The 57,671-nt window shown below is 73.7% G+C and carries 47 protein-coding genes (1 of these 47 cut by a window edge); 28 read left to right on the top strand and 19 right to left on the bottom strand.

Annotation, left to right across the window (positions count from 1 at the left end; all coding sequences use genetic code 11):
• Window positions 1-109: 109 nt before the first annotated feature.
• The gene (locus ACH4K4_RS29560; protein ID WP_398171533.1) at window positions 110-1,294 is read right to left on the bottom strand and encodes a M20 family metallopeptidase; all 1,185 of its coding nucleotides are present in this window, start codon (window positions 1,292-1,294) and stop codon (window positions 110-112) included.
• 147 nt (window positions 1,295-1,441) lie between these two features.
• Between ACH4K4_RS29560 and ACH4K4_RS29565 the strand changes: the two genes are divergently transcribed.
• Both ACH4K4_RS29565 and ACH4K4_RS29570 read left to right on the top strand, forming a co-directional pair.
• Window positions 1,442-8,875 (top strand): amino acid adenylation domain-containing protein, encoded by a 7,434-nt coding sequence (locus tag ACH4K4_RS29565; RefSeq protein ID WP_398171534.1) that lies wholly within the window; start codon window positions 1,442-1,444, stop codon window positions 8,873-8,875.
• Between the two features lie 4 nt (window positions 8,876-8,879).
• Window positions 8,880-10,337, top strand: a complete 1,458-nt coding sequence (locus ACH4K4_RS29570; RefSeq protein ID WP_398171535.1) for a DHA2 family efflux MFS transporter permease subunit — start codon at window positions 8,880-8,882, stop codon at window positions 10,335-10,337.
• 32 nt (window positions 10,338-10,369) lie between these two features.
• Here ACH4K4_RS29570 and fes read toward each other — a convergent pair whose 3' ends face one another.
• On the bottom strand, window positions 10,370-11,590 hold the full coding sequence (gene fes, locus ACH4K4_RS29575; protein ID WP_398171536.1) for an enterochelin esterase: 1,221 nt from the start codon (window positions 11,588-11,590) through the stop codon (window positions 10,370-10,372).
• 42 nt (window positions 11,591-11,632) lie between these two features.
• A complete protein-coding gene (fhuB, locus tag ACH4K4_RS29580; protein WP_398171537.1) occupies window positions 11,633-13,942 on the bottom strand; it encodes a Fe(3+)-hydroxamate ABC transporter permease FhuB in 2,310 nt (769 codons plus the stop codon).
• A 110-nt stretch (window positions 13,943-14,052) separates the two neighbouring features.
• Here fhuB and ACH4K4_RS29585 point away from each other — a divergent pair, with 110 nt between their 5' ends.
• From ACH4K4_RS29585 to ACH4K4_RS29605, 5 genes are all read left to right on the top strand, one after another.
• Window positions 14,053-14,844 (top strand): 2,3-dihydro-2,3-dihydroxybenzoate dehydrogenase, encoded by a 792-nt coding sequence (locus ACH4K4_RS29585; RefSeq protein WP_398171538.1) that lies wholly within the window; start codon window positions 14,053-14,055, stop codon window positions 14,842-14,844.
• 137 nt (window positions 14,845-14,981) lie between these two features.
• Window positions 14,982-16,187 carry an isochorismate synthase DhbC gene (dhbC, locus tag ACH4K4_RS29590; protein ID WP_398171539.1) on the top strand — a complete coding sequence of 402 codons (1,206 nt, stop codon included), beginning with the start codon at window positions 14,982-14,984 and terminating at the stop codon, window positions 16,185-16,187.
• Window positions 16,184-17,845 (top strand): (2,3-dihydroxybenzoyl)adenylate synthase, encoded by a 1,662-nt coding sequence (locus ACH4K4_RS29595; RefSeq protein WP_398171540.1) that lies wholly within the window; start codon window positions 16,184-16,186, stop codon window positions 17,843-17,845. Before dhbC ends, ACH4K4_RS29595 begins: the two co-directional genes overlap by 4 nt.
• Window positions 17,846-17,862: 17 nt before the next feature.
• The gene (locus ACH4K4_RS29600; protein WP_398171541.1) at window positions 17,863-18,495 is read left to right on the top strand and encodes an isochorismatase family protein; all 633 of its coding nucleotides are present in this window, start codon (window positions 17,863-17,865) and stop codon (window positions 18,493-18,495) included.
• Between the two features lie 5 nt (window positions 18,496-18,500).
• A complete protein-coding gene (locus ACH4K4_RS29605) occupies window positions 18,501-18,731 on the top strand; it encodes a phosphopantetheine-binding protein (protein WP_360140727.1) in 231 nt (76 codons plus the stop codon).
• Between the two features lie 81 nt (window positions 18,732-18,812).
• Here ACH4K4_RS29605 and ACH4K4_RS29610 read toward each other — a convergent pair whose 3' ends face one another.
• The 5 genes from ACH4K4_RS29610 to cynR form a co-directional block, all read right to left on the bottom strand.
• Window positions 18,813-19,583 carry a hypothetical protein gene (locus tag ACH4K4_RS29610; RefSeq protein WP_398171542.1) on the bottom strand — a complete coding sequence of 257 codons (771 nt, stop codon included), beginning with the start codon at window positions 19,581-19,583 and terminating at the stop codon, window positions 18,813-18,815.
• Window positions 19,583-20,869 carry a VWA domain-containing protein gene (locus ACH4K4_RS29615; protein ID WP_398171543.1) on the bottom strand — a complete coding sequence of 429 codons (1,287 nt, stop codon included), beginning with the start codon at window positions 20,867-20,869 and terminating at the stop codon, window positions 19,583-19,585. The genes ACH4K4_RS29610 and ACH4K4_RS29615 overlap by 1 nt, the downstream gene beginning before the upstream one ends.
• A 66-nt stretch (window positions 20,870-20,935) precedes the next feature.
• A complete protein-coding gene (locus ACH4K4_RS29620; protein ID WP_398171544.1) occupies window positions 20,936-21,763 on the bottom strand; it encodes a hypothetical protein in 828 nt (275 codons plus the stop codon).
• 105 nt (window positions 21,764-21,868) lie between these two features.
• Window positions 21,869-23,386, bottom strand: coding sequence for an SDR family oxidoreductase (locus ACH4K4_RS29625; protein WP_398171545.1), 1,518 nt, complete (start codon window positions 23,384-23,386; stop codon window positions 21,869-21,871).
• A 23-nt stretch (window positions 23,387-23,409) separates the two neighbouring features.
• Complete coding sequence (gene cynR / locus ACH4K4_RS29630) at window positions 23,410-24,339, bottom strand: transcriptional regulator CynR (RefSeq protein WP_398171546.1); 930 nt, start codon at window positions 24,337-24,339, stop codon at window positions 23,410-23,412.
• A 144-nt stretch (window positions 24,340-24,483) separates the two neighbouring features.
• Between cynR and ACH4K4_RS29635 the strand changes: the two genes are divergently transcribed.
• The 3 genes from ACH4K4_RS29635 (at window position 24,484) to ACH4K4_RS29645 (ending at window position 26,001) form a co-directional block, all read left to right on the top strand.
• A complete protein-coding gene (locus ACH4K4_RS29635) occupies window positions 24,484-25,086 on the top strand; it encodes a carbonic anhydrase (protein ID WP_398171547.1) in 603 nt (200 codons plus the stop codon).
• A 25-nt stretch (window positions 25,087-25,111) separates the two neighbouring features.
• Window positions 25,112-25,588: a cyanase gene (gene cynS / locus ACH4K4_RS29640; RefSeq protein WP_398171548.1), complete on the top strand. Its 477-nt coding sequence runs from the start codon at window positions 25,112-25,114 to the stop codon at window positions 25,586-25,588.
• A 104-nt stretch (window positions 25,589-25,692) separates the two neighbouring features.
• Window positions 25,693-26,001 (top strand): hypothetical protein, encoded by a 309-nt coding sequence (locus tag ACH4K4_RS29645; protein ID WP_398171549.1) that lies wholly within the window; start codon window positions 25,693-25,695, stop codon window positions 25,999-26,001.
• Window positions 26,002-26,072: 71 nt separating this feature from the next.
• Here ACH4K4_RS29645 and ACH4K4_RS29650 read toward each other — a convergent pair whose 3' ends face one another.
• A complete protein-coding gene (locus ACH4K4_RS29650; RefSeq protein ID WP_398171550.1) occupies window positions 26,073-26,402 on the bottom strand; it encodes a putative quinol monooxygenase in 330 nt (109 codons plus the stop codon).
• Between the two features lie 239 nt (window positions 26,403-26,641).
• On the opposite strand from ACH4K4_RS29650, the gene ACH4K4_RS29655 reads away from it, so the two are divergent.
• Window positions 26,642-27,739, top strand: coding sequence for a hypothetical protein (locus ACH4K4_RS29655; RefSeq protein ID WP_398171551.1), 1,098 nt, complete (start codon window positions 26,642-26,644; stop codon window positions 27,737-27,739).
• A 1-nt stretch (window position 27,740) separates the two neighbouring features.
• Here the strand turns inward: ACH4K4_RS29655 and ACH4K4_RS29660 are convergent, their stop codons facing one another.
• Window positions 27,741-29,264: an alpha/beta hydrolase gene (locus ACH4K4_RS29660; protein WP_398171552.1), complete on the bottom strand. Its 1,524-nt coding sequence runs from the start codon at window positions 29,262-29,264 to the stop codon at window positions 27,741-27,743.
• A 188-nt stretch (window positions 29,265-29,452) separates the two neighbouring features.
• On the opposite strand from ACH4K4_RS29660, the gene ACH4K4_RS29665 reads away from it, so the two are divergent.
• The 10 genes from ACH4K4_RS29665 to ACH4K4_RS29710 are packed head-to-tail and all read left to right on the top strand — an operon-like array spanning window position 29,453 to window position 40,887.
• Window positions 29,453-30,712 carry an ATP-grasp domain-containing protein gene (locus tag ACH4K4_RS29665; protein ID WP_398171553.1) on the top strand — a complete coding sequence of 420 codons (1,260 nt, stop codon included), beginning with the start codon at window positions 29,453-29,455 and terminating at the stop codon, window positions 30,710-30,712.
• Window positions 30,709-31,569, top strand: coding sequence for a Rossmann-like domain-containing protein (locus tag ACH4K4_RS29670; RefSeq protein WP_398171554.1), 861 nt, complete (start codon window positions 30,709-30,711; stop codon window positions 31,567-31,569). Before ACH4K4_RS29665 ends, ACH4K4_RS29670 begins: the two co-directional genes overlap by 4 nt.
• Window positions 31,566-32,666, top strand: a complete 1,101-nt coding sequence (locus ACH4K4_RS29675; protein ID WP_398171555.1) for a PLP-dependent cysteine synthase family protein — start codon at window positions 31,566-31,568, stop codon at window positions 32,664-32,666. Before ACH4K4_RS29670 ends, ACH4K4_RS29675 begins: the two co-directional genes overlap by 4 nt.
• A complete protein-coding gene (locus ACH4K4_RS29680) occupies window positions 32,663-33,787 on the top strand; it encodes a dipeptide epimerase (protein ID WP_398171556.1) in 1,125 nt (374 codons plus the stop codon). The genes ACH4K4_RS29675 and ACH4K4_RS29680 overlap by 4 nt, the downstream gene beginning before the upstream one ends.
• Complete coding sequence (locus ACH4K4_RS29685; protein ID WP_398171557.1) at window positions 33,771-35,027, top strand: MFS transporter; 1,257 nt, start codon at window positions 33,771-33,773, stop codon at window positions 35,025-35,027. The genes ACH4K4_RS29680 and ACH4K4_RS29685 overlap by 17 nt, the downstream gene beginning before the upstream one ends.
• On the top strand, window positions 35,024-35,839 hold the full coding sequence (locus ACH4K4_RS29690; protein WP_398171558.1) for a class I SAM-dependent DNA methyltransferase: 816 nt from the start codon (window positions 35,024-35,026) through the stop codon (window positions 35,837-35,839). Before ACH4K4_RS29685 ends, ACH4K4_RS29690 begins: the two co-directional genes overlap by 4 nt.
• Before the next feature lie 59 nt (window positions 35,840-35,898).
• Window positions 35,899-37,497, top strand: a complete 1,599-nt coding sequence (locus ACH4K4_RS29695; RefSeq protein WP_398171559.1) for an ABC transporter substrate-binding protein — start codon at window positions 35,899-35,901, stop codon at window positions 37,495-37,497.
• On the top strand, window positions 37,494-38,495 hold the full coding sequence (locus tag ACH4K4_RS29700) for an ABC transporter permease (protein WP_398171560.1): 1,002 nt from the start codon (window positions 37,494-37,496) through the stop codon (window positions 38,493-38,495). Before ACH4K4_RS29695 ends, ACH4K4_RS29700 begins: the two co-directional genes overlap by 4 nt.
• A complete protein-coding gene (locus ACH4K4_RS29705; protein ID WP_398171561.1) occupies window positions 38,495-39,322 on the top strand; it encodes an ABC transporter permease subunit in 828 nt (275 codons plus the stop codon). Before ACH4K4_RS29700 ends, ACH4K4_RS29705 begins: the two co-directional genes overlap by 1 nt.
• Window positions 39,319-40,887 carry an ABC transporter ATP-binding protein gene (locus tag ACH4K4_RS29710; RefSeq protein WP_398171562.1) on the top strand — a complete coding sequence of 523 codons (1,569 nt, stop codon included), beginning with the start codon at window positions 39,319-39,321 and terminating at the stop codon, window positions 40,885-40,887. The genes ACH4K4_RS29705 and ACH4K4_RS29710 overlap by 4 nt, the downstream gene beginning before the upstream one ends.
• Window positions 40,888-40,918: 31 nt before the next feature.
• Here ACH4K4_RS29710 and ACH4K4_RS29715 read toward each other — a convergent pair whose 3' ends face one another.
• The 3 genes from ACH4K4_RS29715 to ACH4K4_RS29725 all read right to left on the bottom strand — a co-directional run bounded on the left by ACH4K4_RS29715 (window position 40,919) and on the right by ACH4K4_RS29725 (window position 42,787).
• Window positions 40,919-41,581, bottom strand: coding sequence for a class I SAM-dependent DNA methyltransferase (locus ACH4K4_RS29715; RefSeq protein ID WP_398171563.1), 663 nt, complete (start codon window positions 41,579-41,581; stop codon window positions 40,919-40,921).
• Window positions 41,582-41,633: 52 nt separating this feature from the next.
• On the bottom strand, window positions 41,634-42,440 hold the full coding sequence (locus ACH4K4_RS29720) for an APH(3') family aminoglycoside O-phosphotransferase (RefSeq protein WP_398171564.1): 807 nt from the start codon (window positions 42,438-42,440) through the stop codon (window positions 41,634-41,636).
• Window positions 42,441-42,544: 104 nt separating this feature from the next.
• Complete coding sequence (locus ACH4K4_RS29725) at window positions 42,545-42,787, bottom strand: hypothetical protein (protein ID WP_398171565.1); 243 nt, start codon at window positions 42,785-42,787, stop codon at window positions 42,545-42,547.
• Between the two features lie 157 nt (window positions 42,788-42,944).
• On the opposite strand from ACH4K4_RS29725, the gene ACH4K4_RS29730 reads away from it, so the two are divergent.
• Complete coding sequence (locus tag ACH4K4_RS29730) at window positions 42,945-43,598, top strand: chemotaxis protein CheB (protein WP_398171566.1); 654 nt, start codon at window positions 42,945-42,947, stop codon at window positions 43,596-43,598.
• Window positions 43,599-43,623: 25 nt separating this feature from the next.
• Window positions 43,624-44,349, top strand: a complete 726-nt coding sequence (locus ACH4K4_RS29735; protein ID WP_398171567.1) for a Crp/Fnr family transcriptional regulator — start codon at window positions 43,624-43,626, stop codon at window positions 44,347-44,349.
• Window positions 44,350-44,432: 83 nt separating this feature from the next.
• On the opposite strand, the gene ACH4K4_RS29740 is transcribed toward ACH4K4_RS29735, so the two are convergent.
• The 5 genes from ACH4K4_RS29740 to hemA are packed head-to-tail and all read right to left on the bottom strand — an operon-like array spanning window position 44,433 to window position 49,539.
• A complete protein-coding gene (locus ACH4K4_RS29740; protein WP_398171568.1) occupies window positions 44,433-45,470 on the bottom strand; it encodes a LysR family transcriptional regulator in 1,038 nt (345 codons plus the stop codon).
• A gap of 37 nt (window positions 45,471-45,507) precedes the next feature.
• Window positions 45,508-46,722, bottom strand: coding sequence for an MFS transporter (locus ACH4K4_RS29745; RefSeq protein WP_398171569.1), 1,215 nt, complete (start codon window positions 46,720-46,722; stop codon window positions 45,508-45,510).
• The gene (locus ACH4K4_RS29750) at window positions 46,719-47,801 is read right to left on the bottom strand and encodes a Gfo/Idh/MocA family oxidoreductase (protein ID WP_398171570.1); all 1,083 of its coding nucleotides are present in this window, start codon (window positions 47,799-47,801) and stop codon (window positions 46,719-46,721) included. The genes ACH4K4_RS29745 and ACH4K4_RS29750 overlap by 4 nt, the downstream gene beginning before the upstream one ends.
• 5 nt (window positions 47,802-47,806) lie before the next feature.
• A complete protein-coding gene (locus tag ACH4K4_RS29755; protein ID WP_398171571.1) occupies window positions 47,807-48,325 on the bottom strand; it encodes a GNAT family N-acetyltransferase in 519 nt (172 codons plus the stop codon).
• The gene (hemA, locus tag ACH4K4_RS29760) at window positions 48,322-49,539 is read right to left on the bottom strand and encodes a 5-aminolevulinate synthase (RefSeq protein ID WP_398171572.1); all 1,218 of its coding nucleotides are present in this window, start codon (window positions 49,537-49,539) and stop codon (window positions 48,322-48,324) included. Before hemA ends, ACH4K4_RS29755 begins: the two co-directional genes overlap by 4 nt.
• A gap of 1,132 nt (window positions 49,540-50,671) precedes the next feature.
• Between hemA and ACH4K4_RS29765 the strand changes: the two genes are divergently transcribed.
• A complete protein-coding gene (locus ACH4K4_RS29765; protein ID WP_398171573.1) occupies window positions 50,672-52,261 on the top strand; it encodes an AMP-binding protein in 1,590 nt (529 codons plus the stop codon).
• Window positions 52,262-52,432: 171 nt separating this feature from the next.
• Complete coding sequence (locus ACH4K4_RS29770) at window positions 52,433-54,061, top strand: aromatic amino acid lyase (protein WP_398171574.1); 1,629 nt, start codon at window positions 52,433-52,435, stop codon at window positions 54,059-54,061.
• Between the two features lie 108 nt (window positions 54,062-54,169).
• On the opposite strand, the gene ACH4K4_RS29775 is transcribed toward ACH4K4_RS29770, so the two are convergent.
• Window positions 54,170-55,330 (bottom strand): magnesium and cobalt transport protein CorA, encoded by a 1,161-nt coding sequence (locus tag ACH4K4_RS29775; protein ID WP_398171575.1) that lies wholly within the window; start codon window positions 55,328-55,330, stop codon window positions 54,170-54,172.
• A 223-nt stretch (window positions 55,331-55,553) separates the two neighbouring features.
• On the opposite strand from ACH4K4_RS29775, the gene ACH4K4_RS29780 reads away from it, so the two are divergent.
• The 3 genes in view from ACH4K4_RS29780 to ACH4K4_RS29790 are tightly spaced (at most 54 nt apart) and all read left to right on the top strand, a layout consistent with a single transcriptional unit that may run on beyond the window.
• Window positions 55,554-55,943, top strand: a complete 390-nt coding sequence (locus ACH4K4_RS29780) for a cell division protein SepF (RefSeq protein ID WP_398171576.1) — start codon at window positions 55,554-55,556, stop codon at window positions 55,941-55,943.
• 54 nt (window positions 55,944-55,997) lie between these two features.
• Window positions 55,998-57,377, top strand: coding sequence for a biotin transporter BioY (locus ACH4K4_RS29785; RefSeq protein WP_398171577.1), 1,380 nt, complete (start codon window positions 55,998-56,000; stop codon window positions 57,375-57,377).
• Window positions 57,374-57,671: the 5' portion of a nucleotide pyrophosphohydrolase gene (locus tag ACH4K4_RS29790; protein ID WP_398171578.1), read on the top strand. 56 nt of this gene lie beyond the right edge of the window; only the first 298 of its 354 coding nucleotides appear in the window; its start codon is at window positions 57,374-57,376; its stop codon lies off the right edge, out of view. Before ACH4K4_RS29785 ends, ACH4K4_RS29790 begins: the two co-directional genes overlap by 4 nt.

Genomic DNA, 57,671 nt, shown 5'->3' on the forward strand with positions numbered 1-57,671 from the left:
CGGGGGGGGGTGGGGTGGCCGCGGGGGGGGGCGGCCCGGGGGGGGGGGGGGGGGGGGGGGGGCGGGGGGGCCCCGGGGGCCCCCCGGGGGGGCCCCCCCGCCACCGCCGTCACGTGCGGGCCGCGCCGCCGTTCCCCGCGTACGCGAAGTCCGCGGCCGTCCAGGCCAGGCCCACCGCCCCGTCGAGCAGGGCCCGTTCGGCCGCCGGGGACACCGCCGCCTCGGCGAACTCCGGCTCGTGCGGCCCGCAGGCACCCCCGCTGATGTCCAGCACGGGGTGGATGGCGGGCACCACATGGGAGACGTTGCCCATGTCCGTACAGGCGAAGGGCCCGCGCTCGACCGGCTCGGGACGGCCCAGGGCACGCGCGTTGGCCTCCCACAGGGCGATCAGCGCGGGGTCGCCGCGGAAGTCCAGGTAGTCGGGCTCCGGGCGCTCCAGCGTCACCTCGCAGCCGGTCGCCAGCGCGCCCGCCCGGAAGCACGCCTCCACGCGCTCCCGCAGCTCCCGCAGGTCCTCGGCGGCCAGCGCCCGGATCTCGTACTCGGCCGTCGCGCGGTCCGGTATCGCGTTGGGCGCGGAGCCCGCCGAGGTCGTGATGCCGTGCACCCGCCACTGCGGCGGCAGCTGCTGGCGCAGCAGTCCCAGGGCGACCTGGGCGACGGTCAGCGCGTCGGCCGCGTTGCGCGCCTCGTGCGGGTTGAGGCTCGGGTGGGCGGTGCGGCCGGTGTACGTGACGGACAGCGTGCCGAGCGCGAAGGAGCGGAAGTCGGACATCTCGAACGGGCACGGGTGCACCATCATCGCCGCGTCCACCCCGTCGAACGCCCCGGCCTCCAGCAGCAGCGCCTTGCCCGCGCCGCGCTCCTCGGCCGGCGTGCCCAGCACCCGTACGGTCAGGCCGAGCCCGGTCGCGTACGGGGCCAGGCCCAGCGCCGCGCCGACCCCGGCGGCGGCTATCAGGTTGTGGCCGCAGGCGTGGCCGAGGTCAGGGAGCGCGTCGTACTCGCAGGCGAGGGCGACCGTGACCGGGCCCGACCCGGCGGTGGCCACGAACGCGGTGTCCAGGCCGTGTGCGGGCGCGGTCACCTCGAAGCCGTGCTCACGCAGCAGGCCGGCGCACCAGGCGGCGGCCTTCCGCTCGGTGAAGGCCGTCTCCGGGTGGCCGTGGATGCGGCGGCTGAGGCCGGTCAGTTCGGGGCCCAGCTCCGTGACGCGCCGCCGCACGGCGTCCTTGACGGCGGCGAGCGGGGCGGGTCCGGGAGCGGGGGCGGGGCTGGGGGCGGACGTCATCGTCTCCTCTTCGGGCTCGGTGGCCGGTGCCGATGACGGTCGGCGGCACCGCGGAAAGGTAAAAATAACTTAGGCTTCCCTAAGTTTGCGCTCGGCCCTTCGGCCGGTGCGCGGAGGTCGGTTTCCTTCATGGGAGTTGTCACACACATGCATCAGCGTCCGGTCGACCACGCAGCCACCGCGGCGCCGCCGCAGCCCAGCGCCCCCGCGAAGGGCCCGGCGGAGCCCGAAGGATTCGCCCTGCTCACCGCGCAGGCCGGCATCCTTTACGCGAGTCAACTGGACCCCAAGAGCCCGGCGCTCAACACCGCGGACGTCGTGGAGATCCAGGGGCCCCTGGACGAGGCGCTGTTCGAGCGCGCCCTGCTGCGTACCGTCACCGAGGCCGAAACGCTCGGCGTGTGTGTGAGCGAGACCGACGGCATCCCCTCGCAGAAGGTGGTCCCGCCGGACGCGGACCGGCTGCTGCACCGCATCGACCTGCGGAGCGCCCAACGGCCCGCCGATGACGCGCGCGACTGGATGCGCGCCGACCTCATCAGGGCAGCCGACCTCGGCCGGGCCGGACAGCTCATGACCCAGGCCCTGTTCCGCCTCGCCGACGACCGGTACTGGTGGTACCAGCGCGTGCACCACATAGCGGTCGACGCGTACGCCCTGCAACTGATCGGACGCCGGGCCGCCGAGGTCTACACCGCCCTCGCCACGGGACGGGAGCCCGCGGAAAACCGGTTCGCCCCGCTGCGCGACCTCGTCGAGGACGAGACGCGCTACCTGGAAAGCGAGCAGTACGCGGCCGACCGGGAGTTCTGGGCAGAGCGGATGGCCGGACGCCCGGAGCCGGTGACACTCGCGAGCGGCGCGGCGGCGCCCGCCGCGGGGGAGGATCACGAGGACCGCAACCGTACGGCCGGGCCCGGCGCTGCGGACACCACCGCCGCGTCGCTCGCCGACGCCATCGCCGCGGGCGACGTGCTCCGGACCGGCGCCGACCTGCCCGCCGGCGCGCTGGACCGGCTCACCCTGGCAGCCGAGGCGGCCAAGGCCACCTGGGCGGAACTGGTCGTGGCCGCGGCCGCGGGACACCTGCACCGCGTCACCGGGGCCGAGGACGTGGTCCTCGGCCTGCCGGTGACCAACCGCCGCGGCCCCGCCTCCCTGCGCACCCCCGCCATGACCGTCAACGTCCTGCCGCTGCGCATCGCCGTACACCCGCACGACACCGGCGCCGCGCTGCTGCGCCGCGTCGTCCTCGAAATGCGCGCGGTACGCCGCCACCAGCGCTACCCGCAGGCCGACATCCGCCGCGACCTCGCCCTCTCCTCGGCCGGCACGCCGCTGACCGGCCCCATGGTCAACATCAAGCCGTTCGACGCGGACCTCGACTTCGCGGGCCTGCCCGGCACCCTCCACAATCTCGCCGCCGGCCCCGTCGAAGACCTCGCCTTCGGCGCCTCCCCGGACGCGGACGGCGGGCTGCACATCAGCCTGGACGCCCACAGCGGCCGCTACGGGCGCGCCGAACTCGACGGACACCAGCGCACGTTCCTCCGCTACCTCGACGGCCTCGCCGACCTGCTGCTGACCGACCCGCACCGCCCCGTCGGCACCATCGACCTGCTGGACGCCGACGAGGTACACCGCGCCACCACCGGACGCGCCGAACCGCCGGCCGCCCGCACCCTGCCCGAGTACTTCGCCGAACAGGCCGCCCGCACCCCGCAGGCGGTGGCCGTCCGCACCAGCGACACCGCGCTCACCTTCGCGGAACTGGACGCCGCCGCCAACCGGCTGGCCCACCTCCTGGCCGGCCTGGGCGCGGGCCCGGAACGCCCCGTCGCCCTCGCGCTGCCGCGCGGCACCGGCACGATGGTGGCGCTGCTCGCGGTCCTCAAGGCGGGCGGCGTCTGCCAGCCCCTGGACCTCGGCCACCCCGCGGCCCGCACCCTGGCGGTCCTCGAAGACGCCCGGCCCGTATGCGTCGTCGGCACGGCCGCGACGCTCGCCGGACTGCCGCCGCACGGCCTGCCCGTCGTCGCGCTGGACACCGACGCCACCGCGGCCGCGCTCGCCGGGCAGCCCGCCGGCGCGCCCGCCACCCCGCCCGCGCCCGCACACGCCGCCTACGTCATCCACACCTCCGGCTCCACCGGGCGCCCCAAGGGCGTCGTCGTCACCCACGCCTCCCTCGCCAACCTGTACGCCGGGCACGGCACCGACCACGTCGCGCCCGCCGTCGCCCGCACCGGCCGGGACCGGTTGCGGGTGGCGCACAGCGCGTCGTTCGCCTTCGACGCGTCCTGGGACCCGGTGCTGTGGATGGTGCACGGACACGAACTCCACCTGCTCGACGACGCGTCCTACCGCGACCCCGCCGCGCTCGCCCGGTACGTGGACGAGCAGTACGTCGACTACCTCGACGTCACCCCGTCCTACGCCGAAGCGCTGCTGGCCGAAGGCCTGCTGGACGAGGGACGGCACCGCCCGGCCGTGATCGTCGTCGGCGGCGAGGCCGTACCCGTACCGCTGTGGGAGCGGCTGACCACCACCGGCGGACTGCACGCGGTCAACCTCTACGGGCCGACGGAGACGACCGTCGACGCGTACTACTGGACGGCGCCCGAGGCAGACGCAGGCGGGGCCCCCGAGGGACGGCCCGTACGCGGCTCCAGGGTCTACGTCCTCGACTCCTGCCTGCGCCCCACGCCGGACGGCGTGGCCGGCGAGCTGTACGTGGCGGGCGCCTGCCTGGCCCGCGGCTACCTGGGACGGCCCGACCTGAGCGCCGAACGCTTCGTCGCCGACCCGTACGGCGGGCCCGGCGCGCGGATGTACCGCACCGGGGACCTGGTACGGCGCCGGGCCGACGGCACCGTCGAGTTCCTGGGCCGCGGCGACGACCAGGTCAAGATCCGCGGATTCCGCGTCGAACTCGGCGAGATCCAGGCCAGGCTGGCCGAGCACCCGGCCGTCGCCCAGGCCGCGGTCATCGCCCGCGACACCCCGCAGGGCAAGCGGCTGTTGGCGTACGCGGTGGCGCGCACGGACGGCGAGGAAGCCGTCTCCTCCGCTTCCCCCACCCCCGCCGACCTGCGGGCGCACCTCGCGGCCACCCTTCCCGCGCACATGGTCCCGGCCACGGTGACGCTGCTCGCCGAACTGCCGCGCACCGCCAACGACAAGCTGGACCACCGTGCCCTGCCGGACCCCGAGCCGGGCGTCCCCGGCCGTGGCGACGGCACCGGCGGCGGTACGGGTGACGGCGGGGGCGGTACCGCCCCCGCCGTCACCGACGACCCGCACACCGAGATCATCCGCGGTCTCCTGGCCGACCTCCTGTCCCTGGACACCAGCCCCCCGGCGGACGCCGGGTTCTTCGACCTGGGCGGTCACTCGTTGCTGGCCGCCCGCCTGGCCGCCCGTATCCGGGAGATCTTCCAGGCGCCCGTGAGCACCGCGGACGTGTTCCGCAACCCGACCCCGGCCGCGCTCGCCGCGCTCGTGCACGCCGCCGCCCCGGCCGACGGCGCCGGGGAGCCGTCCGCGCTGCTGCCCCCGTTCCGCGTTCCCCGCACCGGCCCTCTCCCCCTCTCGCCCGCTCAGCAGCGGCTCTGGTTCCTCCACCGGCTCGAAGGCCCCAGCCCCACCTACAACATCCCGCTGGTGCTGCGCATCGACGGGCCGGTCGACCGCGACGCGCTCCAGCTCGCCCTGCACGACCTGACCGCACGTCACGAGACACTCAGGACGGTGTACCCGACCACTGACAACGCTCCGGAAGAGCAGCCCTACCAGCGGATCCTTCCCGTCGGGCACCTCCTGGCGCGGCCGGTGGTGCATCTGGCGGCACCCGGCGAGGACCTCGCCGAAGCGGTGCGGTACTGCTTCGACCTCGCCTCCGAACCCCCGCTGCGCGCCACCCTGTTCAGCGACGGGCCCGACCGCCACACCCTGCTCCTGCTGCTGCACCACATAGCCGGCGACGGCGCCTCCACCACCCCGCTGGCCCGCGACCTCGCGACCGCCTACACCGCCCGCCACGCGGGCCGGGAACCCGGGTTCGCGCCGCTGCCCTTCCAGTACGCCGACCACGCCGCCCACCAGCAGCAGATCCTCGGCACGCCCGCCGCGCCCACCGCGCTCGCCGCCGCCCAGCTCGCGCACTGGAAGCAGGCCCTCGCCGGCCTGCCCGACCAACTCGACCTGCCCATGGACCGGCCGCGCCCGCCGGTCGCCTCGCACGCCGGCGACACCGTCCCCTTCACCCTCGGCGCCGCGGCCCACGACGCGCTGCGCCGCCTCGCCAGGGCCACCGGCACCAGCGTCTTCATGACGGTGCAGGCCGGCCTCGCCGCCCTCCTCACCCGGCACGGCTGCGGCACCGACATCCCCCTCGGCACCCCCGTCGCGGGCCGTGCCGACGACGCCACCGCCGCCCTCGTCGGCTTCTTCACCAACACGGTCGTGCTGCGCACCGACACCTCCGGCGACCCCGCGTTCCGTACGCTCCTGGAGCGCGTACGGACCGCCACCCTGGCCGCGTACGAGCACGACGCGCTGCCCTTCGACCACCTCGTCGAAGCGCTGAACCCGCCGCGTTCGCTCGCCCGGCACCCGCTGTTCCAGACGATGCTGGCCTGGCAGTCCGTCCCGGACGCCGCGTTCGCGCTCGGCCCGGAGGCGACCGCCCGGCTGACCGCGGTGCCGTCCGGCACGGCCAAGTTCGACCTCACCCTCAACGCGGGCGAACAGCCCGGCGGCGGCATCGGCGGCTTCATCGAGTTCCGTACGGACCTCTTCGACCGCGCGACCGTGCAGGCCCTCGCCGACCGGCTGGCCCGCCTGCTCACCGCGGCCGCCGACGCCCCGGACACCCCGCTCGGCCTGCTGCCCCTGCTCGGTGACGAGGAGCGGCACCGTGCCCTCGTCACATGGAACACGCCCGCCGAACCCCTCGCCGCCCGCCCCGCCACCACGCTCGCCGACGCCTACGAGGCCGCCGCCCGCAGCCACCCCGGCCGTACCGCCGTCAGCTGCGCCGGGCAGTCCCTCACCTACGCCGAACTGTCCGGCCGCGCCCACCGCCTGGCCCGGCTGCTCGCCGCCCGCGGCATCGGCCCCGGCTCCATCGTCGCGCTCGCGCTGCCGCGCTCCGCCGACCTGGTCACCGGCCTGCTCGCGGTCTCCCTCGCCGGAGCCGCCTACCTGCCGCTCGACCCGGACTACCCGGCGGACCGCCTCGCCTACATGCTCGGCGACGCCGCCCCGGCCGCACTGATCACCGACACCGCGACCGCGCCCCGGCTCCCCGCCCACACCCTGCCGCTGGTCACCGTGGACGGCGGCGCGGCGGACGGGTACGACGCGGCCCCGCTCACCGACGCCGACCGCACCCGGCCGCTGCGCCCCGACGACGCCGCGTACGTCATCTACACCTCCGGCTCCACCGGCCGCCCCAAGGGCGTCGTCGTCACCCACCACAACGTGACCCGGCTGTTCACCGCCACCGGCCACTGGTTCGGCTTCGGCCCCGAAGACGTGTGGACGCTCTTCCACTCCTACGCCTTCGACTTCTCCGTCTGGGAACTGTGGGGCGCGCTGCTGCACGGCGGCAAGGTCGTCGTCGTACCCCACCTGACCAGCCGCGACCCGCACGCTTTCCGGCAGCTGCTGGCCACCGAGCGGGTCACCGTCCTCAACCAGACCCCGTCCGCCTTCTACCAGCTCGCCGCCGCCGACCGGGAGAGCGACGGGTCGGCACTGGCCCTGCGCTACGTCGTGTTCGGCGGCGAGGCGCTGGAGCTGGGACGGCTCGACGACTGGTACGAGCGGCACGCCGACGACGCGCCGGTCCTGGTCAACATGTACGGCATCACCGAGACCACCGTGCACGTCTCGTACTTCCCGCTCGACCGCGCCACCGCCGCCGGCGCCACCTCCAGCACCATCGGCGTCAACATCCCCGACCTGCGCGTCTACGTCCTGGACGACAGGCTCCAGCCCGTACCGCCGGGCGTCACCGGCGAGATGTACGTCGCGGGCGAGGGCCTGGCCCGCGGCTACCTGGGGCGCGAGGAGCTGACCGCCACCCGCTTCGTCGCCGACCCGTACGCCCGCCTCTTCGGCGAGGAAGGCAGCCGGATGTACCGCTCCGGCGACCTGGCGCGGCGCCGCGCCGACGGCGCCCTGGAGTACTTCGGCCGCGCCGACCAGCAGGTCAAGCTGCGCGGTTTCCGCATCGAGCCGGGCGAGATCGAGGCGGTGCTCGCCGCGCACCCGGACGTCGCGGACACGGCCGTCGTCGTACGGGAGGACACCCCCGGCGACAAGCGGCTCGTCGGCTACGCCGTACCGGCCGCGGGCCGGGCGCCCGACCCCGCCGCCCTGCGCGACCACGCGGCCGCCGGACTGCCCGTCCACATGGTCCCGTCCGCCGTCGTCCTGCTCGACCGGCTGCCGCTGACCGACAACGGCAAGCTGGACCGCAAGGCACTGCCCGCACCCGACCGCCCGGCCGCCACCGGGCGCCCGCCCCGCACACCCCGGGAGGAGCAGCTCTGCACGGTCTTCGCCGAGGTGCTGGGCCTGGACCGGGTCGGCGTCGAGGACAACTTCTTCGACCTCGGCGGGCACTCGCTGCTCGCGGTGCGGCTGGCCGGCCGCGTCAAGGCCGTGCTCGGTACCGAGGTCTCCATCGGCACGGTCTTCCAGTCGCCGACCGTCGCGGCCCTCGACGCGGCGCTGGACGCCGTGCGCCACGACGACCCGCTCGACGTGCTGCTGCCGCTGCGACCGGTCGCCCCGGGCGCGGAGGCCGGCCGCCGGCCCGTGCACTGCGTCCACCCGGCGGGCGGTCTGAGCTGGTGCTACGCCGGCATCATCCGCCACCTGCCCGCCGACGTGCCGATCTACGGGCTCCAGGCGCAGGGCGTCGGAGCGGCCACCGCCGGGGAGCCGCTGCCCGCCACCTTGGAGGAACTGGCCGCCCACTACGCCGCGCGGGTCCGCGAGGTGCAGCCCGAGGGCCCGTACCGGCTGCTCGGCTGGTCCACCGGCGGCATCATCGCGCACGCCATGGCCACCCACCTCCAGGACGAGGGGCACGAGGTCGAGCTGCTGGCCATCCTCGACGCCTACCCGGCCGAGGGCTTCCGCGGCCTGCCCGTACCCGACGAGGCCGAGGCGCTCGAATCGCTGCTGACCATGGGCGGTTACGGGCCGGACAGCCTGGAGGGCAAGCCGCTGACCACCGCCAACGTGGTGGAGGTCCTCCAGCGGGAAGGCAGCCCGCTGTCCACGCTGTCCACCGACACCATCAAGGCGCTCGGCGCGATCTACCTCAACACCAACGACCTCGTACGGGCCTACGACCACCGCGTCTTCCGGGGCGACGTGCTCTTCTTCCGGGCCGTCGTGGACACCATCGACGACACCCTCACCCCCGACACCTGGTCCCCCTACGTCACCGGCCGCATCGACAACACGAACATCGAGTGCTCCCACAAGGACATGACCCTGCCCGAGCCCATCGCGCACATCGCGCGCGTGGTGGCCGACCGCCTCACCGAACTGGAGGGGTGACCCGGTGACCACCACCGAACCGGCCACCCGGCCCCGGCTGAACCCGAGGACCGCCGTTGTTCTCGTCTACACGGCTGCCATGTGCATGAACGGCCTGGACTCGACCATCGTCAACCCGGCCCTGTTCACCATCGCGGGCGACTTCGGGCAGCCCGTCTCCGCCGCCAACACCGTCGAGACGGCCTTCCTCGTCGCCCTCGCCCTGGCCCTGCCGGTCGCCGGCTGGCTCGGCGACCGCTACGGCACCAAACGCGTCTTCCTCGGCGCCCTCGCCGTCTTCACCGCCGCGTCGGCCGCCTGCGGCCTGGCGCCCGGCCTGCCCGCGCTGGTCGTGGCGCGGGCCGTGCAGGGCCTGGCGGGCGGACTGCTCACCCCCGTCGGCATGACTCTGCTGTTCCGCGCGTTCCCGCCGCACGAACGGGCCAGGCTGGGCAAGGTGCTGATCGTGCCGACGGCCCTGATGCCCGCGCTGGGCCCGCCGCTGGGCGGCTTCCTGACCCAGCACCTGTCCTGGCACTGGCTGTTCTTCGTGAACGTGCCGATCGGCGCCGCCGCCGTGCTGCTCGGCGTCCTCGGGCTGCGCGAGCACGTCGAGGGCGTGCCGGGGCCGTTCGACCGGGCCGGGTTCTGGCTGGCCACCCCGGGGCTCGGACTGCTCACCTACGCGCTCGGGTTCGGCCCGTCACACGGCTGGACGCAGCCCGCCGTCGCGGCCGCCGCCGTACTCGGCGCGGTACTGGCGGTGGCGGCCGTGCTCCACCAGCTCCGTGCCCCCGAGCCGTTGCTGAGGCTGCGGCTGCTGGCGGGCCGGGCGTACGGCACGGCCTCCGCGCTCGCGGCGCTCACCGCCGCGGGCCTGATGGGCGTGCTGTTCGTCTTCCCGCTGCTCTACCAGGCGGCGCTGGGCGCCTCGGCGCTGGACGCGGGCCTGAGCGTCTTCCCGGAAGCGGTCGGCCTGATGCTCGCCTCCCAGGTCGTCGACCGGCTGCTGCCGCGCGTCGGCCCGCGGTGGCTCGCCGTGCCCGCCCTGCTGCTCGCCGCCGTGGTCTTCGCGGCCCTCGCCGTGCCGGGCGCCGCGGACCACGCGTGGCTGGTACGCGGGCTGATGTTCGCCATCGGCCTGGTGCTCGGCACGGCCGTGCTGACCGTCCAGCTCGCCGGGTTCGAGGACGTCGCGCCGCCCGACATGGGCCGCGCGATGGGCCTCTTCCAGATCGTGCGCACCCTGGGCGGCGCGCTCGGCATCGCCGTCTGCGCCGGGGTGATCGGCGGCCACGGGACCGGCACCGGCGGGCCGGGGCCGTACCGGGTCGCGGTGTGGGTGACGGCGGGCCTGGTCGCCGTGGGCGCGCTGATCGCGCTGCGGCTGCCGAAGGAACCGCCGCAGCCGCCGCCGTTCGACGACGACTCCGGCGACGGGGCGGAAGCGGGGGAGGGGGCGGCGGCCCCGGCCGCGAGCTGAGGACCGCCGCCACGGGCGCTGCTGCCCGGGGCTCAGTGCCCCGACAGCAGCGCCCCCAGCCCCGTCGCCAGCCCGCCGCGCCAGCACGCGTAGTCGTGGCCGCCGTTGAACTCCTCGTACGCCACGTCGTAGCCGCGCGCCCGCAGGACGTTGCGCAGCCGCCGGTTCTCGGCGAGCAGCATCCACTCCTGGAGGCCGACCTCCAGCCGCAGCCGCACCGGGCGGCGTTCGGCCGTGGCGTACTGCCGGGTCAGCCACTCGGCCCCGCGCTCGTCGTCGTCCGGCCACCAGAACGACCCGGACTGCGACAGCGCCAGGCCGAACCGGTCGGGCCGCCGGAAGGCGGCGAACGCCGCGGTCAGGCCGCCCGCGCTCTGGCCCGCGACGACCGTGCGCTCCGGGCGCGGATCGGTCCCGTACGCGGCGTCCGCCCACGGCAGCAGCGTGTCCGCCAGCCAGTCGACGAACGCGCCGTTGCAGCTGAGATCCTCCATCCGGCGCCCCATCGTGTCCACGAGCAGCGCCACCGTGGGCGGTACGGCGGCATCGGCGTGCAGGTTGTCGAGCAGGTCTCCGGCACACAGGACCGGGCCCCACATCTCGCCGTCGAACAGCACCGCGACCGCGTACGGACCGCCGTCGGCGCGGTGGCCGGGCGGCAGGTGGACCGTGACGTGCCGGCCGTCCACCTCGGTACGCACGGACGTGCCGCGCGCCGCGCCGGGCCGGCGTCCGGTGCACGGCTGCGCCGGGGCGCCGGGCAGCTCCAGCACGGACGCGGGGTTGCGGCCGTCCCGCGACGGCAGGGCGGGCGCGGTGTTCAACGGGTCGGGTACGGCGCTGTCCAGGACCTTCAGCCACGCCTGCCGGTCCGTACGCAGGATCTCCTCGCGCGGCCCGGTGCCGGGGTGGAACTGGTACGAGGCGCGGTGGTCGGACCGCAGCCGGTGGCTGAGCGCCCAGACCGACGTGCCCTCGACGCGGGCCATCAGGTTCGGCGTCAGGTCGCCCGCGTGCCGGTCCCGGTCGGTGACGGTGTGCAGCAGCGCCAGGACGTCCGTGGCCGGACGCGCCGGGTCGTCCCGCCACACGAACGTGACGAGGACGTGGCCCGGATCGCCGTCCGGGTCCGGTTCCACGAGCGGCGTGCCGGCCGCTTCGGCGCGGCGCCAGAACTCCCGCTCGGCGCCGGGCCGCCCGGCCCGCACCTCGGCGGCGAGCGTGCGCAGCAGCGGACTGCGGACAGCGGTCACGTGCGTACTCCTCTCAGGAGCGCGGTCAGCACAAAGGTTTCGTCACACACGGGTGGCCGCCGACCTGCCCAGCAGCACCCACAGCAGGAACGGCCCGCCCAGCACCGTCGTCACCACGCCCACCGGCAGCTCCGTACCCGAGAACACGATCCGCCCGACGGTGTCGGCGGCCACCACCAGCAGCGCGCCCGTCAGCATCGTGCCGACCAGCGGCACCCGCAGCGGACCCGCCAGCCGCGACGCGATGACCGGCGACGCGAGCGCCACGAAACCGACCGGACCGCAGATGCCCACCGCCAGGCCCGCCAGGGCCACCGCCAGCAGCAGGCACACCGCGCGGGTACGGCCCGGAGCGGCGCCCAGCGACGAGGCGGTGGCGTCGTCGAAGCGCAGCACGCCCAGGTGGCGGGCGACCGCGAGGCTCAGCGGCACCAGGACGGCCAGGCCGATCAGGACGGGCACGGCGACGGAGTAGCCGCGCCCGTTGAGGCTGCCCGAGGTCCACACGTACAGCGAACTCGCCGAGTTGAGCGAGCGCCGGGAGAGCGCGACCTGCGTCGCCGCCGAGGCCAGCGCGGACATCGCCAGGCCCACGACCAGCACGCGGTAGCCGCGCTGCCCGAGACCACCGGAGACGACGGTGACCACGACCGCCGCCACCAGCGCGCCGAGCGGCCCGGCCCACCAGGCGCCGAAGGTGCCGGTCGCGCTGAGCGTCACGGACAGCAGGACGGCGGCGGTGGCGCCGTCGTTGACGCCGAGCAGTTCGGGGGTGGCGAGGCGGTTGCGGGCCAGCGTCTGGGTGAGGCAGCCGGCCAGGCCCAGCGCGGCGCCCGCCGCCAGGCCCGCCACGATGCGGCCGAGCCGGAACTTCTGCACCAGCAGTACGTCGAAGCGGTCGCCGTACCCGAAGATCGCGCGGAAGGTGCGGGCCACCCCCATGTCGCTCTGCCCGGCGTACGCGGACAGCACGACGGCCAGCAGGAGCAGTGCGGCCAGCAGCAGTGCGGCGAACGTGGCGCGCCGGGCGACGAGCAGGGAGAGCGGGCCGCGGCGCAGCACGAGAGTGTCGGCGGGGCGCACCCGGCCGGTCCTGGGGGCGCGGCGGGGGAGCCGCCGCCGCAGCGCGCGCAGCGCTCCGCGCGCGGGCTTGCCCGACGGGCGTTCCTCGGCGGCCGGTTCCGTCATGCCCATCGCGGTGAGCTGCTTGGAACGGACGATCCCGATCAGGACGGGCGCGCCGACCAGCGCCACGATGACGGAGACGGGCGCCTCGAACGGGCGGGAGACCACCCGCGCCGCCACATCGGCGACGATCAGCACGGCGGCGCCGATCAGCCCGGCGAGCAGCAGCCGCGCGGCGAGCCGGGTGCCGGCGATCGCCCGCGCCAGGAAGCCCGCCAGCAGCCCCAGGAACGAGATGGGGCCGGCCAGCGCCACGGCCGCCGCGGTCAGCAGCGTCACGCCGACGGCGACGACGGTACGGATGACCGGCGGCCGGTGCCCGAGGCTGCGGGCCAGGTCGTCGCCGAGCGCGAGCGCGGACAGCGGCCGGGCGACCAGCAGCGCCACCAGGAAGCCGACGGCGAGCACCGGGGCCAGGCGGCCGAGTTCGCCGAAGCCCTCCACCCCGGCCAGCGAACCGAGCACCCAGAACCGGAACCGGTCGTAGGTCTCGGCCGAATTGACCACGATCACGCTGGTCAGGCCGCCGAAGGTGGCGCCCAGCGCGGCCCCGGCGAGCACCAGCCGCATCGGGGAACCGCCGCCCTTGCGCCCCGCGATGAGCAGCACCAGGCCGCTGGCGACGACCGCGCCGGCGAACGCGCAGACCAGGTAGGCGTAGCCGCTGTCCAGGCCGAGCAGCGCGATGCCCGCGACGACACCGAGGGAGGCGCCGGCGTTCACGCCGAGCAGGCCGGTCTCGGCGAGCGGGTTGCGGGTGACGGCCTGGAGCAGGCAGCCGGCGACGCCGAGCGCGCCGCCGACGAGCAGGGCGGTGAGCGTACGGGGCAGCCGCAGGTCGCCGACGACCAGGGCGAGGCGCGGATCGGTGCGGGCGCCGCCGCGGTCGAGCAGGTAGTCCAGGACGCCGCTCGCGCCGACCTCCCCGGCGCCGACGCACAGGGACACGGCGGCCAGTACGAGGACGGCGGCCGCGAAGCCCGCCACGGCGAGCACGACGGCCCGGTCGGGCGCGGGCCGGCCGCCGGGGCCGGGCACCGGTCCGGCGGAGGCAAAGCGCGGGTCATCCGCGGCGGGTGGGGTGTCCTTTCGCGCCACCGGCAACGAACCGTCCTCGGTGACGGGTTCGGGGGGCGGGGCGGCTATACCCGTGCGCTGCTTTTGCATAAGGTGAGGCTAGCCTAACCATTTCGGGCACGTCGGGGCGGAATGGCGGAGTGGCTGGGTGCCTGTCCTATATTAGGTTAGGCTTGCCTAACAAAAAGGGGAGGTTGCTCATGCCTGAGCACATACCGGACGGTCGCGCCGAGTTCACCGGGCGGATCGCCCTGGTCACGGGCGCCGGGCAGGGCATCGGCGCCGCGGTCGCCGCGGCACTGGCGCACCGAGGGGCCCACGTCGTGGCCACCGACCGCACCGCACCCGCGGTGCCGCGGCCCGCCGGAGAGGCCGCCGGGCCGGTCACCGCCGAGGCCATGGACGTCACCGACCCGGCCGCCGTCGGCGCCGTCGTCGAACGCGTCGAGCGCGAACTCGGCCCGATCGCCGTCCTGGTGAACGTGGCCGGCATCCTGCGCCCCGGACCCGCCGCCGAACTCTCCGACGCCGACTGGGCCGACACCTTCGCCGTGAACACCACCGGCGTCTTCCACACCGCACGGGCCGTCGCCCCGCACATGGCCGAGCGCGGCTCCGGAAGCATCGTCACCGTCGGCTCCAACGCCGCCGGCGTCCCCCGCACCGGAATGGCCGCCTACGCCGCGTCCAAGGCGGCTGCCGCCATGTACACCAAGTGCCTGGGCCTCGAACTCGCCCGCAGCGGCGTCCGCTGCAACATCGTCGCGCCCGGCTCCACCGACACCGCGATGCAACGCGCGCTGTGGACCGACGACGACGCGCCCCGCCGCGTGATCGCCGGGGACCCGCAGACGTACCGCACCGGCATCCCGCTCGGCCGGATCGCCGACCCGTCCGACATCGCGGACGCGGTCGTCTTCCTCGCCTCCGACCGCGCCCGGCACATCACCATGCAGGAGCTGTACGTCGACGGCGGCGCCACCCTCCGCTGACCCGCGCCGCGCCCCCGCCGCCCACCCTCCGCGAGGGCGGGCACACCGCGCCAAAACCGCTCGCCGAACGCCCCCGCCCCTCACCCGCATCAGTCATCCCCGGAACCGACCGCCGAATTCCGAGAAATGGAGCTCCCGTGCCGACGGCACCCGAAGTCGCCACGCACGTCCCCCTCGCCGAGCCGGCCCACCCCGCCGTAGGAGCCGCGACCTCGCTCCTGGACGCCTACACCCCCGGCGCCCGCTTCCTCGGCACGCCCACGCGCACCATCCTCGCGCAGGGCACCCACAGCGAAGTCCCGCACGACGAACGGCCCCTGCCGCAGCGGGTCGCCGAGACCCTCGGTGCCGCGCGGGCGGCCGGGCACAGCGCGCCGCTGGTCGTCGGCGCCGTGCCCTTCGACCAGACGGCCCCCGCCGCGCTCGCCGTGCCCGCCACCGCGCGGACCGCGCCGCCGCTCACCGCCGACCCGCTGATCGCGCTGCCCGCCGACCCGCCCGCCGCGGCCCACTGGGACATCAGGCCCGTGCCGGCCCCCGAGGCGTACGGCGCCGGCGTGGCCGCGGCCGTCGAGCGCATGTGGCGCGGCGAGTTCAGCAAGGTCGTCCTGGCCCGCACCCTCGAACTCAGCACCCCCGGCGTCCTCGACATCCCCGCGATGCTCCAGCGCCTCGCCCGCCGCGACCCCTCCGGCTACACCTTCGCGCTCCCCACCGCCCCCGGCCGCACCCTCCTCGGCGCCAGCCCCGAACTGCTGGTCTCGCGGCGCGGCCACCGGGTCGTCGCCAACCCGCTGGCCGGCTCCACCCCGCGCAGCGCCGACCTGGCCGAGGACGTCCGCAGGGCCGCGGCGCTCCTGGAATCCACCAAGGACCTCCACGAGCACGCCGTCGTCGTCGACGCCGTCCACCGGGCGCTCGCCCCGTACTGCACCGACCTCACGGTCCCCGCGCAGCCCACCCTGCTGCGCACCGCCACCATGTGGCACCTGTCCACCACCGTCACCGGCACGCTGGCCGCACCGGACACCTCCGCGCTGGAGCTGGCCTGCGCCCTGCACCCCACCCCGGCGGTCTGCGGCACCCCCACCGAAACCGCCCGCCAGGTGATCGCCGAGACCGAACCGTTCGACCGCGGCTTCTTCACCGGCATGGTCGGCTGGGGCGACGCGTCCGGCGACGGCGAGTGGGTGGTGACCATCCGCTGCGCCGAGGCCGAGGAGCGCTCCTTGCGCCTGTACGCGGGCGCGGGCATCGTCGCCGCCTCCGAGCCGGAGGCCGAGACCGCCGAGACCGGCGCCAAGTTCCGTACCTTCCTCGGCGCCGTGGGGGCCGAGCTGTGAGCGACCAGTACGCCTACGCCCGCTCCCACGCCCCCACCTGGCCGGACGAGTTCGCCGAGCGCTACCGCGCCGCCGGCTGGTGGCGCGGCGAGACCTTCGGCGGGATGCTGCGCGAGCGGGCCGCCGCCCACCCGGACCGGGTCGCCGTCGTCGACCCGGCGGGCGAGGGCCGCCGCTGGACGTACGGGGAACTGGACCGCCGGGCCACCCGGATGGCCGCCGGGCTCCGCGCCCGCGGCATCGTCCGCGGCGACCGCGTCGTCGTCCAGCTCCCCAACACCGCCGAGTTCTTCGAGGTCGTCTTCGCGCTCTTCCGCCTCGGCGCCCTCCCGGTCTTCGCGCTGCCCGCGCACCGCGAGACGGAGATCCGCTACTTCTGCGAGTTCACCGGCGCCGCCGCCTACGTCATCGCCGCCGAACACGGCGGCTATGACTACCGCGAGCTGGCCGCGACCGTACGGGAACAGGTCCCCGGCCTGCGGCACGTCTTCGTCACCGGCGGCGACGCGGGCGCCTTCGAAGCGCTCTCCGACGTACCGGCCGACCCACCCGCCGACGAGGCCACCCGGGACGAACCGGCCCCGCACGACCTGGCGTTCCTCCAGCTCTCCGGCGGCAGCACCGGCGTCCCCAAGCTCATCCCGCGCACCCACGACGACTACATCTACTCCCTGTGGGGCTCCAACGAGCTGTGCGGCGTCGACGAGAACAGCGTCTACCTGTGCGTCCTGCCCGCCGCACACAACTTCCCGCTGTCCTCGCCGGGCACGCTCGGCGCCCTGTACGCCGGCGCGCGCGTCGTGCTGAGCCCGCAGCCGACACCCGACGTGGCCTTCCCGCTCATCGAGCGCGAACGCGTCACGATCACCGGCCTGGTGCCGCCGCTCGCGCTCGTCTGGACGGAGGCCGCACCGGCCACGCCGTACGACCTGAGCAGCCTCGACGTCCTCCTGGTCGGCGGCGCCAAGTTCAGCGAGGAAGCCGCCCGGCGCGTGCGGCCCGCCCTCGGCTGCACCCTCCAGCAGGTGTTCGGCATGGCCGAGGGCCTGGTGAACTACACCCGGCTCGACGACCCCGAGGAGACCATCGTCTCCACCCAGGGCCGCCCCATCTCCCCGGACGACGAGATCCGCGTCGTCGACGACGCGGACAACGACCTGCCCCCGGGGGAGACCGGTCACCTGCTCACCCGCGGCCCCTACACCATCCGCGGCTACTGGAAGGCGCCCGAGCACAACGCCCGCTCCTTCACCGCCGACGGCTTCTACCGCACCGGCGACGTCGTCCGCCTCACCCCCACCGGCCACCTCGTCGTCGAAGGCCGCGCCAAGGACCAGATCAACCGCGGCGGCGAGAAGATCGCCGCCGAGGAGGTCGAGAACCACCTCCTGGCCCACCCCGCCGTCCACGACGCCAACGTGGTCGCCGAACCCGACCCGTACCTGGGCGAACGCACCTGCGCCTACGTCATCCTGCGCGCCGGCGCCCAGCCGCTGCGGCCCGTGGACGTCAAGAAGTTCGTCCGCGCCCGCGGCCTCGCCGCCTACAAGGTGCCCGACCGCGTCGAGTTCGTGGAAACCTTCCCGCAGACCGGCGTCGGCAAGATATCCAAGAAGGACCTCAGGTCCGCCGCCGCCCGCACCACCGACCCGTCCTGAAGGGACCGCACCGCATCATGGCCCTGCCCGCCATCGCCCCCTACCCCATGCCGTCCGCCGGCGACCTGCCCGCGAACCGCGTGGACTGGACGGCCGACCCGTCCCGCGCCGTGCTGCTCGTGCACGACCTGCAGAACTACTTCCTGTCGGCCTACGACACCCAGGCCTCCCCGGTCACCGACCTGCTGCGCAACGTCGCGGCGCTCAAGGAGCAGGCCGCCCGGCTCGGCATCCCGGTCCTCTACACCGCGCAGCCCGGCGGCCAGACCCCCGCCGAACGCGGCCTCCAGCAGGACTTCTGGGGCCCGGGCCTGCCCGCCGACGAGCACGCGGCGGCCATCGCCGACGCGGTCGCCCCCGGCCCGGACGACACGGTGCTGACCAAGTGGAAGTACAGCGGCTTCGTCCGCACCGACCTCGAAGAGCGGCTGCGCGGGCTGGGCCGCGACCAGATCGTCGTCACCGGCGTCTACGCCCACATCGGGGTGCTGATGACCGCCTGCGACGCGTGGATGCGCGACATCCAGGCGTTCGTCGTGGCCGACGCGGTGGCCGACTTCTCCGCCGAGGACCACGCGATGGCACTGCGCTGGGCGGCCGGCAAGTGTGCCGTGGTCACCACCACCGCCACCGTCCTGGAAGGAAAGTGACCGCCATGGCGCTGACCCTGGAACAGCTGCGCAACGACGTCGCCGACGTCCTCGGCGAGGACCCCGCCGACATCCCCGCCGACGAGAACCTCGTCGACTACGGCCTGGACTCGGTCCGCCTGATGGCCCTGGCCGGCCGCTGGAACCGCGACCACGGCATCGACGTGGCCGTCACCGACCTGTCCGAGGAGCCGGCCCTGGAGAAGTGGGCGGTGCTGCTCGGCGCCACCGGCTGACCGCCGCACCCGGCCCGTACGGCGGCGGGGCGGCGCACGGACCACCGTGCGCCGCCCCGCCGCGTCGTGCCCGACGGCCCGTCAGGCGCCCGGCGGCACCCGCGACGGGCGGCCGGCGCCCCGCGTCACGGCGTACCCGGCGATCCCGGCGAGCGCCGCCAGCAGGCCGCCCACCGCCGTCCACACCCACCGGTCGTGCCACCGGCCCGAGGACCAGCCGCCGTCCGGTTCGAGCTTGGCGGCACCCGGCACCAGCGGCGCGGCCAGCTTGCCGTCCACGGCCCGCGCACCGCCCGCCCCGGTTACGACCGGCTCGAACGCGGCACGCACCGGCAGGCCCAGGTCGTCCTGCGGCAGGCCGGTCACCGTCAGCCGTACGTAATAGCCGCCCGGCAGCGGGTCGTTGGACCACGGCTCGGCCCAGGAGCGGACCGTACGCAGCGTGCAGGACAGCTCCACCGAACCGGCGTCCGCTGCCGCCGCCCTGGTCTGCGCGCCGTAGGTGCACGCCTGGCGGCGCCGCAGCCCGTCGTACACGTCGAGCTGCCAGGTCGCGGCGCCGTGCCGGGCCGCCTCCGGCAGCGTGACCTTCGCCTTCATCGTGGCGCGCTGCCCGGCGTCCACGGGCACCACCCAGTACAGGTAGTCACCGGTGGACGCCCCGGCCGTCGCCTTCTGCCCCGGCTTGACCGGTGTCGCCGTACGGAACGAGGTGCCCGCCTCGGTCGGCCCCGCGGCGCCGGCGCTGCCGCTCGGGGACGGCGACGGGCTGTCCGCCACCGCCGTGCCCGCCACGCCGAAGAGCGCGGCACCCGCCAGTACCGCGGCGGTCAGGAACGTGCGCGTACGCATCAGTTGGTCCTCCAGACGGCGACACGCCAGCGCGACAGCCAGCCCCACAGCAACCCGGCCACCAGGCCGAAGAGCACCATCGCGGCCAGGAACCACCAGCCGCGGCCCAGGCCGAAGGAGGCGGCGTCCGAGGCGTCGGACGGCCCGTCCACCACGTCGATGGCCAGCTCCACCGGCATCCCCGGCTCCGTCTTGACCGAGGCGGGCGCCGCGAAGGAGTTGCTGAGCCGGAGGCAGACCGTCTCCGGCGCGTCCTTCGCGTCGCCGTCCGCGTTCTTCAGCGGCGCCTTCGGGTAGCGCAGCCCGGACGAGACGACGTCGGTACGCCCGTCACCCGCCTCCGAGCCGCGTACGATCTCCCGGCCGTGCACCGTCGAGGCGCGCAGCAGGACGCCGTAGTCGTTGTTGACGGCGCGGTCGGCGCCGATGCTCGCCGAAGCGCGCAGCTCCTGGCCGGGCCGTACGTCCACCCGGTACCAGCGGTGCTCGGCGAACTTCTCCCGGTCGGTGTACAGGCCCGGCTTGAGCACCGGGGCCTTGTCGCATCGGTCGGCGCCCTCGGTCGCCACCGGCGTCACCACCGGGTCGGCCGCGCGGTCCACCAACTGATGGACGCGGTCCCGCAGTTCGCTGGTGTGCTTGACGGAGGTGTAGGTGCCGCCGGTGGCCTCCGCGATGCAGCTGAGCTGCTGGCGGGTCTTGGCGTCCGGCAGCAGCCCGAGCGTGTCCACGGTCAGGTGGATGCCCTTGGCGGCGATGTCCCGCGCCACCTCGCACGGGTCGAGCGGCGCGCAGGTGTCCTCGCCGTCCGTGATCAGCACGATCCGGCGGGTGGCGTCACCGCCACCCGCCTTGAGGTCGTCGGCCGCGCCCAGCAGGGCCGGGCCGATCGGCGTCCAGCCGGTGGGCGCGAGCGTGGCCACCGCGGTCTTCGCCTCGGTCCGGTCGAGCGGACCGACCGGGTAGAGCTGCTTGGTGTCCTTGCACCCGGTCTGCCGGTCCGGGCCCGGATAGTTCGCGCCGAGGGTGCGTATGCCGAGCTGCACCTCGCCCGGCACGGCGTCCAGCACTTCGTTGAACGCCTGCTTCGCCGCGGCCATCCGGGTCTGCCCGTCGATGTCGCGCGCCCGCATCGAGCCGCTGACGTCGAGCACCAGCTCGACCTTGGGGGAGGGCTTCTTGCTGTCCGGTTCGTCGGCGGCGGTGGCAGAGGTGGGGAGAAGCCCCACGGCCAGGGTGGCGAGCAGCCCGCACACCCCGGCCGCCAGCCGTTTTCTTGTGATCATCGCCGGATCGTATTGAGGATCGGGCTCCGGTTCCAAAACGGGCGGCGGCCGGGGGAGAGCGGTGGGTCAGTGCCTGGCCCAGTCCACGATCAGCGTGGACGTGGTCGCGTCGAACTTCTTCCACCCGTAGGTGTCGTTCTCGTTCTGGGCGCCCAGACCGAGCGTCATGGTCCGCCACTTGTACTTCTGGGCGGCCTTGGCGCTGTCGGTGACCCTGAAGTACAGGTTGCCCGCCGGGCAGTGGTTCGCATGGTGGCCCTTGGCGGCGTTGACCGTGTCCAGCACCTTGTACCGGTCCCAGTTACGGTTCACCGTGCTGTTCCACGTCGTGTTCTGGTCGACCGTGTTGGTGTCCCGGATCTGCACCGGCCGGGCGGAGCACGACCAGGAGTAGGTGTTCAGGATCCGGAACCGGGCGCTGCGGATCGGGCCCGTGTTGTGCAGGTCCCTGGTGTTCATGGTGATGTACGAGCGCCAGGTGCCGCCCGACTGCTTCTCGTGGCCGACGCGCGCGACCTTGCCCGTCCGGTTCCAGTACTTCGTGTTGGGATACTTCTTGTTGACGCTGGTCCACAGCCCCACGCCGCCTCTCGGGGCGCGTGTGTCCGGCAGCCGCAGCTCGGTGGTGTACGTGCCGGACGGGTTGGCGTAGACACGGGCGGTCGCGGTGCGCTGCGACTGCACCTCCACCCGCCGGCCGGCCTGCTTGGCCTGCTTGGTGGCTTGCAGGAGGGCGGTGTCGGGGGCCGTGTTCGGCCGGGGCTTCCTGCCCTGTGTATCGGGGTCGGCGGCCAGCGCCGCCGGGGCCGCCAGCCCGGCGACGACGCCGCCGACCAGCAGGGGATACCAAGGACCGAGCCGTCGCCGGCCGGTGCGTGAACGGGGTGCGGGCATGTTGTGCCTCCATTGCCGGTAGTGCCTGAACTACACAAGCCCTTCCACGCCACCGGCCGATCGCGTCACCCCTGCGTCCGACTGAGGAAGCCGTACCCGCGGATATCACCCGTTCGCCGGTATGTCGTCGACGGAGGGTGATGCTTTCCGCCCCGCCCGGTCCCGGGCCGCCGCGGCGATGTTGCGCGCCATCCCGCCGAACACCAGCGCGTGGAACGGCGCCACGCTCCACCAGTACGCGTGGCCCGACAGCCCGTGCGGATGGAACACCGCCCGCTGCCGGTAGACCGTGCGGCCCGCAGCGTCCCGCGCGACCGCCAGCTCCAGCCAGGCGAGCCCCGGCAGGCGCATCTCCGCGCGCAGCCGCAGCAGCCGGCCCCGCTCGATCTCCTCCACCCGCCAGAAGTCCAGCGCCTCACCGACCCGCAGCCGCTCGGCGTCCCGCCGCCCCCGGCGCAGCCCCACGCCGCCCATCAGCCGGTCCAGCCACCCCCGCAGGGCCCAGGCGAGCGGGAAGGAGTACCAGCCGTGCTCACCGCCGATGCCCTCGACGACCTCCCACAGCGCCTCGGGCGAGGCGTCCACCACGCGGGCCCTGCGGTCGGTGTAGAGGCTGCCGCCCGCCCAGTCCGGGTCGGTCGGCAGCGGCTCGCCGGGGGCACCGGGCACCGAAGCCGACGACCAGCGGGTGGCCACCTGCGCCTCCCGTACCCGCCGCAGCGCCAGCTCCACCGACCGGTCGAAGCCGGCCGGCCCGCCCGGCGGGTCCGGCACGTACCGGGCGATGTCGTGCTCCTCGGTGACGGCCTCGTGGCGCAGCGACTCCGCCAGCGGTCGGGCGATGGCCGCCGGCACCGGCGTCACCAGCCCCACCCACCGGCTGGACAGCCCCGGCGTCAGCACCGGCACCGGCACGATCAGGCGCCGGGGCAGGCCCGCGACCCGCGCGTAGCGCTGCATCATCTGCCGGTACGTCAGGACGTCGGGGCCGCCGATGTCGAAGCCCCGGTTCACGGTGTCCGGGAGCCCGGCGCAGCCCACCAGGTAGTGCAGCACGTCCCGAACCGCGATCGGCTGGATACGCGTACGCACCCAGCTCGGCGTCACCATGACCGGCAGCCGCTCGGTCAGATATCGCAGCATCTCGAAGGACGCCGAGCCGGACCCCATGATCACGGCGGCCCGCAGCACCGCGGTCGGCACACCGGACTCCAGCAGGATGCGCCCCACCTCGTCCCGCGACCGCAGGTGCGGCGAGAGCTTCCGCCGGTCGACGCCCCGCGGCACCGGCCCGCCCAGATAGACGATCCGCCGCACGCCCGCCTTCCGCGCGCACCCGGCGAACGTACGGGCCGCCCTGCGGTCGGTGTCCTCGAAGTCCTTGCCCGTGCCGAGCGCGTGCACGAGGTAGTAGGCGACGCCGACGCCCTCCAGGGCCTTCGTGAGCGACCGCTCGTCCGTGACGTCGCCCCGCGCCGTCTCCACCCGCCCGGCCCACGGGTGGTCCCGCAGCTTGCCGGGCGTACGCGCCAGGCACCGCACCGGATACCCCGCGGCCAGCAGCTCCGGCACCAGCCGACCGCCGATGTAGCCGGTGGCCCCGGTCACCAGACACCGTTCCATGCCACGCCTCCTGTCTCCGGCCCCTACCGGTACCCGCGACACCGCCGCTGACCCGCGTCCTCCTCGTGGTCCCGCCCCCACTGCCGGGCGAGCGCGGTAAAGGCGTCGGACGCGGCGCTGCGGTAGGCCGTCTCGCGGCGCAGCAGGGTCACCGTGCGCGCGGGCAGCGCGGGGGACAGGCCGACGGGACGGAGGCCGGGCTGCTCGCGGGTGATGGCGTCGGGCAGGACGGTGGCCAGGGTGGTGCGCCGGACCAGTTCGGTGAGGGCGGTGATGGAGTTGGCCTCCACCGCGATGCGCGGCTGTACGCCGTGCGCGCCGAAGTGGGTGTCGATGTGCAGGCGGGTCGCGAAGTCGGCGCTGAGCAGCGCCAGCCGGTGGTCGCGCAGGGAACGGATCGGCAGCGGCGCCGTGCGGCCGGCCTGCGGGTGGGCGGGGCCGACGACGAGGCCGAGCGTCTCGGTGAACAGCGCGGTGCCGGTGACGCCCGGCGGGTGCGGGCCGCTGAAGGCGATGCCGAGGTCCAGCTCGTCGGCCAGCAGCGCGGCCTCCATCCGGTCCTGCGGCAGCTCCCGCAGGATCAGCGAGATGCCGGGGTAGCGGGTGTGGTACGCCGCGGCCAGGGGGCCGACGAGGTACGCGGTGAAGGTCGGCGTCGTGGCCAGGCGCAGCGTCCCGCGGGTCAGGTCCCGTACGTCCAGGACCGCGCGCTCGGCCGCGTCCAGGTCGCGCAGGGCGCTGCGCGCGTAGTGGGCGTACGCCCGGCCCGCGTCGGTCAGCCGCACGGTGCGCCCCGTGCGGTCCAGCAGCTGCACCTTCAGAGCCCGCTCCAGCTGCTTGACCTGCTGGGAGAGCGTGGGCTGCGAAACGTGCAGGGCCTCGGCCGCACGGGTGAAATTGGCGTGCTCGGCGACCGCGAGCAGATAGCGGAGATGACGCAGTTCCAGGGCCATGCCGCCCACTGTAGGCGGGCTGGGCAGCAGGTATAGGCAGCGCTGATGGCTGCCATGAGTTGTGCGTCTTGGACGCTATAGCGGCAGGTCATCCATGGTGGAGACATCGGCTTCCGGCCGGTGCCCGACCTGCGAGGAGCTGCTGTGCACGACCACCTCACCGACGGCGTCCTGCGTTTCCGGCGCGACGTCCACCCCGCCAGAGCGGCGCTCTTCGAGCGGCTCGCCGCCGCCCACCGCCCGGCCGCGGTGTTCATCGGCTGCTCCGACGCCCGGGTCGTCCCCGAACTGCTCACCCAGTCCGACCCGGGCGAGCTGTTCGTGATCCGCACGGCGGGCAACCTCGTCCCGGAGTACGGGCCGGAGCCCGACGCGGTCTCGGCGAGCATCGAGTACGCGCTCGCCGTCCTGGGCGTCACCGACGTGATCGTGTGCGGCCACTCCGCGTGCGGCGCCATGACGGCCCTGGCCACCGGCGAGGACCTGGCCGGGCTGCCGGCCGTCGCCGGCTGGCTGCACGCGGCCGGGCCCGCCACGGCCGGGGACGGCAGCGGCGGCGAGACCGCCGTCCCGGCGCTGGTGCGCGACAACGTCGTCGCGCAGCTCGCCCACCTCGCCACCCACCCGTCCGTGGCCCGCGCCCTCGCGCGGGACGCGGTCACGCTGCACGGCTGGGTCCACGACATCCGCACCGGAGCCGTCGACGTCCTCGACCCCGCCCGCGGCACGTTCACCCCGCTCTCCTGAGCGCCCACCCCGAAAGGACCCCTCCATGCCCCACACCCACGCGCAGCTCGACCCGCAGGCCCGCCAGGACCTGGCCCTGGCGGTCGTCGCGGCCAAGACCCGCAAGGACCTCACCTGGCAGGAACTGGCCGACGCCACCGGCCTGTCGGAGGCCTTCGTCACCGCCGCGCTGCTGGGCCAGCACGCCCTGCCCGCCGACGCCGCCCGGATCCTCGCCGAGCGCCTGGACCTCGGCGACGAGGCGGAGCGGCTGCTGCGGACCATCCCGCTGCGCGGCAGCCTCCCCGGCGGCGTCCCCACCGACCCGACCATCTACCGCTTCCACGAGATGCTCCAGGTCTACGGCACCACCCTCAAGGCCCTGATCCACGAGAAGTTCGGCGACGGCATCATCAGCGCCGTCAACTTCCGCCTGGACGTCAAGAAGGTGGACGACCCCGAGGGCGGCACCCGCGCGGTGATCACCCTGGACGGCAAGTACCTTCCGGCCGAGCCGTTCTAGGAGCCTGTGGTTCGAGCGTGCTTCGAGCGCCGGTTCGGGTGACCGGTGGCCGTCCCTCTCGTTGGTTCGGTGAGGAAGTGCTTCACCCAAGGAGCAGGAGCGCGATGCTGTCCGACGCCAAGAGCCGATGTGCGGTGCTCGTGCTGTCCGCAGTGGCCCTCGTGGCCGGGGCCGGCCCGGTAGCGGCGACCACGGTGATCGGCGCCGGGAACAGCGCCCACGACAACACCTGCACGAACGCGTCCGGCCCTCGCCCGACGGCCGCCACCGCCCGCTCCGGCGGAGTCCTCCAGGCGCTGGGGGCCGCCGTGCCGCTGACGGCGCCCGCCAACCAGTGCGGCGACCTCGGTGCGCCGAAGGAGGACAAGGCGGACCAGCCCGTCGAGAACTTCCACGTCGACGTCGCCGAATGAGGGCCTGCGTCATCAGCCGGCCGCGCGGGCCGCGTGCCCGCGCGGCCGGCTGAAGGGCTTCGCCTCCGCGCTCACGCCTCGCGCGGCGACAGCTCACCCATGGCCGACCAGCCCTCGGCCTCGATCTCGCTGCTGATGATCTGCGGGGTGGTGGCGATGGCGCCGGCCATCGCCTCCAGGCCCGCCTTGAAGTGCGCGGAGTTCACGTGCTCGTCCCCGGCCTTCCGGTCGGCGAAGCCCTCGACCAGGACGAACTGGTTCGGGTCGTCGACGCTGGTCGACCACTCGAAGAACAGGTTGCCCGGCTCCTGCCGGGTGGCCTGGGTGAAGTCGTCCACCAGCGACAGCCACGAGTCCCGGTACTCGGGCCGGGCGGTGAACTTGACGACGATGAAGATCATGCTGGCTCCTGCGCTGGTACGGACCGGCCTGCGCCTGCGCGGCCGGGCGGGCTGCCGCCCGCTTCGCTTCCATGGTGGGCGCCGCCGCCCGCCCGGCGGAGGAGGATCGCCGCGCATTCCGGCCCTCCCGGAAAATCCGCCGACGGGCCCTGCCACCCGCCCCGGAAACGGGATGCGTGCCGCCCGCCGGACATGATCGGATGAGCCGCGGGTGACACCGAGGAGAGGGCGCGAGCACGATGACACAGCACGGTGATCCGCGCCCGGCGTTACCCCGCCCCACCGGCCGCCACCCGGTGGGCGTGCGCACCGCCCACCTCGTCGACCACGACCGGCCGGACCCGTTCCTGGCCGGCCGTCCCCGGGAGCTGATGGCGCAGCTCTGGTATCCGGCGCAGCGCGGCACCGGGACCCCGGGCCGGTACGTGTCGGACGCGCTCTCCCCTCTGGTCGTCGACTCCTGGGAGGAGGAGCCGGGCTGCTCCGGGCTGCCGGGCGGCACGGCGGCCGGTGTCGTCGTGCACGCCGCCGAGGGCGCGCCGCCCGCGCCGGACACACTCGGCTGCCCGCTGGTCCTGCTGTCCCCGGGCCACGCGCAGTACCGCGCGAGCCTGACCGCGCTCGGTGAGGATCTCGCCAGTCGCGGTTTCCTGGTGGCGGCCCTGGACCACCCCTCGGACGCGCTCGGCGTCGAGTTCCCCGACGGCCGGATCGTGCCGTACCGCGAACCGGACGGCCTCGGAGGCGGGGACACCGGCGATCTGGCCACCCGCTACCTGCGGATCCGCGCCGCCGACCTGTGCTTCGCCCGCGAACGGCTGACCGCCCCCGGTTTTTGGTGGCGCGCCCTCCTCGACCCGTCGAAGGCGGGCGTCGCGGGCCACTCGCTGGGCGGCGCGGCCGCGGCCGAGGCCATGCGCGTCGATGCCGGGTTCACGGCGGGCGCGGACATCGACGGCACTCCGTACGGCGAAGTCCTCCGCGCCGGTCTGCGACGTCCCTTCCTGCTATGCCAGTTCACTCCTGACGACCCGCAGTACCCGGAGGAGGCGGCGGCCAGGGAACGGCTCTGGGAGCGGCTGCGCGGCCTCCGCCGCCACCTGCTGGTGACCGGCGGCGGCCACGCGTCGGCCACCGACCTCGACGCCCTCGCCGGGCCGCTCGGCTACCGGGAGTTCACCGACGCGGAGGACTACGCCTTCGAACTCGGCTCCCTGCCCGGCGGCCGCGGCATCGAGATCACCCGGATGTGCGTCGGCGCCTTCTTCGAGGAGCACCTGCTGGGCGTGCCGGGCGCGACGTGTGTGCTCCCGGCGGAGGTCACGGTGGTGGGCTGAGTCACGGTCGCGGTGCCGGTTCGGGCAGTCCGGGGCCGTCACAGTGCACGTCCGCGGCAGGGACGGTGCCGCCGACGAGGTAGGCGGCGACCGTGGAGTCCACGCAGCCGTTGCCGCGGCTGGCGAAGACGCCGTGCGAGTAGTCGTTGTGCAGGGTGACCAGCCGGGAGCCGGGGAGGGTGCGGCCGAGGGCCCGTGCGCCGGCGATCGGCGTCACGGGGTCGTGCGCGGAGGCCACCAGGAGGGCCGGGGGTGCCGCGGGGCTGCCGAGCGGGGTGCGCCCGGCGGGGCGGGTGTGCCAGTACGCGCAGCTTGCCGCCTCCAGGCCGGTCAGCACCGGCTGCGGGTCCCGGCGCCGCAGCCCACGGATGTCGGCGAGCACCCGGGCCGGCGTGGGCCCCGGCCCGTCGGCGCACTTCACGATGCGGTTGGCGGCCTCGTACGTACGTGATTCGGGGCCGTCGAAGGGCGTCGCGGGGCGGAGCCGGTCGGCCACGCCCTTGTCCAGGTAGTCGCGCAGCCCGTCGCCCAGGGCGGTCCAGCGTTCGGTGCGGCCGAGGGCGCGGTAGACGGCCCGGTCGAAGGCGGCCGCTCCGAAGCCGGACACGGGGCGCGCCGTCAGGCCGTCGCGCGTGCGCTGGTAGGCGGTACGGACCTCGCGCGCGGTGGTGCCCAGCCCGAAGCGGGAGTCGTGCCGCGCCAGCCAGCCGAAGAGCACGTCCCGCTGGCGCAGCAGGGCGCGGGCCTGCCGTACGTCGAAGGCGTGCCAGTCCTCTGGGCCGACCACGCTGTCCAGCACCAACTTGCCCACATGGCCCGGGAATTGGGACGCGTAGGCCGCGCCCAGGTAGGTGCCGTAGGAGACGCCGAGAAAGCTGATGCGCCGCTCGCCGAGCGCGGCGCGGATGGCGTCCATGTCGCGGGCGGTCTCACGGGTGGAGAGGTGGGGGAGGGTGGCGCCCGCGCCCGCCGCGCAGTCGGCGGCCAGCCGTCGCTGGGAGTCGAGGTAGGCGCGCTCACCGGGCCGGTCGTGCGGTACGGGATCGATCGGCGCGGAGCCGGTTCCCGGGGCGTCGAAGAGCCCGCCCATCGGGCCGCAGCCGGCGGGCGCGCTGTGCCCGGTGCCGCGCGGGTCGAAGCCGATCACGTCGTAGGCGCGGCGCACGGCTTCCGGGAGTTTGGCGCGCTTGGTGACGGCGTACGGAAGCCCGGTGCCGCCCGGGCCGCCGGGGTTGACCAGTAGGACGCCGCGCCGTTCGGCCGGCGTCCCCGAGGCGCGGACGCGCGAGACGGCTATCCGTAGGCGCGCGCCGTCCGGGCGGCGGTGGTCCAGCGGCACGCTCACCGTGCCGCACTCGACGCGGTCGGGTGCGGGCGGCCGGGGGGCCGCGTCCGGGCAGGCACCGAAGCGCGGTGACGGGGCGGGGGCGTCGGCGCGGGGCTCGGCGGCCGTGGCGGCGGCGAGCGGGACGGCGCTGGTCAGGAGCGCGCAGAGCAGGGCGGTGCGCCGCAGGGCGGGAGGCATGGGGCTCGCAATTCATGGGAGGGCGGCGGGCGCGGGCGGGTGCCGGAGAGCGGGAAAAGGACCGGCCCACAAGGTGACAATGAAAATCATTACGGTTAGCATCGCGTTCGGTCAACACCGCACCGCGGCACCGGGGGGCCTCCCCACGGCGTGCCCGGAAGCGAAACCGCCTGCGCAGAAGGAGAGTTGTGGCGCATCTGCTGATGGTCGAGAGCTGGGTCGGATCGATGGGCAGGCTGCTGCCCCGCGCCCTCCGCGAAGCCGGACACGACTTCACCTTCCTCACCCGCGACCTGCACCACTACCTGCGGGCCGCCCCCGAGGGCACCGCCCACCCGCTGCTGGCGGCCCGCAACATCGTCACCGCCGACACCAACGACACCGACGCGCTGCTGCCCTACGCCGAGCGCCTGCACGCGGCGACCGGCTTCGACGGCGTCCTCAGCTCGTGCGACTACTACCTGCCCGCCGTGGCCCGCATCGCCGCGCACCTCGGGCTGCCGGGGCCCGCGCCGGAGGCGGTGGAGGCCGCCTGCCGCAAGGACGCCACCCGGCACGCCCTCGAGGCGGCCGGCGTGCCGGGCCCCCGGTTCGCCGTCTGTGCCGACTGGGCGCGGACCGCCGAGGCGGCGCGCGAGCTCGGCTTCCCGCTCGTTCTCAAGCCGGTCGACCTGTGTGCCGGGATGTACGTACGGCGGGTGGACGACGAAGCGGAGCTGGCGCGCGCCCACCGCGCGCTCGCCGGGTTCCCGGTCAATGCGCGCGGCCAGCTCCGGGCCCCCGTGGTCCTGCTGGAAGAGCTGCTCGACGGGCCCGAGGTCAGCGTCGAGACCGTGTCGCACGACGGCGCGGTGCACGTGATCGGCGTGACCGACAAGAGCGTGGGCGGCGCACCGGCGTTCGTCGAGACGGGCCACATGTTCCCCGCCGCGCTGTCCGCCGCCGACGCCGAAGCGGCGGCGGACACCGCGCGCGCGGCGCTCCGGGCGCTCGGGCTCGACCAGGTCGTCGCGCACACCGAGATCAAGCTCACCGCGGCCGGGCCGCGTGTCGTCGAGGTCAACCCGCGCCCCGCGGGCAACCGCATCACCGAACTGGTCCGGCACGTCACCGGCATCGACCTGGCCGCCGCCTTCGTGGAGGTGGCGCTCGGCCGCGAACCGGACCTCGTCCCACGCGAGACCGGGCTGCGCAGCGCCGCCATCGGTTTCCTCGTGCCGGAACGCACCGGCGTGCTGGCGGGGATAACGGGCGCCGACGGGCTCGAAGGGCGGGCCGGCTTGCTGGAGGTACAGCTCACCGCGCCCGGCAAGGCCGTCAAGGAGACCGGCAGCAACAACGGCTACCTGGGCCATGTCATGGCCGGCGACGGCGAGGGAGCGGGTGCGCGCGCCCGCGTCGAGGAGCTGCTGGCCGGCCTGTGTCCGCGGGTGGTGGGCGACCGATGAACCCGACGGGACAGGCCGTGGCGAGCGGCTACCCGGACCTCGTACGCCGGGTACGCGCCGGGGAGCTGGGGCCCGACCCCCGCACACAGAAGATCGCGGTGGCCTTCACCACCAACCAGGCCGTACGTCACGAAGGGCGCAGCGGCGGCTACCGCAACGAAGTGCTCAGCCTGCGCCTGGGCGGCGCGGTGGGGTCCTGCGCCGTCGAGCCCGGCGCGCTGCCCGCCGCCGCGATCGACGACTGCGTCGGCGCCGACATCGCGACGCTGCTCGACCACCCGCTGGCGCCGGTACGGATCGCCGCCCTGGACGCGTACCTGATGCACGCACTGCCGCACACCCCCGCGAACGGCGCGCAGCCGTGGGAGCTGCCCGCCGGCGACTCGCTCGCCAAGTCGCGGGCCCGCGCCCGGGGAGTCGCCGGACTGCTGGCCGTCGCGCCCGGCCGCACCGTCCTGGTCGTCGGCGTCGTCAACTCGCTGCTGGAGGCGCTGAGCGCCCGCGGACTGGTGTGCGTGCCGTGCGACCTCAAGGGCGGCCGTACCGAGTGGGGCGAGCCGATCCGTACCGACGCGCTCGCCGAGCTGGACGGCTGCGACGCGGTGCTGGCGTCCGGCATGACGCTGGGCAACGGGACCTTCGAGCCGCTGCGCGCCCACTGCGAGCGGCACGGCAAGCCGCTGGTGATGTTCGCCCAGACCGGCAGCGCCGTACTGCCGCGGCTGCTGGGCGCGGGGGTGAGCGCCGTGTGCGCCGAGCCGTACCCGTTCTTCTGGCTCGACGGCGGGCCCGGCGTCGTCCACCGCTACACCGGCGACGACGGTTACGCGCTGCTGGGGCAAGGAGACGTCCGATGACCGCCGCGGTCTTTCGCGCACCCGCCGCCAACCGGGAGCTCCTCGCCCTCGTCGGCTGTACCCCGCTGGCCCGTATCACCGGTGACCTGCCCTGCCCGCACCCCGGGTTCTGGGCCAAGCTGGAAGGGCTCGGCGCGGGCGGCATGAAGGCGCGGGCCGCCGTGTCCATGCTGCTCGGCGCCCGCGAGCGGGGCGAACTGCGGCCGGGCGCGCCGGTCGTGGAGTCCACCTCCGGCACCCTCGGCGTCGGCCTGGCCTTCGCCGGGCAGGCACTCGGCCACGACGTGGTCCTGGTCTGCGACAGCGAACTGGAGCCGTCGATGCGGCAGTTGCTGCGCGCGTACGGCGCCCGGCTGGAAATCGTCGACCGGCCCGCGCCGGAAGGCGGCTGGCAGGCCGCCCGGCTCGCCCGGCTGCGCGAACTGCGCACCCTGCTGCCGCACGCGTACTGGCCCGACCAGTACAACAACCCCGACAACGCCGCCGGGTACGCCTCGCTCGCCGCCGAGCTGGCCGCCGACCTGGACCACCTCGACGTCCTGGTGTGCAGCGTCGGCACCGGCGGCCACAGCGCCGGGATCATCGGCCCGCTGCGCCGCCACTGGCCCGCGCTGCGCCTGATCGGCGTGGACGCCACCGGCTCGACCATCTTCGGGCAGCCCGCCAGGCCCCGCCTGATGCGCGGCCTCGGCAGCAGCATCCACCCGCGCAACGTCGCCTACGCGGCCTTCGACGAGGTGCACTGGGTGGGCCCCGCCGAATCCGCCGACGCCTGCCGGCGGCTGGCCCGGAGCAGCTTCGTCAGCGGCGGCTGGAGCACCGGCGCCGTCGCGCTGGTCGCCGCCTGGGCGGCCCGCGTGCACCCCGGCGCCGTCGTCGCCACCGTCTTCCCCGACGGCCTGCACCGCTACCTCGGCACCGTCTACGACGAGGACTTCGCCGCCGCCCACGGCCTGGCCGGGCGGCCCGTCGCCACCCGCCCGGTGGAGATACCGCACCCCACGGCTGCCGAAGCCACCGGCTGGGCGCGCTGCACCACCGTCGTGGACCCGAAGGCCGCGGCGGTCGCGCCGGCCGGGCGGGAGGGCACCGCGTGAACGTCACCCTGCGCCTCGTACGCCTCCGGCTCGCCGAGCCGCTGCGCATCTCCCGGTCGGTGACGAGCGAGCGCAACGCCGTCTGGATCACCGTCGAGCACGGTGCGGTGCGCGGCCACGGCGAGGCCGTGACCAGCGTGTACTACGGACTCGACACCGACACGCTGCGCCGGCTGCTGGCCGGTGCCGGTGCGGAACTCGGCCGCTTCGCCGACCCGGAGAGCGCCCTCGCCGCCCTGCGGGAAGGCGGGCTGCCCGCGCCCGTCACCCCGCCCGCCGTCACCGCCGCCGTCGAGTCGGCGCTGCTCGACCTGGTGGGCAAGCGGGCCGGACAGCCGGTCCACCGGCTGCTCGGCACCGCGGAACGGCCCGTCGCCGCCACCGCCCGCACCATCGGCATCGTGCCCGCCGACCGGGCCCGTACGCAGGCCGGCTGCCTGGCCGCGAGCGGATTCACCGTCATCAAGGTCAAGGCCGGGGCGGCGGACCCCGAGGACGACCTCGCCCGCGTACGGGCCGTACGCGACGCCGTGCCCTCGGCGTCCCTGCTGCTCGACCCCAACGGCGCCTGGACGCCGGGTCTGGCGGCACGGCTGCTGCCGCGCTTCGCCGAACTCGGCGTCGCGGCCGTCGAACAGCCCACCGCCCCCGGCGACCCCGAAGCGCTCGCCCGGCTCGCCGAACGCTCCCCGCTGCCCGTCATCGCCGACGAGGACGCTGTCGGCCTCGCCGACGCCGAGCGGCTCGCCGGGCGGGTGCAGGGCGTCAACGTCAAGCTCGCCAAGTGCGGCGGCGTGTACGCGGCGCTGCGCATCGAGGAGCTGATCGCGGGCAGCGGCACCCGGTTGATGCTCGGCTGCCTCACCGCGGGCACCCTCGGCATCGCCCCCGCCGTCCACCTCGCCGACCGGGCCCACTGGGTCGACCTGGACGGGCACCTGCTGCTCGCGCACGACCCGTGGACCGGCATCGGCGGCGCCGACGGGACCGTACGGGCCGGAACGGGCGCCGGGCTGGGCGTACGCCCGGCGCCCCCGCGCGCGGAACGGACCGTGCCCGCACCCACCGCGGCACAGCCCGCAGTACAGAAGGAAAGGCACCACCGTGAAGACGTGGAGTGAGATGCGGGCCTTCCCGCTCGCCATCCGGCTCCTGCTGGTCAACCAGCTCGGCGTGAACATCGGCTTCTACCTGCTCATCCCGTACCTCGCCACGCACCTCGGCGAGGACCTGGGGATGTCGGCGGCCGTGGTCGGCATCGTGCTGGGCGTACGCAACCTCAGCCAGCAGGGCCTGTTCATCCTCGGCGGCTCGGCCGCCGACCGGCTCGGGGCACGCGGCGTGATCATCGCGGGCTGCGCGCTGCGCACCGTCGGCTTCGCGCTGTTCGCCCTCGGCGACGGGCTGCCCGTCCTGCTCGCCGCCTCCGTGCTCAGCGGGCTCGCCGGGGCCCTGTTCAACCCGGCCGTGCGCGCCTACCTGGCGGCGGAGGCCGGCGACCGCAAGGCCGAGGCGTTCGCCTTGTTCAACATCTTCGCGACGACCGGCGCGCTGGTCGGGCCGCTGATCGGCAGCGCCCTGCTGCTCGTCGACTTCCGGGCCTCCGCGCTCACCGCCGCCGCGGTCTTCGCCCTGCTGACCGCCGCCCAGGCCGTCGTCCTGCCCGCCCGCGAGGTCCCCGCCGCCAGGGGCAGCGTGCTCGGCGACTGGCGCGAGGTCCTCGCCAACCGCGCCTTCCTCGCCTTCTCCCTCGCCATGGTCGGCATGTTCACCATGGAGAACCAGCTCTACCTGCTGCTCCCGGACGGCGCCAGGCGGGCCACCGGCTGGGAGGGCGCGGCGGGCATCGTCTTCCTCGTCGGCACACTGGCCAACCTCACCCTCCAGATGCGCATCACGCGCTCCCTCAAGGAGCGGGGCAGGCGCGCGCGTTGGATCGCCGTCGGGCTGGCGCTGATGGGTGTGGCGTTCGTCCCGCCGATGGCCGTCGCCGGGGTGACCGGAACGGGCGGCGGCGGTACGGGCCGGGCCGCGCTCGCGCTCGTACCCGTCCTCGCCGGAGCGCTGCTCCTGTACGTCGGCGTCATGATCGCCCAGCCGTTCGTCATGGAGCTGATACCCCAGTTCGGCCGCGCCGAGCTGACCGGCACCTACTTCGGCATCTTCTACGTCGTCTCCGGCATCGCCGCCGCCGTCGGCAACACCGTCGTGGGCTGGGCCATGGACGCGGGCGGCCACGGCGGCGCGAGCTGGCTGCCCTGGGCGTGCTGCCTGGCCTTCGGCCTCCTCTCGGCGGCGGGCGTCGGCTGGCTCCACCGGCTGCGGGCCCTGCCCGTACGGCCCGTGGCGGTGACGGCATGACGGACAGTGCCGCCGCCCGCAACCTGCTGACCGACAACCCGGCCCTGTACGAGGCCCGGTTCCCCGACCCGGAACGGCTCGCCGCCCGCTGGACCGAGGACGTCCTGTGCCGGTACGGCGCCGGGCCGCACGTCCTCGACATCGGCTGCGGCACCGGCCGGGACGCCGCCCACCTGCACGCCGCGGGCCGTACGGTCACCGGCGCCGACCTGTCGGACACCATGCTCGCGTACGCCCGTACCCACCACCCCGGGCCCCGGTACGCGCGGGCCGATCTGCGCGGGTTCGACCCGGCGGACCTCGCGCCACAGCCGTTCGACGCCGTCGTCTGCCTCGACAGCGCGCTGCTGTACTGCCACACCAACGACGAACTCGACGGCTTCCTGGCCTCCTGCCGCAGCGCTCTGGCGCCCGGCGGGCTGCTGGTCGCCGAGATGCGCAACGGCGCCTTCTTCCTCGGGCGCACCGAACTGCTCGGCGCACCGGCGATCCGGGGCTTCACGTGGGAGGGCACCGTCCACCGGTCCGTCACGACGCTCACCGTCGACCGGGCGGCCCAACTGCTGCGCCGGCGGCGGGTGTGGACCACGGAGGGCGGCGGACCGCCGGTCGAACAGCACTCCGCGTGGCGGCTGCTGTTCCCCCAGGAGCTGCGGTACGCCCTCGCCGCCCACGGCTTCACCGTGCTGGAACTGCACGACGGGCCCGGCCCCCGTACGGAACCGCCCTGGCGGCCCGGACCGTCCCGGGCCCCCGCCGGCGCTGCCGACGGGGACCGGCTGCACCTCGTGGCCCGCCTGGGCGACGCCTGACCGCCCCCGCTTCCTGCCCCGCCTTCCTGCCCACCCACTCACACGAGGCGAGACCCACCATGACCGAACTCCCTCCCCCCGGCCGGGAAACCGGCGGCCACCCCGGACTGCGGCGGCGCGGCTTCCTCGCCGCCGCCGCGGGCACCACGGCCGCCGCCGGGCTCGTCCTGGCCGGCTGCGGCACCGGACCCGGCGCCACGGGCGCGGGCGGCGGCACGCCCCGGCGCGGCGGCCGGCTGCGCGCCGCCTTCGCCGGGGGCGGCGCGTCCGAGACCCTCGACCCGCACCTGGGCAACCTCTTCGCCGACGCCGCCCGCGCCAAGGCCCTCTACGACAAGCTGGCCGACTGCGGCACCGACATGGCCGCCCGCCCCCGCCTGGCCGCCAAGTGGGAGCCGAACGACACGCTCGACCGCTGGCGGGTCACCCTGCGCAAGGCGGCCTTCCACAACGGCAAGCCGGTCACCGCGGACGACGTCCTCTACAGCTTCCGCCGCATAGCCGACCCCAAGAAGGCCTACCGCGCCAAGGCGTCCCTGGAGCCCATCGACCTGGCCGCCAGCCGCGCGGTCTCCCCGGACACCGTCGAGTTCCGGCTCAAGCGGCCCACCGCCGAATTCCCCAACGTCCTGGCCGCGTTCGGCGCGTACATCATCCCGGACGGCACGACCACCGCGGACCTCGCCAAGCCCGTCGGCTCGGGCCCCTTCCGCTTCGTCTCCTTCACCCCCGGCCGCTCCTGCGTCGTGAAACGCAACGACTCCTACTGGGACGGCGCCCCGCACCTGGACGAGCTGGAATTCGTCGTCGCCAACGAGGAGTCCGCGCGCATCAACGCCCTGCTCGGCGGCCAGGTCGAGTACGCGCACGAACTCAACCCCACCACCGCGCGCGCCCACGAGGGCAAGGGCCAGATCGAGATCGTCCGGCTGCGCAACAGCGCCATGCAGTCCTTCGCGATGAAGACCGACCGCGCCCCCTTCGACGACCAGCGCGTCCGCGAGGCGTTCTTCCTCATCGCCGACCGCGAGGAACTCGTCGACGGCGCGCTCTCCGGGGCGGGCGAAATCGGCAACGACCTGTTCGGGAAGGGGTACGAGTACTACGCCGGCGACCTGCCGCAGCGCCACCAGGACCTCGACCGCGCCCGCCACCTCCTCAAGCAGGCGGGCGCCGAGGACCTGCGGATCACCCTCGACACCTCGCCCGTCGCCGCCGGGTTCACCGAAGCGGCCGGCATCTTCCGCGACCAGGCCGCCAAGGCGGGCGTGACCGTCCAGGTGAAGTCCGGCAGCAAGGACAGCTACTGGAGCGACATCCTCGACTCCGGCACCCTGTGCTGCTACCGCTCCGGCGCCATGCCCATCGAGTCGCACATCTCGCAGCGGCTGCTGACCGGCTCCACGACCAACGCCACCAAGTGGCACCACAAGGACTTCGACACCCTGTACCAGCAGGCCCAGTCCACCAAGGACAAGAAGGAACGGGCGGCGGTCTACGGGCGGATGCAGCGCCGCCTGCACGCCGAGGGCGGCTTCCTGGTGTGGGGCTTCGCCGACTGGATCGTCGGCACCTCCCGCCGCGTGCACGGCGTGGCGCACGACGCGCCCGCCAACACCCTGGACTGGGCCCGCTTCGACAAGGTGTGGCTGGCGTGACCGCAGTGACCGGGCCGTCCACGGCGCGTGCGGGGCGCGCCGTGCCGGCGGTGCTGCGGTCCTGGCTCGCGCGCCGCCTGCTGCTCGGCGTGGCCCAGACCGCGGGCGTGGTGGTGCTCGTCTTCGCGCTCACCGAGGCGCTGCCGGGCGACGCCGCCGTCGCGCTCGCCGGTGACCAGCCCGACCCGGCCCGCATCGCGGCCATCCGTACCGAACTGGGCCTCGACCGCCCCGCCGCCGAGCGGTTCGCCGACTGGGTGCTCGGGCTGCTGCACGGCGACCTCGGGAACTCCCTGGCCTCCGGACGCCCCGTCGCCGGCTACCTCGCCGACGGCTTCGGCCCCACCCTGCTGCTCGCCGCCATCACTGTGGTGCTGCTGGTGCCGGCCGGGGTGGGCCTCGGCGTCCTGGCCGCGCGCCGCGAGGGCTCGCTCGCCGACCGGCTCGTCAGCTCCGCGACCCTGGCGGTGTACGCCGTACCGGAGTTCGCGCTCGGTGTGCTGCTGGTGACCCTGTTCGCGCTGCGGCTGGGCTGGCTGCCGCCGACCGCCGTCGGCTCCGGCGGCGACCTGCTCGCCCAGCCGGCCGTCCTCGTCCTGCCCGTCCTGGTGCTGCTCTCCCGTCCGGTGTGCTCGATCAGCCGCCTGGTACGGGCCGGGATGATCGACGCGCTGCGTTCCCCCTACGTACAGCAGGCCGCCCGCTACGGCCTGTCCAACGCGCGCATCCGGTACGCGCACGCCCTCCCGAACGCACTCGCGCCCGCCGCCCAGCAGCTCGCCCGCACCGTCGACTGGCTGCTGTGCGGAGTGATCGTCGTCGAGGCGCTGTTCGTCATCCCGGGCCTGGGCACCGTGCTGATGAACGCGGTCGCCGAACGCGACGTCCCCGTGGTCCAGGGCCTGGCCGTGGTCTTCGGCGTCATCGCCGTGACCCTCAACCTCGGCGCCGACGTGGTCGCCCGCCGTCTCGCGCCACGGGCGGGGGTGGCGGCCTGATGCCGAAGCGGAACGACCACACCGCGCGGTGGCCCGGCCGGGCCGGGCTCCTGATCGCGGGCGTCCCCCTCCTCCTCGCCCTCCTCGGCCCGCTGCTCGCGGGCGACCCCGGCCCGCGCACCGCCTCCTTCACCCTGGGCGGCGGCCACTGGCTCGGCACCGACTTCGTCGGCCGCGACGTGTGGCGGCAGGTGCTGCTCGGCGGGCAGTCCGTGGTGCTCGTGGCCCTGGCCGCCACCGTCCTGGCCTACGCGGTCGCCGTACCCCTGGGCCTGGCCGCCGCCCTCACCCACCGAGCCTGGCTCGAAGAACTGCTGACGCGCCCGCTGGACGTACTGCTCGCCGTGCCCTCGCTGCTGCTCATCCTGCTGGTCGCCGCCGTCTTCTCCCCGGGCGCCGCGGGGCTCGCACTGCTGGTGGCGCTCGTCAACATCCCGGACGCGGCCCGGATCGTCCGCGCCGCCGCGTCCGCCGCGGCCGCACGCCCCGCCGTCGAGGCGCTGCGCATGCAGGGCGAGAGCTGGTGGCGCACGGCGGTCGGCTACGTCGGCCGGTCCGCGCTGCGCACCTTCGCCGCGGACGCGGGCGTACGGCTGACCGGCGTGCTCTACCTGGTGGCCACCGCCGCGTTCCTGGGCGTCGGCGTGGAACCGGACGCGGCGGACTGGGCCGTCATGGTCGACCGCAACCGGACCGGGCTGTTCGTACAGCCGTGGGCGGTGGTCGTGCCGGCGCTGCTGATCGTGGCGCTGTCGACGGGCGGCAACCTGGTCTTCGACGCGCTGCTGAAAAAGCACACCCACGGAACAGAGGAGGGCCGCCGGTGAGCGCGGCAGCGAACGTCGTCGCCGAGGTCGAGAACCTGCGGGTGGAGGTCGGCGGCCGGGCCGTCGTCGACGGAGTGAGCCTGCGGGTCCGCGCGGGCGCGGTCACCGCCCTGGTGGGCGCGTCCGGCAGCGGCAAGACCACGACGGGCCTGGCCCTGCTCGGCGCGTACCCGCCCCAGGCCCGGGTCTCGGGTACGGTCACCGTCGCGGACGGCCTGGTCGGGCACGTGCCGCAGCACCCGGCGGCGGTCCTCAACCCTGTCCGCAGGGCCGGCGCCCTGCTGGCCGACATCGCCCGGACCCAGGTACGCCACCTGCCGCGCCGCGAGCGCTCCAGGGCCGTCGAAGCACGTATGGCGGACGCCTTGGCGAGCGCCCAACTACCGGACAGCGGCGCCCTGTTGAGGCGCCACCCGCACCAGCTCTCCGGTGGCCAGCAGCAGCGGGTGGTGCTCGCCCAGGCCCTGCTGCTCGGCGCCCGGGTCGTGGTCGCCGACGAGCCGACCACAGGGCAGGACGCCCTCACCAAGCGCCGCATCGTGGCGGAACTGGCATCGGTCGTCCGGCAGGGCATCGGCGTCCTCCTGCTGAGCCACGACCTGGACGTGGTGCGCGAACTGGCCGACGAGATCGTGGTCCTCAAGGACGGCCGGGTGGTGGAATCCGGACCCGCCGGACAAGTGGTGCAAGTCCCCCGGCACACATGGACGCGCGAACTGTTCACACCCCCGGAGGAGGACGGGAACGCCGGGCCCGGCGAGCGCCCGGAGCCGGAAGCCGACGCCGTCCTGGAAGTACGGGACCTGACCGCCCACCACCGCGGCGGCCCGCGCCGCACCGTCGACGTCCTGCGCGACGTCTCCCTGCGCATCCGGCCGGGCGAGCGAGTGGCGGTCGTCGGCCGCTCCGGCAGCGGCAAGACGACGCTCGGCCGGTGCCTCGCCGGGCTGCACCGTACGTACACGGGAGTCGTCCGCCTCGACGGCGCGCCGTTGCGGCGCAGCCTGCGCGACCGCACGCCCGGCCAACTCGCGGCGGTGCAGTACGTCTTCCAGGACGCTCAGGCGTCGTTCGACGAGCACCGCACGGTGCTGGCGCAGGTGGCCCGCACGGCGGTGCGCCTGCGCGGCGCGGACCCGGCCGACGCCACGGCACGGGCCCGCGCGCTGCTCGCCGAGGTCGGACTCGGCGAGCAGCACGTCCGCAGCCGCCCCGGACAGCTCTCCGGAGGCGAACTCCAGCGCGCGGCGCTCGCCCGCGCGCTCCTCGCCCGCCCCCGCGTGCTGATCTGCGACGAGATCACCTCGGGCCTGGACACGGTCACCCGGCGCGGCATCCTCGCCGTCCTCGACCGGCTGCTGCACGAACAGCCGGACCTGGCACTGGTGTGGATCACCCACGACCTCGGCACGGCGGCCACGGCCGGCCACGTCGTGGTGCTGGACGCGGGCGACGTCGTCGAACAGGGCCCCGCCGACCGCGTACTGACCGAGCCGGAACACCCCTTCACGGCGGCCCTCGTCGAGGCCTCGGCCGGGCGGCGCGCCGCCTCCCGGGCCGGGTGAGGAGGTCCGCCAGGGCGCACGCCCCGACGCGCTACTCCGCGGCCGGTTTACAGGCCAGGAGGGTGGCCTGGGGCGTCCGTTCGGCGAACGTGCCGGTGTCGGGCTCACGCAGCATGCGGGCGCGTACGGGCAGACCGGCCTCTTCCAGCAGGGCGGCGAACCGGTCCGGCTGCCACCGGTGGAAGTCGAGCGAGACCGGGCGCCCCCACGCCTCCTCCAGGCGCAGCGGCTCGTCGCCCACCTGGAACGCCGCCAGCAGCCGGCCGCCGGGCGCGAGGACCCGGTGGAACTCGGCGAACGCCTCCGGCAGCCGCTCCGCCGGGACGTGGATGGTCGAGTACCAGGCCACGACGCCGGCGAGGCTGCCGTCCGGTATGTCCAGGGCCAGCATGGAGCCCTCCTCGAAGCGCAAGTCCGGGTGCTCGCGGCGGGCCACCGCCAGCATCCCCGGCGACAGGTCGACGCCGAAGACGGACAGCCCCAGGCCGGCCAGGTGCGCGGTCACGCGGCCGGTGCCGCACCCCACGTCGGCCACCGGACCGCCGCCTCCGGCCCGTACCAGGTCGGCGAAGGCGGCGAGCATGCCCCGCTCCAGCGGCTTCGCGTCCAGCTCGCCGCGCGCGAACGCGACGTAGTCGTCGGCCATGGCGTCATAGGAAGCCCGGGTGTCCAGCAGAAAGTTCGGTTCGGTCATGGGGGAGGACCCTACTGGCCGCCACGCCGCCGAGCCGCACCACCGGCGCGCCTCAGAAGAACTCGTCCAGCAGCCGGTAGAACGCCAGCTTCTCCTGCGAGACCACCGTGCCGTGACCGTTCCCGTACGCGCGCAGGAACGTCTCGGCGTACGCAGGACCGAACCACGGGTCCTCCTCGTGCGTTAACTCGCGCAGCACCAGGGCGAGGTCGAGATGCCGGTCCGCCCGGCCGAGCCGGCCCACGTCGATCAGGCCCGTCACCCGGCGGGTACGGGGATCGAGGAGGACGTTGTCCGGGCACAGGTCGCCGTGGCAGACGACCAGGTCCTCCGCCGCGGGGCGGGTCCGCTCCAGCTCGGCCAGCAGCCGCCAGCCCGACCAGCCGGCCCGCTCCTCGTCCAGGTCCGCCAGGTCGACGGCCCCGTCCGCGACGGCGCGGGCCGCCTGCGGCAGCGTCACCGCCAGCGCCCGGTCGAACGGGCAGCGCTCCACCGGCAGCCCGTGCAGCGAGCGGGCGAGGCCGGCGAGCGCGGCGGCCACCTCGTGCCGCTGGTGCTCCGGCCACTCGGCACTCGCGGGACGCCCCGGTACGGCCTCCGTGACCAGCCAGGCGACCGCACCGGCGCCGCCGCTCTCCACGACGCGCGGTACGGGAACGCCCTGTTCCGCCAGCCACACCAGCCGCTCCGCCTCGGCCGGCAGGCTCAGCCCGGACGCCGCGGCGGCACCGGCGGGCGCCAGCTTGGCGTACAACTCCCCGGGGCCGCCGGTGAGGTGGTACACGAGGGCCCCGGACGCCCCGTCGGTCACGCGGGACCAGTCGTGGTCGGGATATCTGCGACGCAGCACGCTGTCCATACCGCCCATCCTCCAGAAGCGGTGATCGCGGTGCATCCGGGTTTCCCGGCGGGCAAGGGGCGGACGCCCGCCGGAACTCCCTGCGTGCCGTTCCCGGGCGCGGGTCACTCCACGGCGATCGCCGCCGTCATGCCGGTGCGGGCCGCCCGGCGGGCCGGCCACGCCGCGGCCGGTACGGCGGCGACGGTGATACCGGCCGGCGCGAGCGCGACGACTCCGGCGGGCACCGAGAAGTCCCACAGCCGCTGATGCCGGGCATGGACGGGCTGACCGCCCTGCGGGAGCTGCGCCGCTCGGCCGGCGCGCCCCAGGTGATGGCCCTGAGCGAGGGCACGGTCAAGGCTCACGTCAGCCGCGCCCTGGCCAAGCTGGGCCTGGCCAACCGCGTGCAGCCGGCGCTGCTCGTACGCGACGCCGGCCCGGCGCAGGCCGGTCCCGCGGGCCGCGCCGGCCGTCCGCCGCCACCGGAGCGCTGTGTGCGGTGCCGGGCATTAAGCTGGCTTTGTGTTCGGTACCGTTCAGAAGTCTTCCGCCGCCTTCGACGTGGTCTGCATGGCCGCGTCGCTGGGCGGCGTGGGCGCCTACCGCGACATCCTCGCATCGCTGCCCGAGACCTTCCCCGCCGCGCTGGTGCTGGTGCAGCACCGGCCGGTACGGGACCGCGACACGCTGGTGCCGGTCCTGGGGTACCGGTCGGCACTGCCGGTACGGCTGCTGTGCGACGGCGACCAGCTGGCGCCCGGCGTCGCCCACGTGGTCCCGGCGGGCCACCGGGCCGTCTTCACCCCGGAGGGGAAGGTGACTCTGCACGCCATGGACGGCCACCGGCTGGCCGACCCGACGTTCGCCTCCGCCGCTGCCGCCTTCGGGCCCCGCGTCCTGGCGGCGGTGCTCACCGGCCGCCTGCAGGACGGGTCCGAGGGCGTACGCCACATCCGGGGCGCGGGCGGCCGGGTGCTGGTCCAGGACAGCACCACCTCGGAGGCGTTCGGCATGCCTGGCGCGGCGCTGGCCACCGGCTGCATAGACTTCGTACTGCCCCTGCCGGTGCTGGCTCACGCGCTGGTCAGCCTGGTGATGGTGCCGGGCGCCGCGGGCATGATGCGGGTGTCGCTGCCGCCCTGGGCGGCGGTGATCCCACCGGCGGTCGCCACCTGACCACGGCACGAGAGGCGGGCACTCCATGACGAGCGGCACGGTCGGCCCGTACGACCTGCGGGGCAACCGGATCCTCGCCGCCCTGCCGGAAGCCGAACGGCGACGGCTGGGAGCTCACCTGGACGCGGTCGAACTGGGCGTCGGCGACGTGCTGTACCGGCCGGGGGAGCGGATCGACGCCCTGTGGTTCCCCCTGGTCGGCGTCGTCTCGATCGTCGCCGAGATGGACGGCCCGACCGTCGAGGTCGCCACCGTCGGCGACGAGGGCATGGTCGGCCTCCCCGTCTTCCTCGGCAGCGGCACGCCGACCGAGCAGGCGGTGTGCCAGGTCCCCGGCCGGGGACTGCGGATGGACGCCGACCGGTTCCGGCACGAGCTCGCCGTGCTGGACGGGCAGCTGCAGCAGACGCTGCAACGCTTCACCCACTCCATGTTCACCCAGCTGGCACGCAACGCGGGCTGCAACCGCAGCCACCGCACCCGCCAGCGGTGCGCCCGCTGGCTGCTGATGACCGCCGACCGGATGCACAGCGACCGGTTCCCGCTCACGCAGAAGTTCCTCGCCCAGATGCTCGCCGTACGCAGGTCGTCGGTCAGCGAGGTCGCCGGCGCCCTGGCCGAGGACGGCTGCATCCGCTACAGCCGCGGCACCATCACGGTGCTGGACCGCGACCTGCTGGAAGCCAACGCCTGCACCTGCTACCGCGTCATCCGCGACACCATCGACGCCGCCTTCCCTGCGGGCGTTTAGGGCGGTTCGCGCACCATGGCAGCGAGTGGAGCCGGGAGCGTGTCCGGACCCGGCTCCGCCGCATCGCCCGCAACGGCATCGAGTCAGCCCACCGGCTCGGCAGGCACCGCCGGGTGGCCGGGCGAACCGTGACGTGGCTGGGCGGTCGCCGCCTTCTGCGTCGCCGCTACGAACGTGAGGCGGGACCTCTTCTTGCCTGCGTCGCGGGCGCCGTAGCCCTCATCGGCTACCGCGGGCCGGCCGACTGGAACAACGTTTAAGTGACTCGCTCGCTCGCTGGCCTGGTCCTGCCGCAGGACACGCCCGAACGTCGCCGCGTAGGGGTGGGGATTGTTGCGGGGGTAGGCATAGGTGAGGACGGCGGGCGGGGAGTCTGTGAGCGGCAGGTACAGGATGTCCGGATCGGGGTACTGCGCGGCCACCGATACCGGGAGCACACCGACACCGCGTCTGGCGGCGACGGCGTGGAGGTATTCCTCGATGTTGGAGGTTTCCACGCCGATCTCGGGGGTGGCGTCGGCCGGCCAGTCCTGCGGGGTGAGCGTGCCGCTCACGGTGTTGACGATGAGGCAGCGACGCCCGAGCTCGCGCCAGGTGACACGGTCACGCACGGCCAGGGTGGAGCTGCGGGAGACCGCTGCGATATGCGGCTCCCGCAGGATCTCGGTGGTGACCAGGCGCGGATCGCTGATCGTCCCCCAGAGCAGCGCCGCGTCGACCGAACCGTCGCTCAGCCCGGCGGTGCGGTCGTCCCGGCGCACGGTGTACACGATGACGCGGTGCTGCTCCTCCAGCGTGGCCGTCGCTCGGCGGCCACGCTGGAGGGGGAAGCCCCAGGCATAGCCGAGGCGCAGTGAGGACTGCGGCTCGGGGGGCTGGAGAGCCATTTCCAGCTGGGGAAGAAGGGTTTGGAGATCGGCTTGCAGCCGGCTCCCGTCCGCGGTGAGGCGGGGGTGGCGGGTGCTGCGGTCCAGCAAGGTCCGGCCCAGGGCCCCCTCCAGGCGCTGGATGTGCCGGCTGAGGGTGGGCTGGGAGATACCGAGACGATCAGCGGCCCAGGTGAAGTGCTGCTCCTCGGCCAGGATGAGAAAACATCGCAAGTGATGCAAACCGATTTCCATGGGGAACAAACTAGCCAGTTGCGGCTGTCGTCCCAGCTCAGGGTGCCGTAACGGCATCTCCCCCGCGTCGTACGGCACCACGCACCACGGTCAGGTGCAGGATCAGGGCGACCAGGGTGAGTGCGGCCGTGTAGTACGGCAGGGAGCCCGGAGCCACGCCGAGGCCCAGCACCAAGCCGCCGAGCGCGGACCCGAGGCCGCTGCCGAGGTAGACGGCGGAGCTGTTGAGCGAGACGGCGACCGTGGCCTGTTCGGGCTGGGCCGCGATGAGCTGGTGCTGCTGAGGCACCTGGATGGCCCATCCGGCCGCGCCCCAGATCACGAGCGGGACGGCTGCCAGGGCCACGGCGGTGTGCGCGGCGACGGGCAGGACGAGCTGGCTCGCCACGACGAGGACCAGGATCCAGGCGACCGCGGCGAAGGGCCGGCCGGTGCGGTCCACGATGCGGCCGATCAGCAGACTGCCGATGATGCCGCCCGCGCCCCAGGCCCACATGGCCCATACCGTCTGGTCGGTGTGCGCGGCGTCGACGACGAACTCGGCCAGGTAGGTGTACAGGCCGAGGCTGGCGATACCGCCGAGCAGCGAGACGGAGACGATGCCGGCGACCCGGCCGCCGGCGAGGGCGCGCACGCGCTGGCCCAGCGGCGGCGGCGGGCTCACCGCGACCTGCGGCAGCCGCATGATCCCGACCAGAGCGACCACACCCAGCGCGGTGATCAGCCACAGCGTGCCGCGCCATCCCATGTGCGAGGCGAGCAGCATGCCGACCGGGACACCGATGACGGTGCCGATGCTCAGGCCGCCCATGACGGTGGCGAGCGCGCGGCCGCGCCGTTCCGGAGCGGTCAGGCCCGCTGCCGTGGCGGCGGCGATGGGCGAGTACACACCCGCACCGATGCCTGCGACCGCGCGGGCGATCAGGAGGACCCACAGGCTGGGGGCGACGGCGGTCAGGGCGTTGCCGATGGTGAAGACCACCAGCGCCACGCCGAGCACCACCTTCGCCGGCCGTGCGGCCAGGAGGGTGGCGAAGACCGGACCGCCCAGCGCGTAGCAGAGCGTGAAGACGGTGACCATCTGGCCGGCCGACGACGCCGAGATGTGCAGATCCGCCGACACCAGGGGCAGCAGTCCGGCCATCACGTAGGCGTCCACGCCCAGCGCGAACGTGCCCAGCGCCAGCAGCGGGATGAACTTACTTCGGGTGTCGTCCTTCTTCGGGGTGGCTGTTGTCTGTGTGGCGCTCATCCGAGGCGCTCCAAGTCCGTTTCGGCGATGATCTGGCGGCCGTTGGGGAAGTAGCTGGCCGGTTCGGTCACCGCGGCCTTCTGTTCGATCTCGTTGAGCAGGCGCTGCAGCCGTACGGACTCCTCAAGACCGGCGAACGGTACGGCGGGCTGCTGCCGGTTGTGCGCGAACCGCACGGCGTCCGTGACGACGCGGCGCAGCGAGACGATGGTGCTGTGCCCTTCGGGAACGGGGTCGTGGCGGGTGTCCACCTCGCACAGCAGCTCTTCCCGGCCGTCGGCCTCGCGCCAGATCCGCAGGTGGTCCGCGTCCCACGTGGGGTTGGAGTACTCCACGGTGGCGTAGACCAGGCCGCCTTCCCGGTCCCGGAAGGCGCAGTCGATCGTGCGCTGCCGGGTGACGTTGACGAAGCTGCTGTAGACGCTCACCACGGCGTCGCCCAACTGAGCCGTCAGGGCCACGCTGTCCAGGACGTCGGGCCCGGAGACGGAGTAGTCGGAGCAGACGGCGACGGCGTCACGGAGCCGCAGCTGCCGACCGTCGAGGTCGAGCCCCTGGACCAGGTCCAGGGAGTGGACGACCTCACTGGCGACGCCGACCGTGGGCCGGTGGTCGTTGATGCGGTTCTTGCCCCAGGTGGCGTGGGCCCGCACCAGGGCCAGCCGGTGACGGTGCACGTAGTCCCAGAGGGCCACGCTCGCCTCCGAGTACCGGCCGACCAGGTCCATGGCGAAGCCGGAGACATCGCTCAGGGCCGAGACCACGGCGTCCAGGTCGTCATGGGCGGAGGTGAGGGGCTTCTCCGCCAGGACGAAGCCCTGGTAGCCCTTGAGCCGCGTCAGGATCTCGGCGTGCGCCGAGTCGGTCACCGCGACGATGACGAGATCGGGCTCGAACTCCTTGAGGGCGCCTTCGATGGTGGGGAAGTAGGGGATGTCCTCGACCGTGCGGTGCCGGGCGTGGTAGGCGATCTCGATGTCGAGACCGAGTTCCTGCGGGCCGGAGAGGCTGCGCAGTGCGCTCCGGAAGCGCGTACCGGCGTAGCCCATTCCCGCGATCAGTACTTTCACGGTGTCCATGGCGGTCATCCCTCCCGGCCCGTGGTGACGGGGCGGTGGTAGAGGCCCTCGTCGGAGAGCTGCCAGCCGGCCCGGCGGTGGAACTCCACGGCACCGCTGCTGCTCTGCATCATGGCGACGTCGGCGCCGCGCGTACTCGCCCACTCGAAGAGACGGTCGATCACCGCGGTGGCCAGTCCCTGGCCCCGGTCCCGCGGATCGGTGACGAGGGTCTGCATCCAGGCCACCCGGCCGTTGGGCTGAGCAGGCGAAGGGGGACGCTGGTCGATGACGGAGATGGCGCAGGCGCGGAGCCGGTCGGGGCCGGCGGCCACCGAGACGAACACGTCCTCGTGGGACACCTTCTCCGCCAGCCAGGCCCGGTATCCGGCCCGCCACGCCTTGCGCGCCTCGGGGGTCGTCGCGATGTACGGGAGCGATGCCTGCTCCTCGTCGCCGTCGAGCAGGAAGGCGCGCAGACGGATGAGTTCGTCGATGTCGCCCGGCTCCGCACGCCGCACCACGGTGTCGGTCGCTGTCGTCACGCTGTCCTCCCGTGAAGGCCGAAGTGGGTGAAGACCTCGTCCAGGGCACGGACCAGGTGGGTGATGTCCTCGTCGGAGTGATTCGGCGTGACGTTGACGCGGAATCGCTCGGTGCCGACCGGAACGGTGGGCGAGTTGATGGGCTGCAGGTAGATGCCGTGCAGGTCCAGCAGCCGTGCGGCCGACTGCTTGCACAGCTCGGCGTCCCCGACCAGGACCGGCAGGACGTGCGTCGTGCTGCACGGCATCACCTCGATCCCGGCGCCCTCCAAGGCCGTACGCAGGTGCGCGGTCTTGCTGTGCAGCGCGTCCCGTTCGGCAGTGGAGGTCTTCAGGTGTTCCACGCTGGCGTGGCAGGCCGCCACGACCGCGGGCGGCAGTGAGGTGGTGAAGATGAAGCCCGAGGCGAAGCTGCGGACCGCGTCGACCAGGGTGGTCGAGCCGGTGATGTATCCACCGATGACGCCGATGCCCTTGGCCATCGTGCCCTGGATGATGTCGACGAGGTGATCGACATTCAGCTCTGCCGCGATGCCCGCACCCCGGGGCCCGTACATGCCGATCGCGTGTACTTCGTCGAGGTAGGTGAGCGCGTTGTATTCGTGCGCGAGCTTGACGATCTCTTCGATGGGGGCGACGTCACCATCCATCGAGTAAACGGACTCGAAGACGACGATCTTCGGACGGTCCAGAGGCTGGCCGGAGAGCAGCTCTTCCAGGTGGGCCACGTCGTTGTGGCGGAACGTCTTGCGCTCCGCCTTCGTGCTGCATATCCCGTTGATGATCGAAGCGTGGTTCAGCTCGTCAGACAGGACGATGGGATCGGGCAGCAGGCGCAGCAGGCATCGCAGAGTCGCATCGTTCGAGCTGTATCCCGTGGGGAAGACCAGGGCGGCTTCCTTGCGGTGCCACTCGGCGAGCGATGCCTCCAACGCGGAGTAGTGGGCGTGAGTTCCGCCGATGTTCCGTGACCCCCCGGAACCGGCTCCGTACTCGTCGATCGCCCGATGCATGGCCTCGACGACCTTGGGGTGCTGCGACATCCCCAGGTAGTCGTTGCTGCACCATACGGTCACTTGCTGACCGGACCCGTCGGCCGCGCGACGCGTCGCCTTCGGGTACGCATTCGCGTGACGATTGATTTCTATGAATGTTCGGTACTGGCCATCGCGTCTCAGCTTGTCGAGCTTTTCCGCCAGATAGCTTTCGTACATTCCCCCGCCTTGCAACTAACACACGCACTTGAGCGCATGTAACACGTAAATGCAGGCATTACATACAGGGGGCACTTCCCCCGCAAGTCGGATTCCTGCATCTGTGATGCACCTTCTGCATGACCGCAGGCCAACACAGTTGACGGCGACTCGTGAGATGCCGGTCACACCGCCGAGGGCGGATTCGCGGGGCTGCGGCGTGCTCACGCCGGCGGGCGGAACGCGGCGGCGTCGGCCCCCGCACCTCGTCAAGACTGCACGTCAGACGGTCGGATGCGCGTAAGGGCGGGGGCGCCGGATGTCCGGTCGGTCTCGCGTTACCCCGGGCCGATGCCCACCTCCTTGGCGGAGGCGTGTGTTCCTGTGTGGCGCGAAGGCGCCGTGATCAGGGCCACAGGGGTTGATGGCCGGTAGCGGAAAGTGGTCAAACGGCTGTCACTTCGTCGAGAAGTTGTACGTAGAGTCACTTGCCGAGGTGAACGAAACGGCTATTTCCGACTTTTGGCTACCAAGGGTGACATAGCGAGTCAAACGCTTCGATGTGGCTCTAAAAGGCTCGGGTATCGGACATGATGGCTTGGAGTCTTCAACGGACTGTTGTTAGGTTCCCTTCCGTCGTTGAGAAACGACAGTGTTCAAACGGGGGACGAACCAAATGATTCTTCAGCATGCTGACCACACGGCGGGTCCCGCCATTCAGTTCTGCTGTCTCGCCTGACGCCGCGATACCGCCGCAGGTAAGAGACGAAATCCGGCTTCCGCGCCGCACGTAGTCGATTCCCGGCCCCGCCTGGGGCCGCATCACCATGAGAGGAATCGGCCGACCGACCGGGCTGCCGCACCGTCTCCTTCCGGGGTATCGGCCGGGCCGTCGCGCTGACCCCGCCGGTCTCGGTCGGCGGGCTCGAGGGCGTCGTCGATGCGGTCGCCGCCCTCGCCCATGACCGGCCCGGGTGGGGCGCAGGCCGGTCGATCGCCGCCTCCGGCGGCATCGCGTCACCACACGTCAACCGCGGGCTCGCCAACCCGTGACCGGAACGAGCCCGTACGACGGCACCCGCGTCCCGGCGATCCCATGGCGGCCCACAGGGGCAACCGCAACACCTTCACAACCACTCAGCACGGGGGAATCATGAGAGAAGTCAGCGTCAGCACGGCCACAGCCGTGCACCGTTGGGCGCAGGTCGCCGGTGACGCACCGGCCATCATCTACGAGGGCACCGAGACCACGTACGCCCAACTCAGCTGCCAGGTCCGTGAATTGGCCGCCACCCTGTCCCAAGGAGGACTGCGGGCCGGAGACCGCGTCGCCTACCTCGGCCACAACAGCGCACTGCTGCTGGAGACGGCGCTCGCCGCCGCCCACCTCGGAGCGATCTTCCTTCCGGCCAACTTCCGGCTCGCCGCCGAGGAAGTGTCCTATCTGCTCCACGACTCCGGCACCCACACCGTGGTCGCCGAGGACGGGCACCGGCCGGTCGTCGACCGGATCGCCGACGGCTCGCCGGTCCGCCGCTTCCTGCTCGGCGACCGCGACCCGCTCGTCCCGGCCGCCGCGTCGGCCCATCCGCGCTGGGAGCGCCTGTCGGAGGCGGGTGGGAGCGCCCCGCGCGGCGAAGCCGTCAAGGCCGGCCCGGACGAGACCGCCGTACTGATGTACACCTCGGGGACGACGGGCCGCCCGAAGGGCGTGCTGCTGACCCACGGCAACCTGTGGTGGAACCACCTCAACGTGACCGCTTCCATCGACGTACGCCCCCGCCACACCACGCTCGCGGTGGCGCCCATGTTCCACATCGGCGGCCTCAACGCCTTCACCCTGGGCGCCCTGGCCCGCGGTGGCACCGTAGTCGTCAGGCGCGCCTTCGAACCCGCCCAATGCCTCGCCGACTTGACCGAGTACCAGGTGAACAGCGTGTTCGCGGTGCCGGTGATGTTCGCCGCGCTGGCCTGCACCCCCGGATTCGCCGAAGCCGACCTGAGCGCGCTGACGGCCGCGGTCGTGGCCGGGGCCCCGGTACCGGGACAGCTGGTACGCGACTACGCGGCCCGTGGCGTCCGGTTGCAGCAGGCCTGGGGACTGACCGAGACCGCGCCGTTCGCGACGTACCTGCCCGGACACCTGGTCGGCGACCACCCCGACTCCGCCGGTTTCCCCATGCCGTACACCGAGATACGGCTGACGGACCCCGAGACGGGAGCCACCGTCACCGAAGCGCGGGTGCCGGGGGAGGTCTGCGTCCGGGGACCGCACGTCACCCCGGGCTACTGGAACAATCCCGAAGCCACCGCGGCGGCGTTCGACTGCTCCGGCTGGTTCCACTCCGGCGACATCGGCTACCTCGACGAGGGCGGTCTGCTGCACATCGTCGACCGCCTCAAGGACATGATCATCAGTGGCGGAGAGAACGTCTACCCCGCCGAGATCGAGCGGGTACTCGCCGCCCACCCCGACGTCCACGACGTGGCGGTGGTCGGCGTGCCGCACCCCAAGTGGGGCGAGACCCCGATCGCGGTGCTGCGCCAGGACGGCGCGGCGCCCCGGCTCACCATCGAGGACGTCCGCGCGTACGCCGGTCAGCGGCTTGCCCGCTACAAGCTGCCGACCGCCGTCAGTCATGTCGATGCCCTGCCCCGCAACCCCAGCGGAAAGCTCGACAAGGTAGCCCTGCGGGCCTGGGTGCTGAGTGAGTGCGAGACCACCGGATCACTCGGCCACTGAACCGTCGCCCCGTCGCCCCGTCGCCCCGTCGCCCCACCGCCCCGTCGCCCCACCGCCACGGCGGACCGCCGGGCCAACTGCCCATTTCACAACGCTGGTTCGTTCACGTACCGGCCAAGCGCGCCTACTGAACCCGCGTCACCACCGCGTCACGGAAGAGAAACGCACACCATGGACACTGCCCTGGCAGCCAACGACAAGACCGAACTCCTCATTGACGGCCACACCCTGACGGTGGCCGATGTCGTCAGCGGCGCCCGCCCCGCCGACACCACTCGCGTCCGCGCCCGGCTCGCCGAAGGCGCGGTCCAGCGCATCGAGCAGTCCCTCGCGCTCAAGAACAAGGTCATCGAGGCCGGCCTGCCCGTCTACGGCGTCACCTCGGGCTTCGGTGACAGCAACACCCGGCAGATATCCGGCCTCAAGTCCGAGGCCCTGCAGACCAACCTCATCCGGTTCCTGTCCTGCGGCATCGGCCCCGTCGCCACCCCGGACGTCATCCGGGCCACCATGATCGTCCGGGCGAACTGCCTGGCCCGGGGCGCCTCCGGGATCCGTACCGAGATCCTCGAACTGCTTCTGGAGTGCCTCAACAACGATGTGCTGCCGCCCATCCCCGAGCGCGGCTCGGTCGGTGCGAGCGGCGACCTGGTCCCGCTGAGCTACGTGGCCGCGCTGCTGACGGGGCAGGGCAAGGCGCTGCACCAGGGGGAGGAGAAGGATGCCGGCGCGGCACTGGCCGACGCCGGTCTCGGCGAGGTGGTGCTCGGGGCCAAGGAGGGCCTCGCGCTGGTCAACGGCACCTCGTTCATGTCGGGCTACGCCACCCTCGCCGTCCACGACGCCACCGAACTGGCCTTCGCCGCCGATCTGAGCACCGCGCTGGCCTCCCAGGTGCTCCAGGGCAACCCCGGCCACTTCGTCCCGTTCATCTTCGACCAGAAGCCGCACATCGGAACCCGCACCAGCGCCCGGACCATCCGTGAACTGCTCGGCAACCCCGAGGACCGCGACCCGTCCGTGGACCCCGAGGGCGCGGCCCTGACGGAGTCCGGCTTCCGGGAGCTGGCGGAGCCCATCCAGGACCGGTACTCGGTGCGCTGCGCGCCGCATGTGATCGGTGTGCTGCGTGACACCCTGGACTGGGCGAAGAACTGGGTCGAGGTCGAGATCAACTCCACCAACGACAACCCGCTGTTCGACGTGGAAGCGGGCATGGTCCGCAACGGCGGCAACTTCTACGGAGGCCACGTCGGCCAGGCCATGGACGCGCTCAAGACCGCGGTGGCCAGCGTCGGCGACCTGCTGGACCGTCAGCTCGAACTGATCGTCGACGAGAAGTTCAACAACGGGCTCACCCCGAACCTCATCCCGCGGTTCGACGCCGACAGCTGGGAGGCCGGGCTGCACCACGGCTTCAAGGGGATGCAGATCGCCGCCTCCGGCCTCACCGCCGAGGCGCTGAAGAACACCATGCCGGCGACGTCGTTCTCCCGGTCGACCGAGGCCCACAACCAGGACAAGGTCAGCATGGCCACCATCGCCGCACGGGACGCCCGTACGGTCGTGGAGCTGGTTCGCCAGGTCACCGCCATCCACCTCCTGGCCCTGTGCCAGGCGGCGGACCTGCGCGGCCAGGAGTGCCTGAGCGCTCCGACGCGCGCTGCCTACGAGCTGGTCCGCTCCGTCTCCGCCACGATGGACGGTGACCGGCCGCTGGCCGGGGACATCGAGCTCGTGGCCGGTCTCATCGCCTCCGGAGAGCTCCGCCGGGCCGCCGAGGGCGCCGGCCGCGACTGACCCCCACTCCGCGGAGGTGCCTGCCCCGGATGCGAGGCGGGTGGCCGGGGGAAACCCCCTCCGGCCACCCGCCTCGCGGGGCCGTATCCGAGCGCTGACGCCGATTGCTCAGAGCCAGTCCCGCCGCTTGAAGATGACGTACAAACCGGTACATACAACTGCCATCAGAACAATGGCGAACGGGTAACCGAACGCCCAGTGCAGCTCCGGCATGTGGTCGAAGTTCATACCGTAGATCGTGCCGACCAGAGTCGGGGCGAACAGAATGGCCGCCCACGACGAGATCTTCTTGATCTCCTCGTTCTGCTCGAAGCCGGCTTCCGCGAGGGCTCGCATTTCGGCGTTCTGCTGTTGGTTCACGAGGGTGGCGTTGACGGTGAGGATGTCCTGAAGAGCCTGACGGAAGCCGTCGACGCGTTCGGTGGTGTGGGTGGCGTGGTCGGCGACGTCGCGGAGGTAGCGGCGCAGCTCCTCGTCGATGCCGTACTTTTCGAAGCCCGCCGTCAGGCTTTCCAGCATGCGGTTCAGCGGGCGGGTGGCGCGCTGGAATTCGACGACTTCGCGGGAGAGCTCGTAGATGCGGCGGGACACCCGGGGGTCGCCGCCGAAGACCTCGGTCTCGATTTCGTCGATGTCGTTCTGGACACCGGCGACGACCGGCGCGAAATCGTCGACGACGGCGTCGAGGATCGCGTACAGGACCGCTTCCGGGCCGCGTTTGAGGAGTTCCGGTGCCGCTTCCATGCGGCGGCGGACGGCCGGCAGGTCGGGGGCGCCGCCGTGCCGGACCGTGATGACGAAGTCGGGGCCGACGAAGAGGTGCAGTTCGCCGAAGTCGACCTCCTCGGGGTCGTCGAGGTAGCGCGCGGCGCGCAGTACGACGAAGAGGGTGCCGCCGTAACGTTCCAGCTTCGGCCGCTGGTGGGCCTCCAGTGCGTCTTCGACCGCCAGCGGGTGAAGGTCGAACTCCGTGGCGAGAGTGACCAATTCGGAGGAAGACGGCCGGTGCAGGCCGATCCAGGCCATGGAACCCGCGGTGGCGCGCAGCTGCCGGAAGGTGTCGGCGAGCGTGTCGTGGGTACTGAGGCGATGACCGTCGCGGTACAGGGTGGCGTTGATGACGCTGCTCTGGGCCGAGGGGCCGGGGTCCGGCGCCGGTGACCCGGTCGCTGCGTCGGTCGGCGGGGCGGCGTCCGCGGGGCGCTTCTTCGCGGGTTTGCGCAGTCCGCGCAGTCCGCGCCGCCCGTGGGCGGGAGGCTCAGTGCCCATGACAGAACCGACCTCCGTGACAAGTGGGGTGAACGGGAACAGGGGAACTCGACGCAGGATATATGCCCAGGGTGTCGACGCTGGTCAGTGGCCATGGTGCAGGATGGAGGGACCAGGTGACGCCATCCGTGTGTCGCTTCCGACGACGTATATGTGTTTATCCCTAGAATTACGCGATGCAGATACCGCAGTTGTCCAGCGCCCCTCCGAGAGAGGTGATTCGGTGAACGGGCCCGACGCCACCGACGAACAGTGGGAAGGGCTCGCCGAGGTCGTTCCCCTGCGCAGCAGTAGTGAATGGCCTTCGTGGCCCGACCACCGCGCCCTGCCCGACGAGGAACCGGGCGAGGAGATGCGGCGGTTCGTCGTCATCCGGGTACAGACCTTCGCCGACGCGCGCGAGGTCGCCGAGTACCTGATGGCGCAGATTCCGGTTCTGCTCGACCTCAGCAGCGCCGACGCGGATGTCGCCAAACGCATCCTGGATTTCTCCAGCGGTGTCGTCTTCGGCCTCGCCAGCGGGATGCACCGGGTGGACACCAATGTCTTCCTGCTCGCACCCGTGGGGACCGAGGTCGCCGAGCCGCCGGCCGGTGTCGTACCCCGATCGTAGGAAGGCGTTGCAGCCGTAACGGTTTTGCTTTCGCCGGTTGCCTAGCGTCCTCGTATGGACACTGACAGTGTGCGTCCGGCGGTCACCGAATTACGCCTGTCCGCCTTCAAGTCGCACCGCGGCGCGACCTTTCCGCTGGGCCCGCTGACGCTGTTGACCGGCGCGAGCGGCAGCGGGAAGTCCGGCGTGCTGCAGGCGTACGAGATCCTCGCGCGGCTCGGCAGCGGCGCCCGGCTCGAACGGGCCGTGGCGGCGGTGCCGGGCGGTGCCGACGGGTGCGTACCGGCGTGGGCGCGGCCGGACGGGCAGGGCAGGCGCGGCTTCCGCATCGGCTGCACGGTCGACGGGCCGGTCGGGCCGGTCCGGCTCGACGTCGCCGTACAGGCCGACCCCGAACTGCGCATCGTCGGCGAGCGGCTGACCGGCGGCGGCGAGACGCTGCTGACCACGGCCCTGACGGACCCTGCCCGGCGTGCGGTCCAAGCCGCCTGGCACACCGCCGGATCGACGCCGGTGACGCGCGCGCCGCTGCCCGACGACCGCCTCGGTACGGCACTGCTGCCGTTGCGCGTCGCGGGCAAGACGGCCGGGCAGCGGCTGGTGCTGGCGGCGGCGGAACAGGTGGTCGTGGCGCTGCGGTCGGTGTTCGCGTGCGACCCGCGGCCGGAGGCGATGCGCGGCGCCGGAGCGGGGTCGGGCGACGGCGCGGCGCCGAGCCCGCCCGGAGGCGGGGCCGGGGCCGTATCTGGTGGCGGGGCCGGGGACGGCGGCCGCGGGACTGGGGGGCGTGCCGGCGGGGTCGGTGGCGCCGCCGCTCCGGGCGCGCGGACGGAAGCGGGAACGGCCGGCGGCTTTGCGGCCGCTTCCGGTGGCGACGGGATGGCCGACGACGGGGGGACCTTCGGGGGCGGCTGGGGGTGGTCCGCCGGCGACGGGCGGTTGCGTACGGCCTGCGACAACCTTCCCGCCGTACTGGGACGGACGAGCCGCGAATGCGCCCGGCGGCACGCGCTGCTCGTCGAAGCGGTGGGAGCGGGCTGCGTCGGGCCGGTCGAGGGGCTCCGCGCCGAGCCGGTGTCGCGCGCGGGCACCGTCGGCATACGGGCCCTGGTCGAACGGGGCGCGCTGCCGGCGACGCCGCTGGAGCAGCTCGGGGACGGGGAGCTGCGCTACCTCGCGCTGGCGCTGGTGCTCCTGACGGGGCCGGAGGTGCTGGCGATGGATCCGGTGGGCGAGGTGCTCTCCGCCCGCCAGGTCCTGGGGCTGGTGGCGGACGGAATGGACCGGTGCCTCGACGGCCGGCAGGCGCGTGCGCTGCTGGAGCTGGCCGTACGGATGGTGGGGCGCGGGCACGTCCGGCTGCTCGGGACGGTACGGGACGCGTCGGCCGCCGACGGGCTGCCGGGGGTACGGGTGCTACACCTGGGGGCATGAATGAGGATCTTCAAGCATTGCAGCGCCGGCTGGCCGACTTCGCGGCGGCCCGCGCCTGGCAGCAGTACCACACGCCCAAGAACCTGGCGGCGGCGCTCAGCGTCGAGGCGTCCGAACTGGTGGAGATCTTCCAGTGGTTGACGCCGGAGGAGTCGGCGAAGGTGATGTCCGACGCGACGGCGGCCGGGCGGGTCGAGGACGAGGTCGCCGACGTGCTGGCGTACCTGCTGCAGTTCTGCGACGTCCTGGGGATCGATGTGCTGGCCGCGCTGGCCGCGAAGATCGAACGCAACG

Source organism: Streptomyces sp. NPDC017529 (genome assembly GCF_044329785.1).
Classification (GTDB): Bacteria; Actinomycetota; Actinomycetes; order Streptomycetales; family Streptomycetaceae; genus Streptomyces.

Bases quoted from the DNA above. Each gene is read 5' to 3' on its own strand.
- ACH4K4_RS29785 (WP_398171577.1), top strand. From the start codon at position 55,998: ATGGACACTGACAGTGTGCGTCCGGCGGTCACCGAATTACGCCTGTCC.
- ACH4K4_RS29740 (WP_398171568.1), bottom strand. From the start codon at position 45,470: ATGGAAATCGGTTTGCATCACTTGCGATGTTTTCTCATCCTGGCCGAG.
- ACH4K4_RS29705 (WP_398171561.1), top strand. From the start codon at position 38,495: ATGCCGAAGCGGAACGACCACACCGCGCGGTGGCCCGGCCGGGCCGGG.
- hemA (WP_398171572.1), bottom strand. From the start codon at position 49,539: ATGTACGAAAGCTATCTGGCGGAAAAGCTCGACAAGCTGAGACGCGAT.
- fhuB (WP_398171537.1), bottom strand. From the start codon at position 13,942: ATGCAAAAGCAGCGCACGGGTATAGCCGCCCCGCCCCCCGAACCCGTC.
- ACH4K4_RS29690 (WP_398171558.1), top strand. From the start codon at position 35,024: ATGACGGACAGTGCCGCCGCCCGCAACCTGCTGACCGACAACCCGGCC.
- cynR (WP_398171546.1), bottom strand. From the start codon at position 24,339: ATGGCCCTGGAACTGCGTCATCTCCGCTATCTGCTCGCGGTCGCCGAG.
- ACH4K4_RS29610 (WP_398171542.1), bottom strand. From the start codon at position 19,583: ATGCGTACGCGCACGTTCCTGACCGCCGCGGTACTGGCGGGTGCCGCG.
- ACH4K4_RS29660 (WP_398171552.1), bottom strand. From the start codon at position 29,264: ATGCCTCCCGCCCTGCGGCGCACCGCCCTGCTCTGCGCGCTCCTGACC.
- ACH4K4_RS29655 (WP_398171551.1), top strand. From the start codon at position 26,642: ATGACACAGCACGGTGATCCGCGCCCGGCGTTACCCCGCCCCACCGGC.
- ACH4K4_RS29695 (WP_398171559.1), top strand. From the start codon at position 35,899: ATGACCGAACTCCCTCCCCCCGGCCGGGAAACCGGCGGCCACCCCGGA.
- ACH4K4_RS29585 (WP_398171538.1), top strand. From the start codon at position 14,053: ATGCCTGAGCACATACCGGACGGTCGCGCCGAGTTCACCGGGCGGATC.
- ACH4K4_RS29650 (WP_398171550.1), bottom strand. From the start codon at position 26,402: ATGATCTTCATCGTCGTCAAGTTCACCGCCCGGCCCGAGTACCGGGAC.
- ACH4K4_RS29735 (WP_398171567.1), top strand. From the start codon at position 43,624: ATGACGAGCGGCACGGTCGGCCCGTACGACCTGCGGGGCAACCGGATC.
- ACH4K4_RS29715 (WP_398171563.1), bottom strand. From the start codon at position 41,581: ATGACCGAACCGAACTTTCTGCTGGACACCCGGGCTTCCTATGACGCC.
- ACH4K4_RS29565 (WP_398171534.1), top strand. From the start codon at position 1,442: ATGCATCAGCGTCCGGTCGACCACGCAGCCACCGCGGCGCCGCCGCAG.
- ACH4K4_RS29720 (WP_398171564.1), bottom strand. From the start codon at position 42,440: ATGGACAGCGTGCTGCGTCGCAGATATCCCGACCACGACTGGTCCCGC.
- ACH4K4_RS29765 (WP_398171573.1), top strand. From the start codon at position 50,672: ATGAGAGAAGTCAGCGTCAGCACGGCCACAGCCGTGCACCGTTGGGCG.
- ACH4K4_RS29620 (WP_398171544.1), bottom strand. From the start codon at position 21,763: ATGCCCGCACCCCGTTCACGCACCGGCCGGCGACGGCTCGGTCCTTGG.
- ACH4K4_RS29750 (WP_398171570.1), bottom strand. From the start codon at position 47,801: ATGGACACCGTGAAAGTACTGATCGCGGGAATGGGCTACGCCGGTACG.
- cynS (WP_398171548.1), top strand. From the start codon at position 25,112: ATGCCCCACACCCACGCGCAGCTCGACCCGCAGGCCCGCCAGGACCTG.
- ACH4K4_RS29600 (WP_398171541.1), top strand. From the start codon at position 17,863: ATGGCCCTGCCCGCCATCGCCCCCTACCCCATGCCGTCCGCCGGCGAC.
- ACH4K4_RS29775 (WP_398171575.1), bottom strand. From the start codon at position 55,330: ATGGGCACTGAGCCTCCCGCCCACGGGCGGCGCGGACTGCGCGGACTG.
- ACH4K4_RS29560 (WP_398171533.1), bottom strand. From the start codon at position 1,294: ATGACGTCCGCCCCCAGCCCCGCCCCCGCTCCCGGACCCGCCCCGCTC.
- ACH4K4_RS29675 (WP_398171555.1), top strand. From the start codon at position 31,566: ATGACCGCCGCGGTCTTTCGCGCACCCGCCGCCAACCGGGAGCTCCTC.
- ACH4K4_RS29625 (WP_398171545.1), bottom strand. From the start codon at position 23,386: ATGGAACGGTGTCTGGTGACCGGGGCCACCGGCTACATCGGCGGTCGG.
- ACH4K4_RS29615 (WP_398171543.1), bottom strand. From the start codon at position 20,869: ATGATCACAAGAAAACGGCTGGCGGCCGGGGTGTGCGGGCTGCTCGCC.
- ACH4K4_RS29645 (WP_398171549.1), top strand. From the start codon at position 25,693: ATGCTGTCCGACGCCAAGAGCCGATGTGCGGTGCTCGTGCTGTCCGCA.
- ACH4K4_RS29605 (WP_360140727.1), top strand. From the start codon at position 18,501: ATGGCGCTGACCCTGGAACAGCTGCGCAACGACGTCGCCGACGTCCTC.
- ACH4K4_RS29770 (WP_398171574.1), top strand. From the start codon at position 52,433: ATGGACACTGCCCTGGCAGCCAACGACAAGACCGAACTCCTCATTGAC.
- ACH4K4_RS29670 (WP_398171554.1), top strand. From the start codon at position 30,709: ATGAACCCGACGGGACAGGCCGTGGCGAGCGGCTACCCGGACCTCGTA.
- ACH4K4_RS29745 (WP_398171569.1), bottom strand. From the start codon at position 46,722: ATGAGCGCCACACAGACAACAGCCACCCCGAAGAAGGACGACACCCGA.